The organism is Kitasatospora sp. NPDC089509, assembly GCF_044749365.1.
GTDB lineage: Bacteria > Actinomycetota > Actinomycetes > Streptomycetales > Streptomycetaceae > Kitasatospora.
On sequence record NZ_JBIVHS010000024.1, the window covers coordinates 1 to 55,143 of the forward strand.

The 55,143-nt window shown below is 72.5% G+C and carries 53 protein-coding genes and 2 pseudogenes (1 of these 55 only partly in view); 33 read left to right on the forward strand and 22 right to left on the reverse strand.

Annotation, left to right across the window (positions count from 1 at the left end):
• Nucleotides 1-107 precede the first annotated feature (107 nt).
• The gene (locus tag ACIP4P_RS34940; protein ID WP_400925436.1) at nt 108-584 is read left to right on the forward strand and encodes an NUDIX domain-containing protein; all 477 of its coding nucleotides are present in this window, start codon (nt 108-110) and stop codon (nt 582-584) included.
• Nucleotides 585-665: 81 nt separating this feature from the next.
• Here ACIP4P_RS34940 and ACIP4P_RS34945 read toward each other — a convergent pair whose 3' ends face one another.
• Nucleotides 666-1,103: an Lrp/AsnC family transcriptional regulator gene (locus tag ACIP4P_RS34945; protein ID WP_400925438.1), complete on the reverse strand. Its 438-nt coding sequence runs from the start codon at nt 1,101-1,103 to the stop codon at nt 666-668.
• Nucleotides 1,104-1,262: 159 nt separating this feature from the next.
• Between ACIP4P_RS34945 and ACIP4P_RS34950 the strand changes: the two genes are divergently transcribed.
• Entirely contained in the window at nt 1,263-2,558 is a 1,296-nt protein-coding gene (locus ACIP4P_RS34950; protein WP_400925440.1) for an amidohydrolase family protein, read from the forward strand.
• Nucleotides 2,559-2,663: 105 nt separating this feature from the next.
• Here the strand turns inward: ACIP4P_RS34950 and ACIP4P_RS34955 are convergent, their stop codons facing one another.
• The 4 genes and pseudogenes from ACIP4P_RS34955 to ACIP4P_RS34970 form a co-directional block, all read right to left on the reverse strand.
• Nucleotides 2,664-3,674: a quinone oxidoreductase family protein gene (locus ACIP4P_RS34955; protein ID WP_400925442.1), complete on the reverse strand. Its 1,011-nt coding sequence runs from the start codon at nt 3,672-3,674 to the stop codon at nt 2,664-2,666.
• A 58-nt stretch (nt 3,675-3,732) separates the two neighbouring features.
• Entirely contained in the window at nt 3,733-4,170 is a 438-nt protein-coding gene (locus ACIP4P_RS34960) for a hypothetical protein (RefSeq protein WP_400925444.1), read from the reverse strand.
• A 205-nt stretch (nt 4,171-4,375) separates the two neighbouring features.
• Nucleotides 4,376-4,474 (reverse strand): annotated as a pseudogene (locus tag ACIP4P_RS34965) (alpha/beta fold hydrolase); the annotation flags it as partial.
• Between the two features lie 4 nt (nt 4,475-4,478).
• Nucleotides 4,479-5,468, reverse strand: a complete 990-nt coding sequence (locus ACIP4P_RS34970) for an alpha/beta fold hydrolase (protein WP_400925446.1) — start codon at nt 5,466-5,468, stop codon at nt 4,479-4,481.
• A gap of 203 nt (nt 5,469-5,671) precedes the next feature.
• On the opposite strand from ACIP4P_RS34970, the gene ACIP4P_RS34975 reads away from it, so the two are divergent.
• A complete protein-coding gene (locus ACIP4P_RS34975) occupies nt 5,672-6,289 on the forward strand; it encodes a helix-turn-helix domain-containing protein (RefSeq protein ID WP_400925682.1) in 618 nt (205 codons plus the stop codon).
• Here ACIP4P_RS34975 and ACIP4P_RS34980 read toward each other — a convergent pair.
• Nucleotides 6,286-6,768, reverse strand: a complete 483-nt coding sequence (locus ACIP4P_RS34980; RefSeq protein ID WP_400925448.1) for a hypothetical protein — start codon at nt 6,766-6,768, stop codon at nt 6,286-6,288. The genes ACIP4P_RS34975 and ACIP4P_RS34980 overlap by 4 nt on opposite strands.
• Before the next feature lie 161 nt (nt 6,769-6,929).
• Here ACIP4P_RS34980 and ACIP4P_RS34985 point away from each other — a divergent pair, with 161 nt between their 5' ends.
• On the forward strand, nt 6,930-7,361 hold the full coding sequence (locus ACIP4P_RS34985; RefSeq protein ID WP_400925449.1) for a hypothetical protein: 432 nt from the start codon (nt 6,930-6,932) through the stop codon (nt 7,359-7,361).
• A 42-nt stretch (nt 7,362-7,403) separates the two neighbouring features.
• Nucleotides 7,404-10,310 carry a tetratricopeptide repeat protein gene (locus tag ACIP4P_RS34990; protein WP_400925450.1) on the forward strand — a complete coding sequence of 969 codons (2,907 nt, stop codon included), beginning with the start codon at nt 7,404-7,406 and terminating at the stop codon, nt 10,308-10,310.
• Here the strand turns inward: ACIP4P_RS34990 and ACIP4P_RS34995 are convergent.
• Both ACIP4P_RS34995 and ACIP4P_RS35000 read right to left on the reverse strand, forming a co-directional pair.
• Entirely contained in the window at nt 10,270-10,947 is a 678-nt protein-coding gene (locus ACIP4P_RS34995; protein ID WP_400925452.1) for a hypothetical protein, read from the reverse strand. The two genes, ACIP4P_RS34990 and ACIP4P_RS34995, sit on opposite strands and share 41 nt — an antisense overlap.
• Nucleotides 10,948-11,441: 494 nt before the next feature.
• Nucleotides 11,442-11,759: a hypothetical protein gene (locus ACIP4P_RS35000; RefSeq protein WP_400925454.1), complete on the reverse strand. Its 318-nt coding sequence runs from the start codon at nt 11,757-11,759 to the stop codon at nt 11,442-11,444.
• Between the two features lie 400 nt (nt 11,760-12,159).
• Here ACIP4P_RS35000 and ACIP4P_RS35005 point away from each other — a divergent pair, with 400 nt between their 5' ends.
• Nucleotides 12,160-12,951: a hypothetical protein gene (locus tag ACIP4P_RS35005; protein WP_400925456.1), complete on the forward strand. Its 792-nt coding sequence runs from the start codon at nt 12,160-12,162 to the stop codon at nt 12,949-12,951.
• 247 nt (nt 12,952-13,198) lie between these two features.
• Here ACIP4P_RS35005 and ACIP4P_RS35010 read toward each other — a convergent pair whose 3' ends face one another.
• Nucleotides 13,199-14,587, reverse strand: a complete 1,389-nt coding sequence (locus tag ACIP4P_RS35010; protein WP_400925458.1) for an amino acid permease — start codon at nt 14,585-14,587, stop codon at nt 13,199-13,201.
• 185 nt (nt 14,588-14,772) lie between these two features.
• Here ACIP4P_RS35010 and ACIP4P_RS35015 point away from each other — a divergent pair, with 185 nt between their 5' ends.
• Both ACIP4P_RS35015 and ACIP4P_RS35020 read left to right on the forward strand, forming a co-directional pair.
• Entirely contained in the window at nt 14,773-15,225 is a 453-nt protein-coding gene (locus ACIP4P_RS35015; RefSeq protein ID WP_400925460.1) for an Lrp/AsnC family transcriptional regulator, read from the forward strand.
• Between the two features lie 237 nt (nt 15,226-15,462).
• A complete protein-coding gene (locus ACIP4P_RS35020) occupies nt 15,463-16,137 on the forward strand; it encodes an esterase/lipase family protein (protein ID WP_400925462.1) in 675 nt (224 codons plus the stop codon).
• A gap of 272 nt (nt 16,138-16,409) precedes the next feature.
• Here ACIP4P_RS35020 and ACIP4P_RS35025 read toward each other — a convergent pair whose 3' ends face one another.
• Nucleotides 16,410-17,417: a sigma-70 family RNA polymerase sigma factor gene (locus ACIP4P_RS35025; protein ID WP_400925464.1), complete on the reverse strand. Its 1,008-nt coding sequence runs from the start codon at nt 17,415-17,417 to the stop codon at nt 16,410-16,412.
• Between the two features lie 144 nt (nt 17,418-17,561).
• On the opposite strand from ACIP4P_RS35025, the gene ACIP4P_RS35030 reads away from it, so the two are divergent.
• Nucleotides 17,562-18,287: an SDR family NAD(P)-dependent oxidoreductase gene (locus ACIP4P_RS35030; RefSeq protein ID WP_400925466.1), complete on the forward strand. Its 726-nt coding sequence runs from the start codon at nt 17,562-17,564 to the stop codon at nt 18,285-18,287.
• A 50-nt stretch (nt 18,288-18,337) separates the two neighbouring features.
• Nucleotides 18,338-19,129, forward strand: a complete 792-nt coding sequence (locus ACIP4P_RS35035; RefSeq protein WP_400925468.1) for an SDR family NAD(P)-dependent oxidoreductase — start codon at nt 18,338-18,340, stop codon at nt 19,127-19,129.
• 31 nt (nt 19,130-19,160) lie between these two features.
• Here ACIP4P_RS35035 and ACIP4P_RS35040 read toward each other — a convergent pair whose 3' ends face one another.
• Nucleotides 19,161-20,189: an aldo/keto reductase gene (locus tag ACIP4P_RS35040; protein ID WP_400925470.1), complete on the reverse strand. Its 1,029-nt coding sequence runs from the start codon at nt 20,187-20,189 to the stop codon at nt 19,161-19,163.
• Nucleotides 20,190-20,293: 104 nt separating this feature from the next.
• On the opposite strand from ACIP4P_RS35040, the gene ACIP4P_RS35045 reads away from it, so the two are divergent.
• Nucleotides 20,294-21,235: an AraC family transcriptional regulator gene (locus tag ACIP4P_RS35045; protein WP_400925472.1), complete on the forward strand. Its 942-nt coding sequence runs from the start codon at nt 20,294-20,296 to the stop codon at nt 21,233-21,235.
• A 51-nt stretch (nt 21,236-21,286) separates the two neighbouring features.
• On the opposite strand, the gene ACIP4P_RS35050 is transcribed toward ACIP4P_RS35045, so the two are convergent.
• On the reverse strand, nt 21,287-22,030 hold the full coding sequence (locus ACIP4P_RS35050) for an anti-sigma factor domain-containing protein (RefSeq protein ID WP_400925474.1): 744 nt from the start codon (nt 22,028-22,030) through the stop codon (nt 21,287-21,289).
• On the reverse strand, nt 22,027-22,611 hold the full coding sequence (sigK, locus tag ACIP4P_RS35055; protein ID WP_400925476.1) for an ECF RNA polymerase sigma factor SigK: 585 nt from the start codon (nt 22,609-22,611) through the stop codon (nt 22,027-22,029). The genes ACIP4P_RS35050 and sigK overlap by 4 nt, the downstream gene beginning before the upstream one ends.
• A 449-nt stretch (nt 22,612-23,060) precedes the next feature.
• Between sigK and ACIP4P_RS35060 the strand changes: the two genes are divergently transcribed.
• Both ACIP4P_RS35060 and ACIP4P_RS35065 read left to right on the forward strand, forming a co-directional pair.
• Nucleotides 23,061-24,644 (forward strand): molybdopterin-dependent oxidoreductase, encoded by a 1,584-nt coding sequence (locus ACIP4P_RS35060; protein ID WP_400925478.1) that lies wholly within the window; start codon nt 23,061-23,063, stop codon nt 24,642-24,644.
• A 165-nt stretch (nt 24,645-24,809) separates the two neighbouring features.
• Entirely contained in the window at nt 24,810-25,460 is a 651-nt protein-coding gene (locus ACIP4P_RS35065; protein ID WP_400925480.1) for a fasciclin domain-containing protein, read from the forward strand.
• A gap of 76 nt (nt 25,461-25,536) precedes the next feature.
• On the opposite strand, the gene ACIP4P_RS35070 is transcribed toward ACIP4P_RS35065, so the two are convergent.
• Complete coding sequence (locus tag ACIP4P_RS35070) at nt 25,537-26,988, reverse strand: acyl-CoA dehydrogenase family protein (RefSeq protein WP_400925482.1); 1,452 nt, start codon at nt 26,986-26,988, stop codon at nt 25,537-25,539.
• A gap of 392 nt (nt 26,989-27,380) precedes the next feature.
• On the opposite strand from ACIP4P_RS35070, the gene ACIP4P_RS35075 reads away from it, so the two are divergent.
• The 3 genes from ACIP4P_RS35075 (at nt 27,381) to ACIP4P_RS35085 (ending at nt 30,689) form a co-directional block, all read left to right on the forward strand.
• Nucleotides 27,381-27,584: a cold-shock protein gene (locus ACIP4P_RS35075; protein WP_350516269.1), complete on the forward strand. Its 204-nt coding sequence runs from the start codon at nt 27,381-27,383 to the stop codon at nt 27,582-27,584.
• Nucleotides 27,585-27,819: 235 nt separating this feature from the next.
• Nucleotides 27,820-29,349, forward strand: coding sequence for a flavin monoamine oxidase family protein (locus ACIP4P_RS35080; RefSeq protein ID WP_400925485.1), 1,530 nt, complete (start codon nt 27,820-27,822; stop codon nt 29,347-29,349).
• The gene (locus ACIP4P_RS35085; protein ID WP_400925487.1) at nt 29,346-30,689 is read left to right on the forward strand and encodes a glutamate-cysteine ligase family protein; all 1,344 of its coding nucleotides are present in this window, start codon (nt 29,346-29,348) and stop codon (nt 30,687-30,689) included. The genes ACIP4P_RS35080 and ACIP4P_RS35085 overlap by 4 nt, the downstream gene beginning before the upstream one ends.
• Before the next feature lie 401 nt (nt 30,690-31,090).
• Here ACIP4P_RS35085 and ACIP4P_RS35090 read toward each other — a convergent pair whose 3' ends face one another.
• Nucleotides 31,091-31,294 carry a hypothetical protein gene (locus ACIP4P_RS35090; RefSeq protein WP_400925489.1) on the reverse strand — a complete coding sequence of 68 codons (204 nt, stop codon included), beginning with the start codon at nt 31,292-31,294 and terminating at the stop codon, nt 31,091-31,093.
• A complete protein-coding gene (locus ACIP4P_RS35095; RefSeq protein WP_400925491.1) occupies nt 31,291-31,680 on the reverse strand; it encodes a hypothetical protein in 390 nt (129 codons plus the stop codon). Before ACIP4P_RS35095 ends, ACIP4P_RS35090 begins: the two co-directional genes overlap by 4 nt.
• Before the next feature lie 134 nt (nt 31,681-31,814).
• Here ACIP4P_RS35095 and ACIP4P_RS35100 point away from each other — a divergent pair, with 134 nt between their 5' ends.
• Both ACIP4P_RS35100 and ACIP4P_RS35105 read left to right on the forward strand, forming a co-directional pair.
• Nucleotides 31,815-32,537: a GntR family transcriptional regulator gene (locus tag ACIP4P_RS35100; protein WP_400925492.1), complete on the forward strand. Its 723-nt coding sequence runs from the start codon at nt 31,815-31,817 to the stop codon at nt 32,535-32,537.
• 233 nt (nt 32,538-32,770) lie between these two features.
• Entirely contained in the window at nt 32,771-33,622 is an 852-nt protein-coding gene (locus ACIP4P_RS35105) for an alpha/beta fold hydrolase (RefSeq protein ID WP_400925494.1), read from the forward strand.
• 164 nt (nt 33,623-33,786) lie between these two features.
• On the opposite strand, the gene ACIP4P_RS35110 is transcribed toward ACIP4P_RS35105, so the two are convergent.
• Nucleotides 33,787-35,064, reverse strand: a complete 1,278-nt coding sequence (locus tag ACIP4P_RS35110) for a glycine-rich protein (protein ID WP_400925496.1) — start codon at nt 35,062-35,064, stop codon at nt 33,787-33,789.
• A 211-nt stretch (nt 35,065-35,275) separates the two neighbouring features.
• A complete protein-coding gene (locus ACIP4P_RS35115) occupies nt 35,276-35,821 on the reverse strand; it encodes a hypothetical protein (RefSeq protein WP_400925498.1) in 546 nt (181 codons plus the stop codon).
• Nucleotides 35,822-36,052: 231 nt separating this feature from the next.
• Between ACIP4P_RS35115 and ACIP4P_RS35120 the strand changes: the two genes are divergently transcribed.
• Nucleotides 36,053-36,511, forward strand: a complete 459-nt coding sequence (locus ACIP4P_RS35120; protein WP_400925500.1) for a hypothetical protein — start codon at nt 36,053-36,055, stop codon at nt 36,509-36,511.
• 44 nt (nt 36,512-36,555) lie between these two features.
• Here the strand turns inward: ACIP4P_RS35120 and ACIP4P_RS35125 are convergent, their stop codons facing one another.
• On the reverse strand, nt 36,556-37,173 hold the full coding sequence (locus ACIP4P_RS35125) for a TetR/AcrR family transcriptional regulator (protein ID WP_400925502.1): 618 nt from the start codon (nt 37,171-37,173) through the stop codon (nt 36,556-36,558).
• Nucleotides 37,174-37,297: 124 nt separating this feature from the next.
• Between ACIP4P_RS35125 and ACIP4P_RS35130 the strand changes: the two genes are divergently transcribed.
• A complete protein-coding gene (locus tag ACIP4P_RS35130) occupies nt 37,298-38,749 on the forward strand; it encodes an amidase (RefSeq protein ID WP_400925504.1) in 1,452 nt (483 codons plus the stop codon).
• Nucleotides 38,750-38,843: 94 nt separating this feature from the next.
• Here the strand turns inward: ACIP4P_RS35130 and ACIP4P_RS35135 are convergent, their stop codons facing one another.
• Nucleotides 38,844-39,728: an LLM class flavin-dependent oxidoreductase gene (locus tag ACIP4P_RS35135; RefSeq protein WP_400925506.1), complete on the reverse strand. Its 885-nt coding sequence runs from the start codon at nt 39,726-39,728 to the stop codon at nt 38,844-38,846.
• A gap of 317 nt (nt 39,729-40,045) precedes the next feature.
• Between ACIP4P_RS35135 and ACIP4P_RS35140 the strand changes: the two genes are divergently transcribed.
• From ACIP4P_RS35140 to ACIP4P_RS35190, 11 genes are all read left to right on the forward strand, one after another.
• Nucleotides 40,046-41,155, forward strand: coding sequence for an LLM class flavin-dependent oxidoreductase (locus tag ACIP4P_RS35140; RefSeq protein ID WP_400925508.1), 1,110 nt, complete (start codon nt 40,046-40,048; stop codon nt 41,153-41,155).
• A 309-nt stretch (nt 41,156-41,464) separates the two neighbouring features.
• On the forward strand, nt 41,465-42,073 hold the full coding sequence (locus ACIP4P_RS35145; RefSeq protein ID WP_400925510.1) for a hypothetical protein: 609 nt from the start codon (nt 41,465-41,467) through the stop codon (nt 42,071-42,073).
• A gap of 319 nt (nt 42,074-42,392) precedes the next feature.
• Nucleotides 42,393-43,409, forward strand: coding sequence for a LacI family DNA-binding transcriptional regulator (locus tag ACIP4P_RS35150; protein ID WP_400925512.1), 1,017 nt, complete (start codon nt 42,393-42,395; stop codon nt 43,407-43,409).
• Nucleotides 43,406-44,926, forward strand: coding sequence for a sugar ABC transporter ATP-binding protein (locus ACIP4P_RS35155; RefSeq protein WP_400925514.1), 1,521 nt, complete (start codon nt 43,406-43,408; stop codon nt 44,924-44,926). The genes ACIP4P_RS35150 and ACIP4P_RS35155 overlap by 4 nt, the downstream gene beginning before the upstream one ends.
• Nucleotides 44,916-46,862, forward strand: a complete 1,947-nt coding sequence (locus ACIP4P_RS35160) for a substrate-binding domain-containing protein (protein ID WP_400925516.1) — start codon at nt 44,916-44,918, stop codon at nt 46,860-46,862. Before ACIP4P_RS35155 ends, ACIP4P_RS35160 begins: the two co-directional genes overlap by 11 nt.
• Nucleotides 46,863-46,942: 80 nt before the next feature.
• Nucleotides 46,943-47,845, forward strand: a complete 903-nt coding sequence (locus ACIP4P_RS35165) for a ribokinase (protein WP_400925518.1) — start codon at nt 46,943-46,945, stop codon at nt 47,843-47,845.
• Nucleotides 47,842-48,231: a D-ribose pyranase gene (rbsD, locus tag ACIP4P_RS35170; RefSeq protein WP_400925520.1), complete on the forward strand. Its 390-nt coding sequence runs from the start codon at nt 47,842-47,844 to the stop codon at nt 48,229-48,231. The genes ACIP4P_RS35165 and rbsD overlap by 4 nt, the downstream gene beginning before the upstream one ends.
• A 171-nt stretch (nt 48,232-48,402) precedes the next feature.
• Nucleotides 48,403-49,941, forward strand: coding sequence for a phosphatidylinositol-specific phospholipase C domain-containing protein (locus ACIP4P_RS35175; RefSeq protein WP_400925522.1), 1,539 nt, complete (start codon nt 48,403-48,405; stop codon nt 49,939-49,941).
• A 141-nt stretch (nt 49,942-50,082) separates the two neighbouring features.
• Nucleotides 50,083-50,316, forward strand: coding sequence for a serine protease inhibitor (locus ACIP4P_RS35180; RefSeq protein ID WP_400925524.1), 234 nt, complete (start codon nt 50,083-50,085; stop codon nt 50,314-50,316).
• A 259-nt stretch (nt 50,317-50,575) separates the two neighbouring features.
• Nucleotides 50,576-51,073, forward strand: coding sequence for a hypothetical protein (locus tag ACIP4P_RS35185; RefSeq protein WP_400925526.1), 498 nt, complete (start codon nt 50,576-50,578; stop codon nt 51,071-51,073).
• Nucleotides 51,074-51,608: 535 nt separating this feature from the next.
• Complete coding sequence (locus ACIP4P_RS35190) at nt 51,609-51,776, forward strand: hypothetical protein (RefSeq protein WP_400925528.1); 168 nt, start codon at nt 51,609-51,611, stop codon at nt 51,774-51,776.
• Between the two features lie 11 nt (nt 51,777-51,787).
• Here the strand turns inward: ACIP4P_RS35190 and ACIP4P_RS35195 are convergent, their stop codons facing one another.
• Nucleotides 51,788-52,825, reverse strand: a complete 1,038-nt coding sequence (locus ACIP4P_RS35195) for an Ig-like domain-containing protein (RefSeq protein ID WP_400925530.1) — start codon at nt 52,823-52,825, stop codon at nt 51,788-51,790.
• A 514-nt stretch (nt 52,826-53,339) separates the two neighbouring features.
• On the opposite strand from ACIP4P_RS35195, the pseudogene ACIP4P_RS35200 reads away from it, so the two are divergent.
• Nucleotides 53,340-53,507 (forward strand): annotated as a pseudogene (locus ACIP4P_RS35200) (helix-turn-helix domain-containing protein); the annotation flags it as partial.
• Nucleotides 53,508-53,708: 201 nt separating this feature from the next.
• Here the strand turns inward: ACIP4P_RS35200 and tnpA are convergent.
• On the reverse strand, nt 53,709-54,125 hold the full coding sequence (gene tnpA, locus ACIP4P_RS35205; RefSeq protein ID WP_400925532.1) for an IS200/IS605 family transposase: 417 nt from the start codon (nt 54,123-54,125) through the stop codon (nt 53,709-53,711).
• A gap of 26 nt (nt 54,126-54,151) precedes the next feature.
• Between tnpA and ACIP4P_RS35210 the strand changes: the two genes are divergently transcribed.
• Nucleotides 54,152-55,143: the 5' portion of an RNA-guided endonuclease InsQ/TnpB family protein gene (locus tag ACIP4P_RS35210; RefSeq protein WP_400925684.1), read on the forward strand. Its footprint extends 235 nt past the window's final position; the window shows 992 of its 1,227 coding nt (coding positions 1-992); the start codon lies at nt 54,152-54,154; the stop codon falls past the right edge of the window.

Consider the following 55,143-nt stretch of genomic DNA (forward strand, 5'->3'; position numbering starts at 1 on the left):
GAAGCAGGAAGTAGTCCCAACCGTTGCGTTACGCGCAGCGGCTCAGCCGCGAGGCTGAGGGGAATCACCCGCGTTCACGCGGGTGAGGAAGTCAAGAAGGGACTCCCATGCAACCTGCGCGCGTGAGAACGGCCGCCTATGTGACCCGCGACGTTCCCGGCGGCCGGGAGCTGCTCGTCTTCGATCACCGGGACCACCCCGGGGCCGGCACCCAAGTACCGGCAGGGGGCGTGGATCCCGGGGAACTCCTCGTCGACGCGGTCCTCCGGGAGGTCGCGGAGGAGACCGGTGTCACCGCCGTCGCACTCGGCGCGGCCCTGGCCGTTCAGCAGCGCCCGCATCCCCACACGGGCCGGCCCCGGGTCACCGTGTTCTTCCACGCGCGGACCACCGAGACCCGCGACACCTGGACGCACACCGTGGCAGGCCAGGAGGGCGACCAGGACCACGGCATGGTCTTCCGGTGCTCCTTCGTCCCGCTGCGGGAGGCGGCCGGTCTACTGGCCGACGACCAAGGGGAGTTCCTCCCCCTCGTCGAGAAGTCCGACCTCCGAACGGCCGCTACTGACCACCAGTCGACCTGAGCGTCAATCCCCTTGATCCGCACCGGACTTCGACAAGGCCGGTCGAACCGGCCGACTCCTCGTAGCGCTCCCCGTCGAGGGTCAGGCGTTGTCGAGGGTCTTCATGATGACGAAGCTGTTGACGGTCGCCACGCCGGGCAGGGAGGCCAACTGGTTGGCGTGGAAGGCCTCGTAGGCCTCCAGGTCGGCGACCTCCACGTGCAGCAGGTAGTCGAAGCTGCCGGTGATGTGGTGGCAGGCGCGTACCTCGGCCAGCTCCATCACCGCCTTCTCGAACGCGGCGACGTCCGCGCGCACGTGCCGGATCAGGCGGACCCCGGCGAACACCCGCAGGCCGCGCCCCACCGCCTTCGGGTCCACGACCGCCCGGTAGCCGCGGATCACCCCGGTCTCCTCCAACTGCCGCACCCGGCGCAGACAGGGCGAGGGTGACAGGCCCACCCGTGCGGCGAGTTCGCTGTTGCTGATCCGCCCCTCCCGCTCCAGCACCGCCACGATCGCCCGATCGATCTCGTCCATGGACAGATTATTGCTCCAGAAGGCCGGATCGAGCCACATCACGTCGATGGACTGCGCAATTTACTGTCGAAGTTGCCGGCAGCGGGCGTGGCGCGCGATTCCTCACGAGCATCCTGGACCACGGCCCGTTCGACCGTGCACGTGCAAGGAGCGACACCCGTGAGAACCCTCATCACCGGCGGCACCGTCCTGACCGTGGACCCGGCCCTGGGCGACCTCGCCCGCGGCGACGTCCTCGTCGAGCACGGGAAGATCGTGGCGGTGGCCGAGCGCATCGACGCCACCGGCGCCCAGGTGATCGACGCCACCGACCGGATCGTGATGCCCGGCTTCGTCGACAACCACCGCCACACCTGGCAGACCGCGTTCCGCGGCCTCGGCGCGGACTGGACGTTCGCCCAGTGGGCCCACGCCATGCACGGCACCGTCAAACCCCACTACACGCCCGAGGACGTGCACGCCGCCACCCTGCTGGGACGCCTGGAAGCCCTGCACTCCGGCATCACCACCATGCTCGACTGGTACCACGTCGCCCAGGGCCCCGAGCACGAGGACGCCGCCGTCACCGCCCTGCGGCAGGCCCCCGCCCGGTCGGTGTTCTGCCTCGGCGCCGGCTGGGCCACCCCCGCACCCGTCGAGACCGACATCCGCCGCCTGCGCGCCCAACTCGACGACACCGGACCGGTCACCATGGCCTGGGGCCTGCGCGGCGCCGACGACACCGGCATCGACACCCTCGCCCGCGAACTGCGGACAGCCGACGAACTCGGCCTGCGCACCAGCCTCCACACCGGCGGCGACCACCGCCCCGTCGCCACCCTGCACCACCACGGCCTGCTGCGCGACACCACCACCTTCGTCCACGGCAACGGCATCGGCGACGACGAACTGCGCATGCTCGCCGACGCCGGCAGCTCGCTGTCCGTCAGCCCCGACGTCGAACTGAAGATGGGCTTCGGAGCGCCCCTGACCGGCCGGGCCCTGGCCGCGGGCCTTCGCCCCACCCTGTCCGTCGACGTGGTCCCCTCCGTGGGCGGCGACATGTTCTCCACCATGCGCACCGCGTTCTCCGCCCAACGCGGCCTCGACGGCGGACTACGGGCCCGGGACCTGATCCACTTCGCCACCATCGACGCCGCCCACTCCCTCGGCCTCCAGGCCCGCACCGGCAGCATCACCCCCGGCAAGGACGCCGATCTCATCCTGCTGCGCACCGACGACCTGACCGTCTTCCCCGTCACCGACCCCGTCGGCTCGATCGTCACCGCCGGCCACCCCGGCCTCGTCGACACCGTCCTGGTCGCCGGACGCATCGTCAAGCGCGACGGCACCCTGGTCGACGTCGACCTGGCACCGCTGCGCGAGCGCCTGCTCGAATCCCGCGACCGGATCGCCGCCGCGGCCGGCATCCCCCTCGACGGCACCTGGGACCCGAAGCCCGCAGGCCAGGCCTAGCATCGTGAGAGTGTGACAGGCCTTCAGGTCGGGGACCTCGGCGATGACGGTCGGCCATGCCCTCGACATCTCGGTCTTCGAGATCCCCGACCTCGTCACCCGCGATCAGCTCCGCGTCTCCTCGCGGCGTCCGACAGCGGCCGCGTCGGGTACGAGGAGCAGCTTGCCGGTGGTACGCCGAGCCTCCAGGTCGCTGTGGGCCCGGGCGGCCTCGGACAAGGCGTAGCGGCCCGTCACGGTGACCTCAAGCGCCTTGGAGCGCACCCACTCGAACACGTCGGTGGCCCGTCGGAGCAGTTCGGACCGATCGGCGATGAAGTCCCCGAGGCTGGGCCGGATCAGGGTCAGCGAACCGCCGTGGGCGAGCCGGATCGGATCGAACGGCGGCACGGCGCCACTTGCCGCGCCGAAGAGCACGAGATGGCCGCGGGTTCGCAGGCTGGCGAGGCTCGCATCGAAGGTGTGCGCGCCGACGCCGTCGAAGACGACCGGCAGTCCCTGACCGCCGTTGAGCCGCCGCACCTCGGCCGCGAGATCGTCGACCGCGGAGGAGAGGATCACCGCGGCGGCCCCGGCACGCTTCGCCAGCTCGGCCTTCGCCGTGGTCGACGTCGTGCCGATCACCCTGCCGCCGAGATGGGTGACGAGCTGGGTCAGAAGCAGCCCCATGCCACCGGCAGCCGCATGCACGAGCACCGTGTCGCCCTCCCGAACCGGGTAGGCGTCCTTGACGAGATAGTGCGCGGTCATGCCCTGGAGGAGCACGGCGGCGGCCGTCTCGAAACCGATGTCGTCGGGCAGCGGCACCAGCCGGGAGGAGTCCACGACGGCCCGCTCGGCGTACGTGCCGGGAATCTCCACCCAACCGACCCGGTCCCCGACCGCGACGTCGGCGACGCCGGGTCCGACCTCGACGACCGTGCCGGCGCCCTCGGCGCCCGGGGTGAAGGGCAGCGGGAGGCTGTACCGGCCTTCGCGGTGGTAGACGTCGAGGAAGTTGACCCCGGATGCGGCGACCTCCACGACCGCCTCGCCCGGACCCGGCCGCGGCTGGTCCACCTCGGCCTCCCGCAGCACCTCGGGACCGCCCACCTCGTACACCTGAATCGCTCTCATGGCCTCACCAACCCGCTTGACGGCGATCCGATTCCCGGCAGGCGGAGGCGGACCTCCGTCAGGACTCCTGGAGGAGGGTGAGGAGGGCCTGGGCCTGGGGTCGCAGGGCGTCGACCGGTGCGTCGTCGCAGAACACTTCCAGGCCGAGTGCGGGGCCCAGTGTGGTGGAGTAGTAGGACTGGTAGGCCAGGTACGGGCGGTGGCCGTCGTGGCGGCTCAGGCCGATGTGGAGGGTCGCGCCGGTCGGTTGCCGCTGGCCGGCGGCGTCGACCTCGGGCCCGCTGAGCTCCCACTCGACCTCGTAGGGCTCCGGTTCGGTGGGGAGGGCGAGCAGGGTCCGGGCGAGCCGGCGGACCTCGTCGGGGCCGGCGAACGGGATCGTCTCGCTGCCGTAGGGCGAGCCGGCCTCCAACTCCCATCCGTCGCCGCTGCGTTGGACCTGCAGCCACCACCAGCCGTGATCGTCGCGCCAAACGCATTCGAGGACCGGATCCATGGTGGTCAACCTCCTCATGGGGGCGGCGTGTTCGGCGCCTGCTGCACCCGTGGGCCGGGGCTTTGGGTAGTCTGCTCCGAAGGCGGGGCGAGCGCGCGGGATTTCGGGCGGCCGTCGGATGCCGGGCGCAGCCCGAACCGTACACCTCGTGCTCCTCCGGCTCCCGGTCCGGTCACTTCGGCGGATCGGCCCGGAGGAAGGGGTCACTGGCACCGAGGCCTCGCAGGTCCGGGGCGACGGCGCGGAACTGCGAGGCGAGGCGGCCCATGACGCCGCCCCAGAGCTGCCAGGTGTGCGGGAAGCCGGGTTCAGTGCTGGAGGGCGGCGAGCCAGGAGGTCAGCAGGCGGTTCACCTCCTCGGGGCGTTCCTGCTGGATCCAGTGCCCGCAGCCGTCCAGGAGGTGGCTGGCCGTCAGGCCGGGGAGGGTGGTCGGGTAGGCGGCGATCGCGTCGGCCATCCAGGTGGTGGAGGCGTCCAGGGTGCCGCCGATGAACAGGGACGGCTGGGTGATCGGGGCGCCGCCGTACGGGGCGAGGTCCGCCCAGTCGCGGTCCATGCTGCGGTAGCGGTTGAGGGCCCCGGTCAGGCCGGTGCGCTCGAACTCCCCGGCGTAGACGTCGAGATCGTCCTCGGTCAGCCAGCCGGGCAGCCGGCCGGCGGGGAAGCGGTCGCGCAGCCGGCCGCCGGAACGGGCCACGAAGTGGGGGTCGGGCTCGTCCCGGCCGGGCATGGTGTCGGCGGACAGGGCGGCGTAGAAGCCCGCGAGCCAGCCCCGGACGTCGGGTTCGATCTCCGCTTCGGCCCGGCCGGGCTCCTGGAAGTACGAGACGTAGAACTCCTGGTCGCCGCCCATCTGCGCGAAGACCTCGCTGGGGCGGGGGCCGCCGGGCGGCGCGTAGGGGACGCTCAGCAGGGCGACGGCGCGGAACACCTCGGGGTGGAGCAGGGCGCTGGTGGCCGCGATGTTGGAGCCCCAGTCGTGCCCCACGATCACGGCCCGCTCCTCGCCCAGGGCGCGCACCACGGCGAGGTTGTCCGCCACCAGGTCGAGCATCCGGTAGGCGTCGGTCGCGGCCGGCTTGGAGGAGCGGCCGTAGCCGCGCACGTCGAGCGCCACGGCCCGGTACCCCGCCGCCGCGAGGGCGGGCAGCTGGTGGCGCCAGGAGTACCAGGACTCGGGGAAGCCGTGGACGAGCAGGACCAGCGGCCCGGTGCCCTGCTCCACCAGGTGCAGGCGCCCGGCGGGCCCCTCGACGGTGCGGTGGCGAAGGTCGGCGGACGGGGTGGGTCGGTGCATCGCTACTCCTCGGTTCACGGGCGGCCGTGGTGACCCGTTGATCTTCCGGCGCGGCGGCCGCCCGACGCGAGCACCCTTGCCATCGTGGCAAACTCGCAGGACGGGGCGGTGGAGGCGGCACGTTCGGAGGGAGCGGGGCGATGGTGACGGACGGCGGCACAACGGACGGCGGAATGACGGACGAGGGCATGACGGACGAGGGCATGACGGACGACGGCGTAGCCGACACCCTGGCCGCCATGGCCCCCCGGCTGCGGACCGCGCGCGAGCGGCGCGGCGCCACGCTCACCGCGGTCAGCCGCGCGACCGGCATCTCGCTGAGCACCCTGTCGCGGATCGAGACCGGTCGGCGCCGGCCGACCCTGGAGGTGCTGCTGCAGCTCGCGAAGGCGTACGGCACCTCCCTGGACGAGCTGGCCGGGACCGCACCCGCACCCGCACCCGCCGCGGCCGAACCGCGCGTCCCACCGCCGCCGCGCCCCGGCGACCACAAGGTGGTGCTGCCGTTGACCCGGTACGTGGGCGGCCTGCACGCCCACAAGCACGTCCTGCCCGCCGTCGACGCGCCACCGGCCCGGCCGCGGCAGGTCTCCCACGACGGGTACGAATGGCTGTGCGTCCTCTACGGGCGCCTGTGGCTGGCGCTCGGCGAGCAGGACCTCGTCCTGAGCGCCGGGGAGGTGGTCGAGTTCGACACCCGCACCGTCCACGGAGTCGCGAACGCCGGCCCGGGCGGACCGGTCGAGTACCTGATCATGTTCGGGCCGCAGGGCGAGCGCCTACGACCGCGCACCCCGCCCCCCGGCCGCGGCGCCCGCTAGCGCGGAGCAGGACGGTCGTCCTGATCTGCGACGTGACCCGCCGCCAGGCGGATGACCTTGCCGGCGGCCCGTCGTACGTCGTCGAGTGCACCGCCGGCCCACGGCCCTGTCGAAGGGTCGGTGAGATCGCTGCTCGTCGTGCCGGTGAGCACGGTGGCCGCGCGCGCCATCGTGGCCGCCAGCGTACCGACGGCGTCGGCGACCGGGTCGACCCAGTCGTCACCGTACTCGTCGGACAGGATCGCCACCGGCAGGCGGTCGACGGTGTAGTAGGTCGTGCTGGCCTCGCGCGCCGCGGCCAGGATCGCGAACAACCGGTCGGCGAGCGCGTCCCGCGCCCGCTCCACCGCGTTCCTCGGATAGGTCATCGACTCGTGGCCGAGCACGACCTCGACTTCCCGCGCGATCACCACGGCCTTGTCCACGAACCGACGGTTGGCTTCCGCGCTCTTGCTCGCCCACTCACGCTCGAACGTCATTCGACGATTGTGACTCCCGTCCAGGCTTCTGGCCCCAGTCCGGCAGTTGTGTCCCGACGACCCCTGCCGCCGCCTCGGAGCGGTACCGTGGCAACAGCAACTCGCTTGTGGGAGAGTCGTGTTGCGGTCATACGGCGGACGGCCGAGCGCAGGGGGGAACCGTGCTGGAGGAGATTTCGGAGCTGGCCGCGGCGGGAGCGGCGACCGTGGTGGGCGCGATGTTCACCGACGGCTGGGAGGCGGCCCGGACGGGCTTCGTGCGGCTGTTCCGGCGCGGCGGGCAGGGCCAGGAGACGGCCGTCGAGGCGCAGTTGACCTCCGGCGCGGAGCTGGTGCAGCGGGCCGAGGACATCGACGCGGCGCGCCAGAGCCTGGAGCCGTTGTGGCGGTACCAGCTGGCGGAGCTCCTGCGCCGTCACCCCGAGGCGATGGCGGAGCTGACCACCTGGGTGGAGCAGAGCCGGGCCGCCCGGGCCCAGGCGCTGCCGGCGGTGGTCCAGAACGTGGAGGCCCGGGACAACAGCCGGGTCAACGCCGTCGTCCACGGCAATGTCGTCGTGCACGAGGCCGCGCCCGCCGGCGACGACTCATGACGCCGGCCGGCAACGCCTCGTGATCCCCGGCCACGAAGCCTCATGACCCCCGCCGCCGACCCGGAGCCGTCCGGCGGCGGGAACCCCGGCGAACGGATCCGGAGCGGGCACCACACCGTCGAGCAGAGGATCACGGTCGCCGCCGGCTACGGCTACGGGGTGGTCGGCGCCGACCTCCACGTCTTCGGCGACGGCCTGCCCCTCTACCTGCTGGAGAACTACCGCCCCGCCGGCCGGGAGGACCCCGACCGGCTGGCCGAACTGCCCAGCCGGATGCTCGACGCCCGCTTCGCCGTGGTCGCCTTCACCGGCCGGGCCGGGGAACTGCGGCAGCTGGAGCAGTGGCGCGACGGCCGGCCGCGGCTGGTCCTGCGCTGGCTGCACGCCCCCGGCGGCCAGGGCAAGACCCGCCTCGCCCGCCACTTCGCGCAGGAGTCGCTCGCGGCGGGCTGGAAGGTGCTGACGGCCGTCCACGGGCCGGGCTCGGTGCTGACGCCGGGCCGGAGCGAGGACCTGCGCCCGGACGGCTCCGCCGGGCTGCTCCTGATCGTGGACTACGCCGACCGCTGGCCGCAGTCCCACCTGACCTGGCTCCTGAGCAACGCCCTGCTGCACCGGCCCGAGGTGCCCACCCGGGTGCTCCTGCTGGCCCGTACGCTCGACCCCTGGCCCCCGCTGCGCGCCGCCCTGGCCGAGCGCCGGGCCGAGCTGTCGAGCCAGCGGCTGGAACCGCTCGGGCAGGAGTCCGGGCAGCGCGCCGAGATGTTCGCGGCGGCCCGGACGGCCTTCGCCGCCCGCTACGGGATGGCGGACCCCTCGGCCGTCCTGCCCCCGGGCCCGCTGGAGTCCGCCGAGTACGGTCTGACGCTCGCCGTCCACATGGCCGCTCTCGTCGCCGTCGACGCCCACCGCCGCGGCCGCCGGCCGCCGTCGGACCCGGCAGGGCTGACCGGCTACCTCCTGGACCGGGAACAGCTGCACTGGGCGCGGCTGGCCGGCGACGGCACCCATGAACTCGGTCCCGCCCGCAGGACCCTCCGCACCCGGCCCGCCGTGATGTACCGGGCCGTCTTCACCGCGGCCCTCACCGGGGCGATGGGCCGGTCGGCCGGCGCCGGGGTGCTCGCGGCGCAACGGCTCCCGCCGTCACCGGAACAGGTCCTCGCCGACCACGCCGCCTGCTACCCGCCCGCCGATCCCGCCCGGGACACCGTCCTGGAACCCCTCTACCCCGACCGCCTCGCCGAGGACCTCCTCGCCCTGACCCTCCCGGGGCACCCGGCCGACTACCCGGCCCAGGACTGGGCCCCCGCCACGGCCGCACTCCTGCTGCGCGCCGCCGACGGCGCCCCGCCGCCGTGGACCCCGCGCGCGATCGCCTTCCTGGCCGCCGCCGCGGCCAGATGGCCGCACCTGGGGCCCGGGTACCTGTTCCCGCTGCTCCTGCGCGAGCCGCGGCTCGCGCTCGCGGCGGGCAGCGCCGCCCTGACCGCCCTGGCCGGGATACCGGACGTGGGCATCGACGTCCTGGAAGCCGTCGCCGTCCACTTCCCCGGACGGGACACCGGCGACCTGGCCGTCGGCGTCGCCGCCGTGACCCGAGGCCTCGCCGAACGGCAACTCGCCCGCACCCAGGACCCGGCCCACCGCGCCCAGATCCTGTTCGACCTCGGGGGGAAACTGGCCTCCGCCGGACAGTACGAGGCCTCGGCGGAGGCGAGCGGTGCGGCCGCCGCCCTCTACCGGCAGCTGACGACGGCCCGACCGGTGGCAGGGCCGTCGGCAGCCCCGGGCGGTGCCCTGCGCCGCTCCAGGGGCGAACCGGCCTTCCTGCGGCTGATCATGCGGCGGAAGGCGGCAGCGGCACTCGGGGAACGCCGAGAGCTCCAGGAGGCACAGGGCCTGGCCGTCGGACTGGCCTACTCCCTGGTCAACCTCAGCACCGCCCTCGCCCGGCTGGGCCGGTGGGAGGAGGCCGCGAACGCGTCCCACGAGGCCGTCGCCGCCATCCGGGCGACCTTCCGGCCCGAGGAGGCACTGCGCGCGGACGTCGGGCTGGGCGGCGCACTCGTGAGCCTCGCCGTCGCCCTCGGCGGGCTGGGGCGCTACCCGCAGGAACTGGACGTCCTGCGGGAGGCGGTGGACGTGCTGCGCCACCAGGCCCGCAAGGGCAGCCCTCCGGCCGCCCGCGCCCGGCTGGCCAACGCGCTCAGCAACCACGGTGTCCTCCTGGGGCGTTCGGCCAGGAAGGGCGAGGCGCTCAAGGCCACCGAGGAGGCGGTGCGCATCCAGCGCGCCCTGGCCCGGGACGATCCGTCGGCCCACGCGTCCGACCTGGCCGCCTACCTCAACAACCTCGGCCGCCGCCGGGCGGACGTCGGCGACCGGCCGAACGCGGTGCGGGCCACCGAGGAGGCCGTCGGGCTGCTGCGCCGCCTGGCGGAGGTCAACCCCGCGGTCCACCGGCCGCAGCTCGCCCGGGCCCTCGGCAACCTCGCCCAGCAGCGGGCCGGGGACACCCCGGGCGCCCTGGCGGCGGCGGAGGAGGCCGTCCGGATCCTGCGCGAGCAGGCCGCCGGCGCTCCCGAAGCCCGGCCCGGCCTGGCCACCTCCCTCGCCACGCTCGCCGGCAGGCTGTCCGAGGCGGGCCGGCACCACGAGGCGGTGGCGGCGGCGGAGGAGGCCGTCACCCTGCTGCGGCCCGCCGCCGAGGCCGATCCGGCGGTGCTGAACCTCGAACTCGCCATCGCCCTGGGGGTCCTGGCCCAGGTGAGGGCCAACGCCTGCGCGGACACGGCAGGGATCGGTGCGGCCCGGGAGGCCCTGGTGGAGGCGGAGGCCGTCCTCGCCCGGGCGGCCACCACGACCCCGGCGCCCGCCGCCGAGGTCCGCAGGCAGCTCCAGGCGCTCAAGGAACGGCTGGCGGCCCGTGACGGTCGAGAGCGGTGAGCGGCCCGTGGACCGGACAGGTCGGCGCGGGCAGGACCCTGCGGTACGCCTTCCGGTCCGCCAGCCGTACCCGCCACGGCCCGTCGGACGACTCGCGCTTGAGGATGACGTGCCGGTTGTCGCCCTCGCCCAGGTGGAAGCGGTACTCGGCGACCGCCGGTGCGTCCTCGCCCACGATCCGCCGCACCTGGTCCTCGACGAAGCAGAACAGGCACACCGACCCGCCCAGCGTCGCCGAGAACTGCCGGAACCGCGGCCGGGTGACGACGACGAAGACCGCCCCGGTGTGGCCGACCATCAGGCCGATCGACTGCGGCCCGTCGAACCGGGCCGCCTCCTGCACGAAGTGACTCAGCCGCAACGGCTCCACCACCGGGGCCCGGAGCCTGCCGACCAGCAGCGCGAGGACCGTGTAGACCGCGCTGACCCCCAGATCGACGCAGAACGCCACGACGAACCAGTCCGGCCCCCGGACCAGCGCCTGCCACAGCCACAGACCGGCCACCACCACCAGGACCCCGACCCCGGCCAGGCGCACCGGCGGGGAGAACACCGCCCGGAACGCCCTCGGCAGGACGACCAGAGCCACCACATCAGCGCCCACCAGAACCGCGCCGACCACCGCCCCCACGTTCAACTGGCCTCATCCCCAGCCCACTTGTCGCCCCCGGCAGAACCATGCTCCCACCCCCACCCACCACAGCCCAGCCCTTCGCCCCCGAACTTCGCGGGCCACACGGCTCGGTCAGTACAGAGAGGGGAGCACCCGGGCCACTGCTTCGTGGAACCGGATCTGCAGCAGCTCGAACTGCCTACTGGCCTGCCTGCACTTCTCCACGCCCTTCGCCCACACCGACTCGCCCGCAACGGTTCGCAGTTCCGTGGCGAGCGCTCGAATCTCATCGTCGAGTGAGGGAGCCGAGCGCGACACCGACGAACCCGAACACAGCGTCTGAAGCCACGTCCATGCCCCCTGCCCCGAGTGGCCGAGCCGTTCGTACCACCGTGGTCATGTCTCGACACCCAGCCGGTTCGGCGAGCACGTCAACGTCCGGTTGAGGAACGCCGATCGGTCACCGGCCCCGGCCCGGCGCACGAGTGGCCGGGCCGGGGCCGGGAGCGTCGGGCGGCCTACGGGAGGATCGGGCCGATCGAGACCCAGGTGTTGTAGATGCGGCCGCTGGCGCAGTTGGCGGTGGCCGTGCCGTCGCCGAGCATCAGCTTGCTGTAGACGGTGACGCCGGACTGGCACTGGGCCGCCACGGACCAGGCCCGCCGCGGTTCGAGGCCGGAACAGACGCCGACGCCGAACGGGCCCGAGGCGTAGGCCGTGCACTGGCCCGTGGTCGGAGTGGTGTCGGCGCCCTTGGCCTGGGCGACGGCCGGTGCGGTCAGTGCGGCGGTGGCGGCGAGGAGCGAGGTCAGGAGCAGTGTCGAGGTGCGGCGCATCGAGGGGCCCTTCCGGGGGTGGGTGTGGCACGACAGGCCTGAGGTCCCGGCAGGCGGAGCACTCCCTGCCAGTTGCGCGAAGCGAGGGAATCCTGGGGGGAATGTGTGATGGTCGTCAATGACGAGGGGCCCGGCACAGGCGAGTTTCCGTCACGGAGCCGCACCCGGCCGGGCGCCGGTTCGCGGCACGGGCGATGCGTGAGGAAGCACCCCTCGGCCGCAGCGGTGGAGCCGTGGGTCCGGGCGGAGCGTCCCGCCCTGTACGCATGAGCGCAGCCCCCGGGTTGCGGCGATGGCCTATGACCTGGATCACTTGGGCGGGCTGCGACCTGCCGCGCATCGTCAGGCGTACAGGGGCAGCTGGCATCAACCGGACGCCCGCAGGAAAGGACACGGATTCATGCGCATCCGCCCGATCATGCTCATCGCCGCCACCGCCACCGCCGCAGCCATCGCGACGGCGGGGGGAATGGCCACTGCCGCAACCGGTACCCCGACGGCCGCGCCCACGGCCACCCCCACGGCCCACAGCGGGCCCGCCGACGCGCCCGCCGCCAAGGCTGACGGCTCCGGCGCGGCCGGCGCCGCGGCGGTTTCCGGCAGCCGCCCGTCCGCTGCCCCCGCGCCTGCCGCCCCGTCCGCTTCCACCGTCATCAGCACGGCGACGACCCCGATCGAGGCCGGGGCGGTCGCCAAGATCCTGGCCTCCTGCCTGGGCGCGGAGGCGTCGCAGTTCCACCCGGTGATCGCGGTGCGCACCCCCGTCGCGTCCTCGGACACCGACGGTGTGGTCGTCGCCGTCAACTCGGCCAAGCAGTACGTGCAGTGCGAGTCGAAGGGCGACAAGGGCACCAGCATGTCCTCCCCGGCGACGTTCATCAACGACCGCCTGTGGGGCGTCGGTCACCGGATCTCGTTCTTCGACAGCTTCAGCGCTCCGGCCGGTGCCGGGAAGTCCCTCTCGTTGGGTGCCGGGCACTACACCGCCGAGGTCGCCAAGGTCACCATCAGCTACGGCGACAACCCGACCCAGTACCCGGCCGTCATGGCGGGGGGCGCGTTCGCCTACGCGGCCGCCGTCACGGGCAGCCCCAGCGGCTCCCCGACCCCCTACGTCCACGCCTTCAACGCGGACGGCAAGGAGATCTACAACCAGAAGACCCAGCCCAACGTCAAGGGCGTCGCCAACTAGGCCTCACGCTTAGGCACCGTCTCCAGTCGGAGGCGGCCCCGCCCCGGACCGGGCCACGGCTCGGTCCGGGGCGGGGCCATGAAGGAGGTGCCGCGGTGGGGCGAGGACCGGGTGGGCACCGCGTCGGTGCGGGTGCCGGAGGCGCAGACCGCGGCCCGGTCCCTGAGGGGTAGGCCCGCCCGGGACGAAGAGGGCCGGACCGCGTGGGCGGCCCGGCCTTCCGGGAGCAGGATCGGAAGCCGGGGTGCTACGAGGCTCCCGCGGTCCGCCGCTGGCGCCAGTGGCCGACGGCGCTCAGGGCGGCGACCAGGGCGCCGGCCGCGTAGAGCTGGTCGCGGTTGGCGGGGCTGGTGGTCATCAGGGCCAGGAGGGCGACCACGGCGGCGATGGCGACCCAGGTCAGGTACGGGTAGGCCCACATGCGGACGGTGAGCAGCTCGGGGCTCTCGCGCTCGACGCGGCGGCGCATGCGCAGCTGGGCGATGCCGATGAAGAGCCAGACCACCAGGACGGCCACGCCGGTGGAGTTCAGCAGCCAGAGGAAGACGGTGTCCGGCCAGACGTAGCCGGCCAGTACGGCGGCGAAGCCGAAGCCGCAGGAGGCCAGCACGCTCCGGCGCGGGACGCCGCCGGTGACCTTGGCGAGCGCGCGGGGACCCAGGCCGCGGGCGACCAGCGAGTAGCCCATCCGGGAGGCGCTGTAGATGTTGGCGTTCATCGCGCTCAGCAGGGCGATCAGCACCACGACCTTCATGGCCAGGGCGGCGCCGGGGACGTTGAGCAGCTGCAGCACCGTGACGTAGGGGCCCAGCTCGACCACGTCGGGGTTGTTCCAGGGCACCAGGGTGACCGCCAGGGCCATCGTGCCGATGTAGAAGACGGCGATCCGCCAGACCGCGGTGCGCACGGCGTTGGCGACGTCGCGGCGCGGGTTGTCGGACTCGGCGGCCGCGATGGTGACGGCCTCCAGGCCGCCGTAGGCGAAGACCGCGGGCAGCAGGCCGGTGATCAGTCCGCTGGTGCCGTGCGGCAGGAAGCCGCCGTGGCCGGTCAGGTTGGCGGTGCCGGGGGCGTGGCCGATGACACCGGTGACGCCCAGGACGCCCAGGGCCAGGAAGGCGACGATCGCGGCGATCTTGACGGCGGCGAACCAGAACTCGAACTCGCCGAAGTTCTTCACGGCGGTCAGGTTGCCGGCGCAGAAGAAGGCCATGAAGATGCCGACCCAGACGAAGGCCGGAACCCCGGTGATCCAGGAGTGCATGAGCGCGCCGGCGGCGGTGGCCTCGACGGCGACGGCGACGCCGACCATCACCCAGTACATCCAGCCCGTGGTCAGGCCCGCCCAGAGGCCGATCTCGCGCTCGGCGTGCACCGAGAAGGAACCGGAGGCCGGGTGCACGGCGGACATCTCGCCCAGCATCCGCATGACCAGCATCACCAGCAGACCGGCGGCGACGAACGCCAGGATGATGCCGGGGCCGGCCACCGCGATGCCCGCGCCGGAGCCCACGAAGAGCCCGGCGCCGATGACGCCGCCGAGGGCGATCATCGAGAGGTGGCGCTGCTTGAGGCCGTGGCCCAGTTGTGGGGCGGCCGGGGCCTCGGGGGCTTTCGGTGGCGTGGTGGTGCTCATCGGGGATCCATTCGTACGACGGACGACTCGTGCGGCGGTGCGGGAGGGGCGGGGGCATCGCGACATGCCGGCGGGCGGGGCTGCGGGCTGCGGGTACATGGCCGGGAGGAAGGATAGACGGGTTTGCCCGGAAAGTGCTTCCAAGTCTTTCCCGACGACCGTCACGGAGTGGAAGAATCTTCCCCATGGACGACGTGGACCGGAGAATCCTTGCCGAACTGCAGCGCGACGGGCGGCAGACCCTCACCGAGCTCGCCGAGCGGGTCCGGCTGAGCGTGTCCCCCTGCCACCGCCGGCTCCGGGCCCTGGAGCGTTCGGGTGCGATCGCCGGCTACCACGCCCGGCTCGACGCCGCCGCCCTCGGCCTGACCTTCGAGTCACTGGTCTTCGTCACCATGCGGTACGAGGACCGCGAGACCGTCGCGGCCTTCGAACGGGCCGTGGTCGACATCCCCAACGTCCTCCAGGCCCAGCGGCTGTTCGGCGACCCCGACTACCTCCTGCGCGTCGTCGCCCGCGACCTGCCGGCCTACCGCGAGCTCTACGACGAACGGCTGGCCACCCTGCCCGGCGTCCAGCGCCTGAGTTCCACCATCGTGATGGCGAACGTCGTCGAAGCCCGCTCCCTGCCCCTGTGACGGGCCGAGGCGCCGAGGTCGCCGCGCCGCGACCCGCAGGGACTCCTCAAGCAGGGACCGCGTGGTCTTCCGCTCCGATGGGGGTCTGGCCGACGAGCAATGGCCGAAGGGTCGCTGTCCGTTCGGCCGCCGGTCCCCGATGATGCGTCTGGCGCGACCCGTGGGCATCCGCTCAACCGCGGGCGCCCACGCGCGCCGCGTCGTCGTCCCGTCCTCAGACGAACATCGGAGCCGTCCATGCGCCGTCTCAGCACCGCCGCCGCGACCGCCGCCTTGACCGCGGCTCTCCTCACCGGACCGGGAACGGCCGGACCGGCCCTCGCGGACACCGCGCGCATCCCCGTCATCCTCATCCACGGCCGCAACGCGGACTCCGGCGTCTGGGGCCCCCTCACGGCCTACCTCGTCCAGCAGGGCGTCCCGAAGGAGTCCATCCTCACCTGGGGCTACGACACCTCGCAGTCGACGAACGAGGTCCTGGCCGCCCGGCTGGCCGCGTACGTGGACGCCACCGGCGCCGCCAGGGTGAACATCGTCGCCCACAGCCTGGGCAGCCTGCCGAGCCGCTGGTACGTCAAGTTCGGCGGCGGCAGCCGGAAGGTCGCCAACTGGATCTCCCTCGCCGGGCCCAACCACGGCACCGGCATGGCCTACCTGTGCGCCCTGTGGGACCAGGGTTGCCGGGACATGACGCCCGGTTCGTACGTCGTCAGCCACCTCAACCAGGACACCGAGACCCCGGGCCCCACCCGGTACACGACCATCCGGTCCGGCAGCGACGAGCAGATCACCCCGACCACCAGCACCGCACTGAGCGGCGCCGACAACATCGAGATCGACGGGCTCAGGCACAACGACTTCCTGACCAGCACCGACGTCTTCCGACGGATCGACGACATCCTGGCCCGCTGACGGCGCGCGAACCCGCCGTCGGCACCGCCGGTCCTCCTGGTCGTGCTGCGGGCCCGTTGCCGTCGGTCGGCCCGCCGGCCTCGACGTCCGGCTCGTCCGGCTCGTTCGGCTCGGGGTATGCCGGGCTTGGGTCGCTTGAGTCGCTTGGGTCGCTGCCAGGTGGCCGTCGGGCAACCGCGCTGGGCTGTCGGCGGGTTGACGTTCGGGCCGGCGCCTGGATCACAGCGGTGGTGGGTGGAGTCGGCGGCCGATCGGTTGCCGGTGACGCGGTGTCAGCGCAGTGCGCTCACCGTCCGGGGGAGGCCGAAGTAGGAGGCGAGCGTGCTCTCGAAGTGGGTGAGCGCGCTGACGCCGTCGGGGGAGAACCCGGCCACGAGGATGCCCGCGCCGTGCAGCAGGTCGGACGCCGGGTCGCGGACGTAGAGGCCCCAGGCCGGCTGCCCGTTCGCGTGGGTGGGGAGCATACGGGCGACCGGGCAGGCCGGGTGGGCGTCGGTCGCGTGGAAGAAGCGCGCGATCGCCTCGGTGCCGTGGTACTCGAAGGGCAGCGGCGGCATCCGGACCCAGGCGTCGTCGGTCATCAGCGCGATGAGCTGGTCGACGTCGTCGCCGGTGAAGGCCGCGACGAAGCGGTCGGTCAGCTCCTGCTCCTCCGGGCTGCCCGGGGCGAGTGCGGTCCGGTCGTCGGTGCGGACCGCCTGCATCGTCGCGCGGGCGCGCTTGAGCGCGCTGGTGACGGCGGACTCGGTGAGGTCCAGCAGCTCCGCCGTCTCCGCGGCGCGGTAGCCGAGGACGTCGCGCAGGATGAGTACCGCGCGCTGTGCGGGCGGTAGGACCTGCACGGCGGTGATGAAGGCGAGGGAGACCGCCTCGCGGGACTCGTAGCGGGCCTCGGGGCCGGGGTTCCGGTCGGGCAGGCCGTCGAGGAGGATGTCGGGGTAGGGCTGCAGCCACAGGACCTCGCCCAGACGGGAGGGCTCCGGATGGGTGGCCGCCGCCGGCTGCGCCGGTACGGGACGGCGGCGGGTGGTGCGCAGGGCGTTGAGGCAGCGGTTGGTGGCGATGCGGTGCAGCCACGTCCGGACCGAGGATCGGGCCTCGAAGCCCGCCAGGCCGATCCAGGCCGCCAGCAGGACTTCCTGCAGGGTGTCCTCGGCGTCCTGGAGGGAACCGAGCATGCGGTAGCAGTGCAGCTGCAGTTCGCCGCGGTGCGGTTCGACCAGGGCGGCGAAGGCCTCGCGGTCGCCCGAGCGGGCTCGTTCCAGCAGGTCGTCTGTCATGGTGTGCCTCCTTCACCGCTATCGACACCGGCGAGGCGCGGAACTGGGCGGTCCCACGAGCCCCAGTTTCCGCGCACCGGTGTGTCTGTTCCTGGTGAAAGGCGAATTCCGCCGGACCCGGAACTGATCGGAGCAGTGATCGTGATGCAGGCAGAACCCGTCGCCGAACGGACCGTGCTGGTGACCGGTGCCAACCGCGGCATCGGACGCGCACTGGTCGAGGCGGCCCTGCGGCGGGGCGCGCGACGCGTCTACGCCGCGACGCGGCAGCCCTTCACCCACCCGGACGCGCGCGTCCGGCCGGTGCTCCTGGACGTGACCGACCAGGCGCAGATCGACGCGGTCGCGGAACAGGTCGAGGAGCTGGACCTGCTCGTCAACAACGCGGGACTGGCGATCTTCGACGAGCTGGAGGACCGCGAGGTGCTCGCACGGCACCTCGGCGTCAACTTCTTCGGGACGCACGCCGTCACGCAGGCGTTCACGCCGCACCTGACCCGCTCCCGCGGGGCCCTGGTCAACGTCCTGTCGCTGGCGGCGCTCGCGGCGGTGCCGGGGATGGCGGGCTACTCGGCTTCCAAGGCCGCGGCGTTCGCGCTCACCCAGACCCTGCGTCTGCAGCTCGGCGCCCAGGGGGTGCGCGTCCACGCCGTGCTGGCCGGGCCGGTGGACACCGACATGTCCCGGGACCTCGACATCCCCAAGGCCGCACCGTCCGCCGTCGCGGAGGCGATCCTCGACGGCGTGGCCGCCGGCGACGACGAGATCTTCCCCGACCCGCTGTCGGCGACGCTGTCGCGGGGCTGGCCGACGGGCCCCGTGAAGCTGCTCGAACGCGGGAACGCCGCGTCGGCGGCCGGCCTGCGCTGAGGTCGTCGCTGTCGGTGACCAGAAGCATCCGCAAGTGACCAGGAGTGACGATGCTGCTTGAGAAGAAGAACGCGATCGTCTACGGGGCGGGCGGAGCGGTCGGCAGCGCGGTCGCGCTCGCCTTCGCCCGGGAAGGGGCACAGGTCTTCCTCGCTGGGCGGACGACCGCCACGCTGGAGGGCGTCGCGGGCCGGATCCGCTCGTGCGGCGGCAGGGCCCACCCCGCCGCGGTGGACGTGCTGGACGAGGGCGCCGTCGAAGCCCATGCCGCCACGGTGGTCGAGGTGGCCGGTTCCGTCGACGTGTCGTTCAACGCCGTCAGCCTGCCCCAGACGGGTATTCAGGGCATTCCGCTCGCGGCGTTGTCCGCCGAGGCGTTCGGCCTGCCCGTGGCCACCTACTCGAAGGCCAACTTCCTGACCGCCGGGGCCGCCGCTCGGCGGATGACCGGACAGGGCTCGGGCGTGATCATGATGATCACCGCCAGCCCGTCGCGGACAGCGGTCCCACTGATGGGTGGAATGGCACCGGCGTGGGCGGCGATCGAGGCCCTCTCCCGGGGTCTGGCCGCCGAGCTGGGCCCGTCCGGCGTCCGGGTCGTGTGCCTGAACGCGGCGGGGATGCCGCAGACGCCGCAGATCGCCGAGGTCTACGGCATCCACGCGGAGGCGTACGGCATCAGCCGGGAGGCCTTCGAGGCCCGTGTCGCGGGCCGGACGTTGCGGCAGCGGCTGCCCACGGTCGCGGAGATCGCCGAGGTGGCCGCCTTCGTGGCCTCCGACCGCGCCGGTGCGATGACCGGGGCCATCGCCAACCTCACCGGCGGCCTCGTCGTCGACTGACGGGGAGGCCGTTGACGGGGCGGCCGTCCTGTCACGCCGCTGCGCGTTCGAGCGGCGGCCGACGCCTCAGTTCCGGCCGGCGGACGGCCGGCGGCTGGTAGGCCATGTCGAGCGTGCCCGTGTCCGTGCCCGGCGGCACGATGGCGTCGATCCGGTCCAGGACGTCGTCCGAGAGCGTGACCTCGGCGCCGGCGAGCAGATCGTCCAGGTGCGCCATCGTCCGCGGTCCGAGGAGCGCGGAGGTGACGCCGGGGTGGGCGAGCACGAAGCCCAGCGCCAGATGGGTCAGCGGCAGGCCCGCCTCCTCGGCGAGCGGGATGAGCTGTTCGACGACGTCGAGCCGGCGGTCGTCCTTGAGGTGCTGGAAGCCGTACTGCGAGCGGTGCGTCGCGGCCTCCTGGCCCTTGCGGTAGCGCCCGGTCAGCAGCCCGCCGCCGAGCGGCGACCAGACCAGGGTGCCCATGCCGAACTCCTGCGCCACCGGGAGCACCTCGCGCTCGATGCCCCGGTTGAGGATCGAGTACACCGGCTGCTCGGTACGCGGCCGGGCGAGGCCGCGCCGCTCGGCGACCCAGTGGGCGCGGACGAGCTCGGAGGCCGGCATGGCCGAGGTGCCGAAGGCGCGGATCTTGCCGGATCGCTGCAGGTCGGTGAGAGCCCCTAGCGTCTCCTCGATGTCGGTGTCGGGGTCCGGGCGGTGCACCTGGTAGACGTCGACGTAGTCGGTGTCGAGGCGGCGCAGTGAGTCCTCCAGCGCACGCACCAGCCAGCGCCGGGACGCGCCCCGGTGGTTCGGCTCGTCGCCCATCGGGTTCCCGGCCTTCGTGGCGAGCACGACGTCGGCCCGACGGCCCTTCAGCGCACGGCCGACGATCTCCTCCGACTCGCCCTGCGCGTAGATGTCGGCTGTGTCGATGAGGTTGATGCCGGCGTCCAGGGCCCGGTGGATGATGCGGAGGCAGTCGTCGTGGTCGGGGTTGCCGAGGGCGCCGAACATCATGGCGCCGAGAGCGTAGGGGCTCACCTTGATCCCGGTCTTGCCGAGGCCGCGGTAACGCATGGTTCCTCCTGAGGTCCGTCTGCGGGGTGCTGCTACCAGCCTGCCGGGGAAGGGGCGGACGATGAATAGTTGTGAGTCCCGATTTTTTGAGCGAGAGTACGGGCATGACCCCTGACCGGTTCTCCGAAGCACTCGATCTGGTCGAGGTCCGCGGTGTCCTCACCGGTGGCATCGCGGCCCGCGGCGGATGGCGGGGCCGCGGACCGCTCTCCGAGCCGGTCAAGTTCTTCGCGCTCGTCAGCGGTCGGGCCCGCCTGAGCACCGACGGGATCGACGAACCGGTCGACCTCGCGGCGGGAGACGTGGCGATCCTCACCGGCCGCTCGTGGGTCGCGCTGGAGGCCGGCCCGGAACCCCGCCGGGAGGTGCAGCCGGAGTCCGACTTCTCCACCGACCGCTTCGCGCGCTCCGACCGCGACGCCGACGACATCGTGATCGGCGGCTGCGTCAGTCTGAACGAGGCCGGAAGAACGCTCCTCCTCGAATCACTGCCGCCGCTGGCCCACATCAGGTCATCGGGCCACGACGACCGGCTCCTCGCGGCCCTGCTGCGTCTCTTCGACGAGGCGACCGCGCAGCGGCTCGGCTCGGCCTTCGCGATCCGGCAGCACGGCCAGCTCTTCCTGCTGGAGCTGCTGCGGTCCTACGTCGACCAGTGCCCGCTGCCGTCCGGCTGGCTGCGGCTGCTCGTCGACGAGCGCCTCCGTCCCGCCCTCGACCTGCTGCACGGCCACCCCGGGCGGGCCTGGGGACTCCCGGAGTTGGCGCGGGCCGCCGCGATGTCCCGGACGACCTTCGCCGAGCGGTTCCGGGAGACGGCCGGTGTGCCACCGCTGACCTACCTGGGACGGTGGCGCATGCTGCTCGCCCAGCGTGCGCTGCGGGACGGCGACACCCGGGTCGCGGCGCTCGCCGAGGAGTTGGGCTACGGCTCGGAGAGCGCCTTCAGCACGGCTTTCAAACGGGTCGTCGGCGAGTCGCCGCTGCGCTACCGGGCCCGCGTGCGACAGGACGTCACCGGCCGCGTCCGGATCGGGACGCCGTGACGAGCCGGTCGTGCAGGGTCGGGTCGGGTCGGCCGGGTCGGGTCGGCCGGGTCAGGTGAACGGCAGGAGCATGAGCGGCGCCGTGGTGGGGTGCGCGGAGCCGCCCGCGGGTTCGACGGTCACGCCGACACCGCCCGCCCCGTCCGGCGTCCCGGTCAGCAGCAGGACGCCGTCGCCGGTGGGCAGCAGACCGGCCGGGCGCATCGTCCCCGCGTCGTCGAACCACAGCTCGTAGGTGGTGCCGGCGGCAGGCGTGGGCAGGCCGGCGGCCAGGAAGCCGGCCTGACCGCGGCTGCTCGACCACACGACCGTGCCCGCACCGACCCCGCCGGCGCCGGTGCCGGTGGCGGTACGGGCGTCGGGCGCGGTGAGCAGGCCGACGAAGCGGTCCTGCTGCTGCTGGAGCGCCGCGGCGCGGGCCCGGGCCCGCTCGGCCTGCTGGTGCTGCTGCACGGCCACGCCGCCCGCGCCGACGGCCGACGCCAGGCAGGCGGCGAGGGCGAGCTTCGCCCAGCCCCTGGCGAGCCGGTCGCGCGGGCGCCCCGGGGCGGGAGCGGTGCGCGGGGCCTCCTGACGCAGCGTCGGCAGCGCGGCCATCACCTGGGCCTTCAGGGCCGGCGGCGGGAGCACGGCTTGGGCGGCGCCCAGCCGGGCGAGGGTGGCGGCGAACTCGGCGACCTCCTGGACGCAGGCCGGGCAGCCGGCCAGGTGGCGTTCGAACTCGGCGCTCTCGGCCGGGTCGAGGGCGTGGGCGGCGTAGGCGCCGGTCAGGGTGTGCAGGTCGGCGGCGCTCATGCTCCTACCCCCAGGCAGTCGCGCAGGCGGATCAGTCCGTCGCGCATGCGGGTCTTGACGGTGCCCAGCGGGGCGCCGAGGACCTCGGCGACCTGGGGGTAGGTGTAGCCGCGGTAGTACGCCAGCGTCAACGCCTCGCGCTGGAGCTCCGTCAGCGTCCTCATGCACCGCCGCACCTGCTCACGCTCCAGCCGGCCCTCGACCTGCTCGGCGACGTCGTCGAACGCCGGGGCGTGCGAGGCGGCCGCCGCGCGCTGATCACGGTCGGCAGCGGCCTGCACGGACCGGACCCGGTCCACCGCGCGGCGGTGCGCGATGGTCAGGACCCATGCCATGACCTCCCCGCGCTCGGCCTGGTAGCGGGCGGCGGTGCGCCACACCTCCAGCAGCACCTCCTGGGCGACCTCCTCGGACTGCGCGGGGTCCCGCAGCACCCGGCGCACCAGGCCCAGCACCGGACCGGCCACCGTGTCGTACAGGCGGGAGAACGCGTCCTGGTCACCGCGGGCGACCCCAGCCAGGAGGTCCTTGAGCTCCGGGCCCGGCCGTCCGGGGCCGGACAGGTGGACGACGGTGCTCATCCGGCCGCCCCCCGGGGGCAGTGGCTGGGCAGCGGGCCCCACCGACGGACGACGGGCATCACGGGCCTCCCCACGACCCGGCCGGGACGCGGGAGCACCGGCCGGGTGAACAGAACTACTGACACATGGTCTTCGGGCCCACGGGGCTTCCGGATTGGCGGTGCCGTCGCCGGTTCACCGCCGCGGGGACGACCACGGGGACAATGGGTACCGCCGAACGCGCCGCGGCACCGTGCGGACGCCCCTCCTCGGTGCCCCCACCCCCGCCCGGGCCCCCACCCGGGCCCCGGAAAAGTCGCACCCATCCGGCTCACCACGTGCGCCGAATCGGGGGTGTGAGCAACGACGCATCCCCGCCACCGCCGCCGCCCGGGCCTCCGCGGGCCCGGAGCCCATGGGCCCGGATCCGCCGGGTCGGCGCGGGGGTTGTCACCGGGTGGGCCGCCGCGGTGGCCGCGCTCGGCGCCGGTGAACTGGCCGCCGCCTTCGCCGGGCCCGACGCCGCGCCGGTCATCGCGGTCGGCTCCACGGCCATCGACCTGACGCCCACTCCGCTGAAGGAGTACGCGATCCGCACGTTCGGCACCGACGACAAGCCGGTGCTGCTCGGCGGGATCTACCTGACGACGGCCCTGCTCGCCGCGCTCACCGGCGTGCTCGCCGCCCGCCGCCCCGCGCTCGGGGCGGGCATCTTCGCGGCCTTCGGGCTGCTCGGCTCCTGGGCCGCCCTCTCCCGGCCCGCAGCCGGCGCCGCCGATGCCGCTCCCGCCCTCGCCGCAGGCCTGACCGGTGCGGCAACCCTCCTCCTCCTGGCCCGCACGCTCCGCGCGGCCACGACCGTGGCCCCGGCCACGCTCCCGGCCACTGTCCCGGCCACGACCCCAACGGCCTCCGGCGGCTCGCCGTCCGACAGCCTGGCGACCGAGAACGGGCCCGCCGAGCCCGGCAGCGGGTCCACGCACACCTCCCGCCGGACCGTGCTCGCCGCCACCGGCGGGACGATCGCCCTCGGCGCGCTCGCCGGCATCGGCGGCCGCGTCCTGTCCGACCGCCGCTATGACAGCGGCGCGGCCCGCGACGCGGTGCGCATCCCCCCGGCCGCCCGGCCGCTGCCACCGCCGCCCGCCGCGGCACACCCGAAGATCCCGGGCCTGTCCCCGTTCGTCACCCCCAACGCCGACTTCTACCGGGTCGACACCGCACTCACCCTGCCCCGCATCGATCCCCGGCGCTGGACCCTGCGTATCCACGGCCTGGTCGACCGCCCCCTCCTCCTCACCTTCGACGACCTCCTGCGCGAACCGCTGGAGGAGCTCGACCACACCTTGTCCTGCGTGTCGAACGAGGTCGGCGGCCCCTACGTCGGAACCACCCGCTGGCTCGGCGCAGCCCTGCCCGACCTGCTGCGCCGGGCGGGCGTGCGACCCGGCGCCGACCAGCTCGTCGGCCGCTCCCAGGACGGCATGACCATCGGCACCCCGCTCGCATCGGTCCTGGACGGGCGCCGCGCGCTGCTGGCCGTCGCGATGAACGGCGAAGCCCTGCCCGTCGCGCACGGCTTCCCGTGCCGCAGTGTCGTCCCCGGCTTCTACGGCTACGCCTCCGCCACCAAGTGGCTCGTCGACCTGGACGTCACCACCTTCGCCGCCTACGACCCCTACTGGGTGCAGCGGGGCTGGGACCGCACCGGCACGGTGCGCACCGCCTCGCGCATCGAGGTCCCGGCCCCGTTCGCCCGGGTGCCCGCCGGAGACATCACCGTCGCCGGCACCGCCTGGGCGACCCACCGCGGCATCGCCGCCGTCGAGGTGCGTTTCGACGGCGGGCCCTGGCAGGAGGCCCTGCTCGCCCCCGACACCGGGCCCGATCTGTGGCGGCAGTGGTTCCACCCCTGGACCGGGGCCGCCCCCGGCACCCACCGGATCGAGGTCCGTGCCACCGACACCACCGGAGCCGTCCAGACCCAGAACCGCGCAGCCCCCTACCCGGCCGGCGCCACCGGCTGGCACAGCACCGTCGTCACCGTCACCTGAGCCGTCCAGGCCACCCGAGCCACCTGAACCACCCGAACCACCCGAACCACCTGAACCACCCGGACCACCTGAACCACCACCCCGACTGGCCCGCGCATCCGCGCCGACCCGTGCGGCCCGCCCGACGGGCCGGACCGTCACCACCGCACCGAGGAGATCACCGTCATGACCGTCACCACCCGCCGCCGCACCCCCGCCGTCGCCCTCGCCGCAGCCGCGGCCCTCGCCCTCACCCTGGGAGCGTGCAGCAGCAACTCCGGATCCTCGACCGCCTCCAGGACCGCCGCCGCGGCGCCGTCCGAGGCCGCCGCGCCCGTCACGGCGTCCGACGCGCCGATGAGCGACCAGCCCTTCGGGACCGCCTGCGCGGCCGTGCCCAAGGACGGCGCCGGTTCCTTCACCGGTATGGCCAAGGACCCGGTAGCCACCGCCGCCTCCAACAACCCGCTGCTGTCCACCCTGGTCACCGCCGTCAAGCAGGCCGGCCTCGTCGACACCCTCAACTCGGCGCAGAACATCACCGTCTTCGCCCCGACCAACGACGCCTTCGACAAGATCCCCAAGGCCACCCTCGACGCCGTCCTCGCCGACAAGGACAAGCTCGCCAAGCTCCTCACCTACCACGTCGTCCCCCAGCGCCTGGCCCCCACCGACCTCACCGGCGCCCACAAGACCCTGGAGACCGGCAACCTCACCGTCACCGGCGCCACCCCCGACTTCACCGTCAACAACAGCGCCCAGGTCCTGTGCGGCAACGTCCGGACGGCCAACGCCACCGTCTACATCGTCGACACCGTCCTGATGCCCGCCGCCTGACCGGCACCGGCCCACTGACCGCGGTCCCCGGCCCCACCCCCCCGGGCCGGGGACCGCACCCGGACGGGCCCACGGTTCAGACGTCGGCGCCGAGGAGCTCCAGGAGGTCGAACTCCCCGCGGACGCGGTCGATGTCGGCTCTGAGGAACGCTCCCGCCCGGCGGGCCCGCTCGACATCGGCACCGGTCTCGGAGACCCACTGCAGGACGCGCGCGGCGGCGAAGACGTAGGAGATCACCCGGCCGGCCAGGACCAGGTGCTCCTGGGCGAGTTCACGGTCGAGGAACCGCAGGTCGAGGTCGTGCGCCGAGACGGCCGGCGCGGTCGGCGCCCAGGTGGCCAGGAAGGCGCTGAGGGAGCGGCCGTCCGAACCGGCGAGGCAGTGCTGGGCGAGCTGCTGGCCGAGGAGGTCGTTGGTGCCGTCGAATATGGTGAAGACCCGGGAGTCCAGGAACGCCTGGGCGGCGATGTTGGTCGGCGAGCCGCAGCGGTAGCCCTCACCGCCCGCGAGTTGCTGGTAGTGGTTGGCGGAGCTGACCATCAGCTCGGTGGCCACGATCTTGACGGCCTGGACGGCGGGGAACGCGGGGGTGAGGTCGGACGTGAGGTCCAGCCGGGTCCGGACGTAGTGGTCGAGCGCCGCGCAGACCGTGTGGGCGCTGTCGATGGCCGCGAGCCGGTGGCGGACGAACCCGATCGCCGACAGCGGCGATCTCCCGACGCGACGAGCGTCGGCGTACGCGCGCGCCTCACGGGCGACGCGGCGCAGGAAGCCGCACGCCAGCGCGCCGATCAGGGCCCGCCCCGACAGGTAGACGTCCACCATGGAGCGCAGGTCTCCCGCCCCGACGTCGATGCGCCGGTGTGCGGGGACGAGCGCGTCGATGTCGTTGACCCCGTAGTCGATCACCTTCAGGCCCAGCGCCTCGTACCGCTGCGACGTGTGGAACCCTTCGCCGCGCTCGACGACGAACCACCCGTACTCGCGGTTGCCGTTGCCCTCCCGCTTGGCGACGGCCAGCCACCAGGACGCGGTGGCGCTCAGCGCCTGCCAGTGTTTCCGGCCACGGATGCGGTAGCCGCCCTCGACCTCCTCGAAGGTGGTGGCCAGGCCCGACATGGCCGAGCCGCAGCCGGGCTCGGTGGAGGCGAAACCCGCCGTCGGTGCCGACGGGCCGGCGAACCGGGGCAGCACCTCGCGCTTGGCCTCCTCCCCGGCCCACAGCACGACGGGCCGCAGGGCCAGCCCGGTGACGATCGCCGTGTAGACGGCGACAGCCAGGTTCCGCTCGGCCAGCACCTCGACGACCCGGCACAACTCGACGTGGCTGTCCCGGCCCCCGTACTCGGCCGGCAGCACCGGCAGCAGCACACCCGCCTCCGTCAGCACGGCCCAGTCCTCGGCGGGCAACTCCCGCTGCGGGTAGGTCGCCGCGTCGAACCGCGCGGCGGCCGCCTCGACGCCCGCGATGAACTCCTCCGTCGACAGGGCCACGAGGGACGCGACGGCGTCCGCAGATCCAGTCATGCTCTCCACCCGTTCCAGGACGTCCGACCCGCTGGCCCGGAACCGTTCCTGACGGTCCGCGGCAGCCGCCGGGCGAGCGGCTCGGATGTCGGTCCGGTGATCCTACTGACGGGCGATGGCGCAGTCCCACCTCCTGCTGTGCGCCGAAGGCCTCGGCCCGGCCCGGCCCCGGGGCGTGGCGACGGTTCCAAGCCCCTGCGTGTCCGGCTCGTTTCGCTGGCTGCCCGAGCCCCCGCGATGTAACGTTTCGATCAAGCAGTCGTGGTTCCGAAGTCCTCGCCCGCGGTGACATGCCGTGGGCGTTCTTGCTGTTCGACGCATCTCCGAACCAGGGCGATCACCTCCGGGCCCACACCAGTGGAGCCCGACCGTTTCCCACGAAGGAGAAGCGCATGGCTACCGGCACCGTGAAGTGGTTCAACGCCGAAAAGGGCTTCGGATTCATCGAGCAGGACGGCGGCGGCCCCGACGTCTTCGCCCACTACTCGAACATCGACTCCCAGGGCTTCCGTGAGCTCCAGGAGGGCCAGAAGGTGTCCTTCGACATCGTGCAGGGCCAGAAGGGCCCGCAGGCGGAGCACATCCGCCCCGCCTGACCTCCGGCTCACGCTCGGGCGCCCCGCACGGATCCGCGTGCGGGGCGCCCTTGACGGTGCCGGCCGTGCGCGGCCGGCACCTGCTTGAGGTGCGCGGCCGCACTTCGGCCCTCGTCGCCCGCGCGTTCCGCGCGTCGCCGCGGCCCCTCACTCGGATCGCCCGACAGAGTGGCACGCGAACGAGGCCTGACCCAGGCTGGCCGGAGGTCCCGGCTGCCAGAGGGGTGCGGTGTCGATGTTCGATACGAGCTTTGCGTTCCCGCGCTCCCTGCTGGACCCGGTGACCGGTGCCCGTGGGCGGGTCGCCGTCATCGGGGCCGGCGTGGCAGGCCTGGTGTGCGCGTACGAGCTGCAGCGCCGGGGCTTCGACGTGGTGGTCTACGAGCAGGCGAGCCGGCCCGGCGGACGGGTGCGCACCCACCGCTTCTGGGACGGCACCCACGTCGACCTGGGCGCCATGCGCATCCCCGGCAACCACCACTGCGTGCTGCACTACGTCTCCCGGTTCCGCCTGGAGACCCGCCCTTTCGTCAACGCGAACCCGCGTGCCTACTACCATCTGCGCGGCCGGCGGGTGCGGGTCCAGGCCGTGGCCGGACTGTACCCGGCGTACGCGCTGCGCCCCGGGGAGCGGCAGGCCCCCGCGCCGCTGCTGGACCGTCTGCTCGGCTCGGTGTGGAGCACCCTCAGCCCCGAACAGCAGCACCGCACGCTGGCCGGGTACTGGGACGACCCGGTACTGGAGCGGGCCGCTTCGGTCTCGCTGTGGCAGTTCGTCCACGAGCACCTCTCGCAGGACGCCTGGGACCTGGTCGGACAGGCCAGCGGGCTCGCGCACTACGAGCAGTCCTCGCTGCTGGAGGTGCTGGTCGACTACTTCGGCCTGTTCCACGAGGGGCAGGTCGAGCTGGTGGAGGGATTGGACGCGCTGATCCACGCCTTCGTCCGGGCGCTGGCTCCCGGCACCGTGCGGCTGTCCACCCGGATCGACGAACTGGCGCTGACCGAGGACGGTGTCGAGGTCCGGGGCAGGCGCTTCGGCGCCCGGCTGCGCGAGCACACCGACTACGTGGTGTGCTGCGTCCCGGCCCCCGCACTGGACCGGATCACCGTCACCCCCGGCCTGCCCCACGCGCAACGGCACGCCGTGCGCGGAATCAGCTACGCCAGCAGTACCAAGACCGTGCTGCACCTGACCCGCCGCCGGTGGGAGCTCCAGGACGGCATCCACGGCGGCGGGAGCTTCACCGACCTGCCGATCCAGCAGTGCTGGTACCCCTCGGACAACGCCGTCCAGGTCGAGGACGGCGTCAACGGCGGCACCAGGCGGCACTGGGCCGCCCGCGACCCGCTGCGCTCGGCGGAGCCGACCGCCCTGCTCGGCGCCTACCTGTGGGGGCCGAACGCCCGGCGCCTCACCGCACTGCCGGCCGCGGACCGCGACACCCTGGTGCTGGACTGCCTGGAGAAGCTCCACCCGGGCATCACCATGGACGTGGACGACATCGTGCACTGCGACTGGGACGTCCGGACCGGCACGGGCGGCGGCGCCTTCGCCCACCTGACACCCGGCGAGCACACCCGCTACCTGACCGTCCTCGGCTCCCCGCACCCGGCCCGCGACCCGCGGATCTTCTTCGCCGGAGAGCACCTCTCCGGCGCCCACGCCTGGTGCCAGGGAGCCGCCCGTTCCGCGCTCGACGCCGTCGGCGCCCTGCTCGACCGCGCCGGCCTCCCGACCACCACCCGGGTGGGCCCCGGGTGAGCGAGCGGGAACTCACCCGCGCCGATCTGCGCGCCCCGTTCCGCCCCGCCCGGAGCGAGCAGGTCGGCATCGAGGTCGAATGCGGCCTGCTCCACCCCACCACCGGAGTGGCCGCCCGCTACTACGGGAACGGCGGCGTCCTGGCCGTCCTGGAGGCGGTACTGGCCCGGTGGGGTGGCGAACGGCAGGAAGACGCCGGCCGGCTGACCGGGGTGCTGCGCCCGGACGGCAGCAAGGTCACCCTGGAACACGGCGGACAGATCGAGTACTCCTCCGCGCCCGCCCCCGGCATCGGCCGGGCGGTCGACGACATGCGCGCCGCGCTCGACCAACTCGCCGACGTGGCCGGCCGGTTCGGCCTGGCCCTGCTGCCCGGCGCCAACCTCCCCTTCGACCGCCTGGCCGACGTGCAGTGGGTGCCCATGACCAGGGGCGTCATCATGCGGGAGTACTTCGCCCGGCTCGGTGAGGCGGGCAGCCGAGCCCCGTACGTCATGGCCCAGTCGCTGTCCACCCAGGTCACCCTGGACTACCTCTCGCCCGAGGACTTCACCGAGAAGGTGCGGATGCAGATCGCCGCCGCGCCGGTGGTCTCCGCCCTGCTGGTCAACTCGCCCATCCAGCAAGGGCGTTCGAGCGGCCTGTGGTCCCACCGGTGCTGGTCCTGGCTGCGGATGGACCCGCGCCGCACCGGCGTCCTGCCGCCCGCGGTGCGGCCCGACGTGACCGTGGACGACGTGATCGACTGGGCCCTCGACATCCCCCTCATGCACTACCGCACCCCGGACGGCAGTCACCACCCCGCGCCCGGCCGCACCTTCGGCCAACTCCTGCGGCACGGCTACGACGACGGCTCCAGGCCCACCCCGGCGCACTGGTCCTCCCACCTGGACCAGCTCTGGACCGACACCCGGGTCCGCAACACCCTGGAACTGCGCGCCGCCGACGGTCCGCCGCACCTGCACATCGCCGCCGTCCCGGCCCTGTGGGCGGGGCTCACCTACCACCCCGCAGCCCGCGACGGCGCCTGGGACCTGCTCGGCCACTACACCCTCGCGCAGCGCCGTGCCGCACTCGCCGAACTGCCTGCCCGCGGCCTGGCCACCCGCCTGGGCGGCGATCCCGTCCGCCCGCTGGCCGCCGAACTGCTCCGCCTCGCCCGGGCCGGCCTGTCCGCCCGGGTGGCGGCCGGACTCGAACCGCCGCACGTCCCCGGCTACCTGGACCCGCTGGACGAGATCGTCGCCACCGGCCGCACCTTCGCCGAGCAGTGCCTGCGGCGCTGGGACGGCGAGTTCAACCACGACCCGGCCCGCTACGTCGCCGCCCACCGGGTCTGACGGCGCCCGTGGAGCTGCTGATCGTGGACCTCTCCTGCTCACGCTCTGCGATTCGGCGCGCCTGAACGCCTCTCTCCAGGGCCCCTTGCAGGCCCAGGCGGCCGGAGTGTGGCGCATCCTGGTCGGACCAGGACCACAACTGCGCCGACCGCTGGAGAGCGCCGGCGCCGATGAGGTGTTCGCCGTCCGTCCACCGGCTGCTCCTCGAACCCGTGCATGGTCGGCCTCCGGACCAACTCCCGCTCCATCAAGACGAACTGGGCCACCGACAGGCTCGGAACCCTCGCCGGTCCCGTCGGGCGCAGCGTCTCCGCCCCGCCCTCACGCCAGGACCGCCGCCAACGCTCCACCGGCTGCCACTACCCGACAACCGAACGAGAACCTCAGCAGTTCGGCGGTCATCAGGCAGCCCCGGAGTCCGGTGAAGAGCAGCTGTTGGCGCTCACCCACCGCTCGGCCTGGTGATAGGAGTAGAACCGCAGCGGTTCGGGGCGGGGCGGCAGCGCCTTCACCAACCCGCCGGTCCTGTGGTCCTGGACGACCCAGACCGGGTACGAGGCGCCGTCGCAGGCGTCGGCGGGAACGATCCCGTACCGGTCACTCATCTGCGGGTCACCTGGATGAACCCGCCGGCCTTCTCGATCTCCCCGGCGAACTCGTCGAACTCGCCGTCGATCGGCGAGATCGTGGCCCTGGAGGGAACCAGCACCGCCTCGGCGCCCCGGCCCCTGACCGCCTGCAGCACGGCGAGGAGCAGGTGGCGCTCCTGCGGCGGCTTCCCCGTCTCGTCGTCCACCACGGTCAGGGTCACGTTCCAGCCGAAGGCCAACGCGTACTGCTCACAGCTGCGCATCTCCAACTCGGGGAAGGCGGCACCGGTCCTGGCCAGGTAGATCACCACCTGAAGCCCGTTGATGTCCTGGTGCGCGCGTTCCTGACCGACCTCACCGACCTTCGACTGACAGATCTCCGGGTGTGACCTGTTGTGCATCACCACTTCAGCTCCCTAGAGCACTCAATCAGTGTCCTAGGGCAGAAGGTAGAACATGGAGAAGCACATACAGCGCCAATGTCGGTGCACTAGTGTGCTTCTGAGTGTCCATCACTTCGGCTGAGGAGTCGTGCATGGCCAGCCCCAAGACCTTCACCGCGATCGCCGATCACTACCGGCAGGCGATACTCACCGGCGAACTCTCCTCCGGCGAGAAGCTCCCGACCAACAGGGAGATGTGCCAGCGCTGGAGCGTGGCCGCGGCAACCGTGAGCAGGGCCCTGAACCAGCTGCTGGTGGAAGGGCTCATCAGGACGAGCCCGCGCGGCACCTTCGTGGCGGACGAGGAGACGGCCACCGCGACGGGACGGGACCGCCTGACCATGGTGCAGCGGCTCAGGTCGAGCCTGATGGAGGGCGAGACCAGCCGGGTCACGGCGGCCGAACTGGTGGTTCCCCCGCTGTACGTCCAGGACATCTTCAGCCTGGACCCCGGCGACCAACTCGTCCGGCGCGAGTACGTCGCCGGCCGGGGAAAGACCCGGACCATGCTGGCCGTCGCCTGGTACCCGGCGCACTTCGCCGCCCTGGTGCCCGACCTGCTCTCCACCGCGCCGAGCAAGAACGCTGGGCTCACCGCAAAGGTCCTTGAGGCGTCCGGCCGGACGATCACCCATGCCCGCGACGACCTGCACGCCCGGGAGTGCGACGCCCGCGAGGCATCCGCACTGGGACTTCGCGTGGGTTCCCCGGTACTCGGAGGAGTGCACCGCTGGTCGGACGACGAGGGCGTGATCGAGTTCGGCCTCTGGGTGATCCCGACCCGCGTCACCATCGGCTACGAGTACGGCGCCTGATTCCCTGGCAATCGCAGGAACCGCCCCGGCCTCAGCGGCCGGGCGTTCGTCGCACTGGGCATCCGGCCGAGTGAGCGGAAAGTGGAGGCACTCCTCTGCTCTCCCGATGCGAAACACGCGGCCCCCACGATGACTCATGGCAGAGTTCCGGCTTTCCCCCCGTGGCACCTCCTGTGATCAGCATGGACAGGAGGACCTTGCGAAGATCGACAACCGGGTGGAAAGCTCGGAGCATGCCAACTTTCTCCTCCTACGACGGCACCGAACTGGCCTACCACCTCATCGGTGAGGGCGAGCCGCTGATCTGCCTGCCCGGCGGCGCGATGCGCGCCTCGGAGTACCTCGGCGACTTCGGCGGGCTGTCCGCCCACCGGCAGCTGGTCCTGCTCGACCACCGTGGCACCGGCGATTCGCCCGAGCCCGCCGAGGTCGGGAGCTACCGCTGCGACCGTGTCGTCGAGGACGTCGAGGCCCTGCGCGTGCACCTCGGGCTGGAGAAGGTCGACCTGTTCACCCACTCGGCCGGGGCGAATCTCGGCGTCCTCTACCTGCAGCGCCACCCCGAGCGCGTCGCGAGCCTCGCGCTGATCACGCCGGGGATGCGGGCCGTCGGGATCAAGGTCGACGAGGGCAGCCGCGAGGCCGCGACCTCGCTGCGCAAGGACGAGCCCTGGTACGACGAGGCGATCGGCCCGTTCCGCAGGGACTGGACGGATGTGGGGTCCGACGAGGACGCCGTGCTGGCGGGCCCGTTCTGGTACGGCCGGTGGGGCCAGGCCGAGCAGGAGCACCACGCCGGGCACGCCAGGCAGCTCAACCGCGCCGCCCGCGCGGCGCACTACGCCGAGGGCGCGTTCGACCCCGACGCGACGAGGGCCGCGATCGCGGGCCTTGAGATCCCCGTCCTGATCCTGGTCGGGGAGCTCGACTTCAGCCCCAGTCCGGTGCTCGCGACGCAGCTGGGCGAGCTGTTCGCGGACGGCTGGGTGCAGCTCGTCGTGCAGCCCGGGGCCGGGCACCACCCCTGGCTGGACGACCCGGCCCGGTTCGGTGACGTCGTCACGCGCTGGCTCGCCGGGAGCTGACCGACCCTCCGGTGGATCCCGGCCCGCCGCCGGCCCGGGCCCTCTCGACGCGTGAACGGATACCGGACCCGACGACTTGCACGGAACTCCGGGCGGAGCCGGTTTCTCAGGTCCGGTGTGCCACGCCTGCACACCGGGGTGGTCGTGGTGCTTCGGCCGCCCGGTCAGGAGGTGACGGTCACGGTGGTGGTTTCGGGGTTGCCGCCGTTGCCCTGGTAGACGGTGTCGCCGCTGTAGACGGCGGTGATGGTGTGGGTGCCGGTGGTGTGGAAGGCGGTGACCAGCCCTGCGGCGGCGCAGTTGCCGAGGCCCAGGAACAGCTGTCCGGTGCCGAGGGTCGTGCCGGTGGTGGTGTCGGTGAAGGTGACGGTGCCGGTGGGCCTGGTCGTGGAGCCCGCAGCGGGGCAGACCAGGTCGCTGAGGACGACCGGGGCGGCGACCCGGGTTCGGGAGGGCATCGCGCTCAGACGGGTCGTCACCGGCTTGCCGGGGGTCGTGTAGCTGATGGTGATGCCGGGCGCGGCGCTCGTGAGGGTGGGGCCGGTGCCGCCCGCGGGGACGAGGGATGATCCGCCGCCGCCTCCACCCGCGCTGCCGAACGGAGTTTCCAGGTCGTTGAGGCTGCCACCGCCACCACCGCCGTAGAGGCCGCCACCGCCCGCGCCGCCCGTCCCGGCACCGCCGTTGCCACCGCTGCCGAGCACACCGGGAGCGCCGGCGGTGCCGCCGGTGGCGGTGCCACCCGCGCCCGGCTGGGTGGCGGTGGCTCCGCCGCCCCCCATTCCTCCGTTGCACGCCCCGTTCTGGCCGGCCTGTCCGGCGTCACCGCCCTGGCTCCCCGGGCGGCACGACGAGCTGTAGACCTCGCCCGCTCCGCCGCCGCCCGCGGCCACGATGAGCCGGGAGTCGGTGGTGGTCAGCGCGGTGGTGGCGGGCTGCGTGCGGACGTCGGAGGCTCCGCCTCCTCCTCCGCCGAAGTGGGTGGTGCCGCCGCCGTTGAAGCCGCCGATGCACGGCGAGAACACATAGCAGGCCGACGTGTTGAGCGTCGGTGCGCCACCGACCTCGACGTACAGCGTCTGCCCGGCGCTCAGCCCGCCGAGGGTGCCCGAAACCTGGGCGCCACGGCCCCCGGGCGTGTTGTTGACGCCTTCGAGACCGCCGGATGCGCCGATCGCCGTGACGTCGACCTGGGAGACACCGCTGGGCACGGTGAACGTCTGCTCCGCACCGGTCGAGGCGAACGTACAGGTGGTGGTCGGGCCGGACACCGTGCAGGTGCCCTGCGCATGGGCGCTCCCCGACAAGGCCACCGGTGCCGCGGCGACACAGAACACCCCGGCGGCCAGGGTCAACGCGCGGCCCCGCGAGCTGGTCGAACCGGCACGGCGCGGGGTGCCGGGCGGTCGACGGTCGGCTGCGGACGACAGTGAGGACGTCACGATCCACTCCATGAGGGGGAAGAGGGCCGGTCGGCCCGAGGTCTTCCTGTCACTGTCGATCACATATCCGGGCCCGTGCCCTCGCAGCGGCCTGACACACCGAGGTTTCACACCTGCGGGGCGACGCCGGTGCCCGGTGCCCGTGGTGCCGGCCGGTGCCGGGGGAGGGCGGGGGAGGCGTCCGCGCCGGTGGGTCTCGGAAAGCTGCGGATCAGCAGCAGCGGCTCTGCTGTGGTTCGACGGAACCGACCTGTTCCATGCGCCGGACCTCTTGCTCTGCTACTTCCCAGTAGCCGAGATCGAGGGCCATCGCGGCACGCCCGGCGACGTAGTAGACGTCCTGGCGAATCCGGCAGTCCAGCCCTGGTCGGCGGCACAGGGCCAGGAACCTCACCTCAAGGCTGAGTTCGATGCGTCCCATCTCGTCCCGGACGTGGGTGGGGAGTGCGGCGTGCCGGAGGTCCTTGGCATAGTCACGCGTCTGCCGGTCGGCCTCGTCGGGGCGGGCTTCCGCGGGGCGATACGGGTGATCGGCCCACTCCGTGTCGGCCCACCGGACGAGTTCGTCCAGTCGGTCTGCGGCGGCCGTCAGATCCGGGGGCGAGGCGGAGAGGGCCGCGCCCGCGTCGGCGACCAGTCGGGCGAGACGGTCTCGCGCGCTGTCGTCCCCTGCCACGCACATCGCGATGAAGCCCGACAGCACATCGAGCCTGCGCGACACCTCCGCCCGCTGCCAGACCTCGTACAGTCCCGCCATCCACCGTCCCCCTCTGCTGACCGCGTCTTCGCGCCTTGCACCCTACGACGCGCCCCCATCAGCGGGTCCAACGGTTTTCCCGGGCCTACGATGGGCACTTCGACCAGGGAGCACAGTGGATCTCAGAATGTCAGGGCCGTCTCGGAGGCTCGGAGCGGAAGGCCCGTACGCGGGCATCGGCCTTACGGCCGTGGTTCCCGGTGCCAGCCGAACCGCCACCGGGCGGCGCTCGTGAGCCGTCTCCTCAAGGCCCTGCGGTGGGATGACGACGAGGTTGTCATCAGCCTCTTCGCCGCGGCGCCGTCCGCCGAGCCCGTCGATCTCACCTTCGACATCGACGGGTGTTCACCGGATCGAATCGCCAGGTATCACCTCGAAGGCGACGAGGGCGTCCTGAGCGGCCTTCAGGTGGTCGAGTACGACCTTTCCTTCGGTACGCTGCCGACCCGGCTCGGGCCGTACCTCGAAGCGTGCCTTGGGCAGGTCTGTGAGCGGGGGGCCCGGGTCGCCTGGCTGGGACTCGAAGGCTCGTTCCACTACGACCATCTGCTGACGGGTTCCGTCGCGCGGATGCTCTACGGCGTCGCGGCGCAGGGGCGGCCCACGGTGGTCGTGCTGGACGACGACGAGCGTACCGGCTCTGCCTGGCCGAAGACCCTCGACTCCTACAGGTCCGAGCTGAAGGGCTGACGTCCCGGCTCGACCACGCCGGGCGCCGGACGCTGGGCGTCGGTTCAGTGTCCGCCGGCCCGCCCGCCCCGGTCCAGGACGGCCTCGACCGCGGTGAGGAGTCGTTCGCCCACCCGGTCCACGCTGCCGTTCTGGGCACTGACCTGGGCGCCCTCCAGGAGGAAGGTGATCTCCGCGGCGGCCTCGTCGGGGTCCCGTGCGCCGGCCTTCTCGCACATGCCCGTCAGCCGGCGCAGCTGGGTGGCCTTGTGGTCCTCGATCAGCCGGCGGGCCGGGTGGTCCCGACCGGGCAGGCCGACGGTGGAATTGACGAAGGGGCAGCCCCGCTGCGCGATGTCCGGCAGTCCGTCGGCGACGAATCGCGTCACGGCGAGGACCTGGGCCCGGCCGTCACCGGGGTGCTCGGCCTCCGTGCGGTCGAAGGCGGCCGAGTAGCCCGCCGCGACGATCCTCAGCCACTCCTCGATCAGGGCGTCCTTGGTGGCGAAGTGCCGATACAGGGCCATCTTCGTGGTCTTCGCCCGCTCGGCGATGGCCTGGACCCCGACGGCCCTGATGCCCTCGCGCAGGAAGAGCTCCTCGGCGGCGTCGAGGATGCGCTCACGCGGGGGCAGGCTGGCCACTCTGGTGTCCCGGCCGGGCCTCGGGGGGATGCTCGCCATCTTCGCCTCGCTTCGCTCGCCGTCGTCGGCCTCTTTCCGCCCATGCTACGTTACCGATCAACCCCGAACGATACCGATCGGTATCACGCAGGACCGATCGGACGTCCAAGTGAGGCTGAACATCGTGAAGCTGCACGAATACACCCGGTACGACGCCGTGGGACTGGCCGGACTCGTCGCACGAGGAGAGGTCACCACCGCGGAACTCACCGCCGCGGCCCAGGACGCGATGGCGGCCGTCAATCCCCGCATCAATGCCGTCGTGGAGAACTGGCCGGCCGAGGACGCCCCGAGCCCGGGCAGCACACCGCTCGCCGGTGTCCCGTTCCTCATCAAGGACCTGGCCGTGGCCATGAAGGGCAAGCGTGTCGAACTGGGCAGCCGCCTGGCCGCAGGCAACACGGCAGCGGCGGACTCCTTCCTGATGCGACGGTTCCGGCAGGCCGGCCTGGTGACGCTGGGCCGCACCGCGACCCCCGAGTTCGCCTACAGCACCACCACGGAACCGGTCCGCCACGGAGCGACCCGCAACCCCTGGGACCTCACCAGGACGCCGGGTGGGTCCAGCGGCGGGTCGGCCGCGGCCGTCGCCGCCGGCATCACGCCCCTCGCGCACGCCACCGACGCGGCCGGCTCGATCCGCGTCCCCGCCGCCGGCACGGGGCTGTTCGGCCTCAAGCCCACCCGCGGCCGCGTCTCCATGGGCCCGGACGCCGACGAGGTCTTCAACGGCCTGGCCGTGCACGGCGCCCTCAGCCGGACCGTACGCGACAGCGCGACGCTCCTCGACCTGATCCAGGGCCCCGAAAGCGGCGACCCCTACTGGGCGGCACCTCCCCGACGCCCGTACGCCGAGGAGAGCACCCGCGACCCCGGGCGACTGCGCGTCGGGCTGCTCACCACCCCGTGGAACGGACGCGCCGTGGAGCCGGCCGTGCACGAAGCCACCCTGGCCGCCGCCCGTCTGATGGAGTCGCTCGGCCACCGGGTCGAACCCACCGGCGTGGACCTCGGGGTGAGTTGGGAGGAGTTCGTCCTGGCCAACGCCCGCCTGTGGACGGCGAACCTGGTGACCTGGATCGACGGCTTCGCCGAGCGGTTCGGGCGTCCCGTGGACGGGACGACCGTCGAGCCGGAGATGCTGGCGAGCTACGCCTGGGGACGCCGGGTGAGCGGCGCGGAGTTCGTGCGGGCCCTCGACGTGCGCAACCGGGTCGCCCGGTCGATCGGCGCGCACTTCGACCGGCACGACGTCCTGCTGACGCCCACCCTCCCCGAACTCCCCGTGGTCATAGGCACCTACCACCACGGCGCGGAGGGCGCGGACGGCCGGGGCTGGCTGGAGCACCTGTTCCACCGGTCGCCGTTCACCGCACCCTTCAACGTCGCCGGCACCCCCGCCATGTCGGTGCCGCTCGCGGCCGATCCGGCCACCGGCCTGCCCATCGGCATCCAGTTCGCCGCCGGGTACGGCCGCGAGGACGTCCTGTTCCGCCTCGCCGGGCAACTGGAGAACGCCGCTCCCTGGGCGCAGCGCACGCCCCCGGTCTGGGCGGGCGCCCTCCCGGCCGCCTGAACTCCCGTCCGGTTATGGAGTGTTCGGCCCAGTGAGGTCGCGCTACGGCCGCGCCGGACGGCACCCCCCGATCGAGGGGGGTTCCGCGACGCCCTCAAACCAACTGCGCCAGGCCCTCGGTGGCGATCCGCTCGAACACGGTGGGGTCGGTCGCGAACTGCGAGTCCGGGACGGGCCAGTGCACGACCAGTTCGGTGATCCCCAACTCCCGGTACGTACCCGCCCATTGGACGAAGGCGTCGAGTGACGCGAGCGGGCGTTCGCCGGTGAAGCCCTGGAGGAGCAGCCTGTCGAGCGAGCCCGGGTCGCGACCCTCGGCCTCGCAGGCGGCGGTCAGCGCCGCCGACTGCGCTGCCACCACGCCCGGGGCCCGCTGCGCCGGAACGTCCGGGTCGTACGGGTCCCCGCACGTGACCCACCCCTGGCCGTACCGTGCCGTGGTCCTCAGTCCGCGCGGGCCGGTCGCGGCCACGCAGAACGGTACGCGCGGACGCTGGACGCAGCCGGGGATGTTGCGGGCCTCGACGGCCGTGTAGTGGCGGCCGGCCCGCGTCGTCGCGTCCTGGCGCAGCAGCTCGTCCAGCAGGGGTACGAACTCGGCGAAGCGGTCGGCCCGTTGCCTCGGCGTCCAGTCCCCGCCACCGAGGACCTGGGCGTCGAAGCCCGTGCCCCCGGCGCCGACGCCGACCGTCAGCCGTCCGCCCGAGATGTCGTCGAGGGTCATCAACTCCTTGGCGAGGGTGACGGGATGGCGGAAGTTGGGGCTGGTGACGAGGGTCCCGAGGCGGATGCGTTCGGTGGCGGTGGCGGCGGCCGTGAGTGTCGGGACGGCACCGAACCAGGTCTCGTCGCGGAACGACTGCCAGGACAGGTGGTCGTAGGTGTAGGCGGCGTGGAAGCCGAGCTCCTCGGCCTGCCGCCAGAGCTTCTGTCCCTCGCTCCACCGGTGGAGGGGGAGGATCACGGTGCTGAGACGCATGCGCCGACTGTAGCGAGGCGCGGCCCGGGCCCGTGTCTCGTCGACCGGGCCGACCCCGTCCCGGCGCTCGCCGTCCGTGCCCGGACCGTAGTAGGCGATCTCACGTTCGCGCAGGTCACAGCCGCGTGGGTCACTGATGCGGCGCAGAGCGGGCTGTGTCCGACCGGGCCTGGGCGCCGCCCAGCGGGGTGGTGGACGTTCATCCAGTACAGGGGCCGATCGGCTGACCCACGCGGCACGGTGTCACGGGCAGGCTACGAGGAGGGCCCGGCGAGTGGGGGAGAGCCCGTTCCGTTCGTCCGTTGTGGGAGGTTGTCATGTCCGACCGTCGAATCGGCAGCGCGCAGGGTGCTGGGCGGAAGCCCGTGGCGCAGGAGCCACGGCCGGTGGCGATGCCGGCCTTCGGGCTGAACCGCTTCGACTTCACCTCACCGTCCGCTTTCGCCGCCGACATCGGGCGCGCCGAACGGTTCGGCTGGGACCACGCGTTCATCCCCTCGACCCCGCTGCTGCTGCGCGACCCGTACGTCAACCTGGCTCTCGCGGCCGAGCGCACCGAGCGCATCGGACTGGGGCCGCTGATCGAGAATCCGGTGATGCGGCACCCCGCGGTGATCGCCTCCTCGATCGCCACGGTCGCCGCACTGGCCCCCGGGCGCACCATGCTGACCTATGGCGCCGGAGACACGGCGGTGCGCCTGATGGGCCGGCGCCCCGCCACCGTGGCCGGCCTCGCCGAAGCGGTCACCCTGACCCGGGAGCTGCTGTCCGGCGACGCGGTGGAGGTGCCGGGGGCCGCGCGCAGGGCCCGCCTGGCCCACGCCCTGCCGGTTCCGGTCTGGGTCGCGGCCGGCGGGCCGCGCACGCTGCGAATGGCCGGCCGGGTCGCGGACGGCGTGTTCATCCGGGTGGGCCGCCACCCGGCGAACCTGCGGGCCGCCGTCGACGCGGTACGGGCGGGCGCGGTCGAGGCGGGCCGGGACCCGGAGGGGGTCCGAATCGGGGCGGTCTTCCACACGGTGCTGGACGATGACCTCGAACGCGCCGCCCTGATCAGCCGCTCCGTGGCGGCCGGCTACTACGAGTACTCGCCCCGGCTGTTCGGCCCGCCCGGGTTCGAGTGGAACGGACCGCCCGTGGAGGAACTCAAGGCGAAGGTGTGGCCGGACTTCCACCACGCGGCGGACCTGCGGGAATCCGGCCGGGTGGTCTCCTTCCTGCCGGACGAGGTCGCCGACGCCTTCGCCCTGCACGGGACGCCCGCGATGATCGCCGGGCAGCTCCTCCAGGCCCTCCGCATCGACCTGCCGATCTCCCTGGTCGTCACCCACCCGATGCCCGCACCGCTCTCGGGCGGGCGGTCACCGTACCTCGAATGCTTCGCCACCGAGGTCATTCCCCTGGTCCGCGCCGGATCCGGTGGCTGAGGGCGGCTTCGGTCGCCCCGGAAGGCCGAACAGCGCCGGCGAAGGATCGGCCCGCGCTCGGGTCACCGCGCCGGTCCCGCCCGCCGCCCACGGTTGCGTCCACCTGCACGGCCGCCCGCTTCCAGCGCCTTCCCCGGCGCGTCGGGAGTTTGCAGGCCGTGCCCGGCTGTCACGCGGATCGCAAGGGGATGTGGCAGTCAAATGACTGATGCGTGCCGGTTGACGGGTCGGCGACAGTGGTGCGCGCCGGGTTGACCGGCGGCGGGTGCGTCGGGCACTCGTCGATGGACGCGAACGAGGAGTAACAGGATGGCCATCAGTCAGCGGCCCGGCGGGAAGTGGAAGTCGGCCGCGGTCGTCGCGCTCGCGGCCTTCGCGGTCACCAGTGGCATCGCCGCGCCCGCCAGTGCTGCACCTCGGGTGGTCTCGGCGCCGGGCCGCTCGAACACGGAAACCCAGGACCTGTACGAGGCGGTGCAGTCAGGAGAGCCCGCGAAGCCCCGCGACCACCCGGCCGGGCGCCCGCTGCTTCCGCACCGCTGGGTCGCCGTGGTCGGGTACGGAGCCGTGCAGGCCCTGAACCAGAAGACCCGCTATGCCTGGCAGCGCAACTACAAGGACTGGTCGGTCGCCATCGTCGGCAACACCATCCAGGGCAGGGAGGTCACCATCTACACCAAGATCACCAACCTGATCTACGGTGAGGGCGGCGTCATCGGCGCCCAGACGGCTCCGACGGGACAGGTGGCGGTGGCACACAACACCATCGTGGCCCAGGGGAACGTCAACATCGTGACCGAGATCGTGAACGTCCACCTCATCAGCCCCCAGTTCCAGGACGTCTACAGCGGCCAGTGCCGTGCCCAGGAAGACCTCCGGAACGCGGTCAAGGCACAGCTCGCCTGCACACTGGGCTGAGTGGTGAAACACGGTGGCGGGTCCCGGCCGTAGTCGGGCCCCGCCACCGTGCGTGCGTCCCGCGCTGCTGCAGCAGGAGTTCTCCTGGGCGAGACCCTGAACGCCGTCGGCATCGTCCACGAGCGCGCCCGCCCGTACCGCCCCGCCGGACCGCCCCACCGCACCGGCCGTCCCGCGCGCCGCCGGCGAGGGCACCGGCACGGCGTTCATCACGATCAGGTTTCAGCCACCCGCTCACGTCTTGCCCTGAGGCCGTGTAATCGATTCCAATCGTCGCAACGCGTCGATGTAATCGATTCCACAAGGAGGTGGGGCGGCTGTGGCGAGCATCAAGGACGTTGCCGCCGAGGCAGGCGTGTCCGTCGCGACGGTCTCGCGTGTCCTGAACGAGCACCCTTCGGTGAGCGAGGACGCCCGGGCGCGGGTGCTGGCCGCCGTCGCGTCGCTCGGGTACCGGCCCAACGCCGTGGCGCGGTCGCTGCGCACCGATCAGACCCGCACCCTGGGGCTGGTGATCAGCGACGTGCTGAATCCGTACTTCACCGAGCTCGCGCGCTCCGTCGAGGAGGAGGCGCGGGCGCTGGGGTACAGCGTGATCATCGGGAACGCCGACGAGCGGCCGGACCTGCAGGACCACCACGTACGGACGCTGCTGGACCGCCGGATCGACGGACTGCTGGTCTCGCCCACCGACGGCGGCTCGCCGCTGATGCTGGACGCCGCCCGCTCCGGGACGCCGATGGTGTTCGTGGACCGGTGGATCCCCGGCGTCGACGTGCCGGTGGTCCGCGCGGACGGGCGGGGCGCCGTACGGGACCTCGTCGCGCACCTGCACCGGCTGGGGCACCGGCGGCTGGCGATCATCGCCGGGCCGGCGGCCACCACGACCGGGCAGGAGCGGGTGGCGGCGTTCCGCGAGGCGCTGGAGGAGTACGGCCTCGACCTGCCCGACCGGTACATCGGCCAGGGCGACTTCCAGGCCGACAGCGGCCGGCGGGTGACCGAGCGGTTCCTGGACCTCGCCGAGCCCCCGCAGGTCGTGTTCGCGGCGGACAACCTGATGGCGCTCGGCGCCCTGGACGCCGTGCGCGCCCGGGGCCTGCGGGTGCCGGACGACATCGCGCTCGCCGCGTTCGACGACATCCGCTGGTTCGTGCACACGGACCCGCCGATCACCGCGATCGCCCAGCCCACGGGTGAGCTGGGCCGGGCCGCCGTGCGCGCCCTGGTGGACCGCATCGAGGGGCGGGCACCGCGGTCGGTGACGCTGCCCGCCCGTCTCGTCGTTCGCCGCTCGTGCGGCGAGGACCCCGCCACGAACAGGAGCCGGTCGTGAGCGACACGGACGAGTTGCTGCGCATCGAGGGCATCCGCAAGTCCTTCCCCGGGGTGGTCGCGCTGGACGGCGTCGACTTCGACCTGCGGCGGGGCGAGGTCCATGTGCTGCTCGGAGAGAACGGCGCGGGAAAGAGCACCCTGATCAAGACGCTCTCCGGCGCCCACACACCCGACGAGGGCCGCATCCTGGTCGGCGGTGAGGAGGTCCGCATCCAGGGTGCGCAGGACTCCGAGCGGCTCGGGATCGCCACCATCTACCAGGAGTTCAACCTCGTCCCCGATCTGACGGTCGCCGAGAACATCTTCCTGGGGCGCCAGCCGCGCCGGTTCGGGATGATCGACCGGAAGAGCATGGAGGCGGCCGCCGCGGAGCTGCTGGAGCGGGTCGGGGTCGACGTCGCGCCCCGCGCGCCGGTGCGTGAACTCGGCATCGCGCGCCTGCAGATGGTCGAGATCGCGAAGGCGCTGAGCCTGGACGCGCGGGTTCTGATCATGGACGAGCCGACGGCCGTGCTGACCTCCGACGAGGTCGAGAAGCTGTTCGTGATCGTGCGCAGGCTGCGCGAGGACGGCGTCGGGATCGTCTTCATCACGCACCACCTGGAGGAGATCGCCGCCCTCGGGGACCGGGTCACGGTCATCCGGGACGGCAGGTCGGTCGGCCGGGTGCCCGCCTCCACGCCGGAGGAGGAACTCGTCCGGCTGATGGTGGGCCGGTCCATCGAGCAGCAGTACCCGCGCGAGCGGGCCGTCCCGGGCGCCGCGTTGCTGTCCGTGGAGGGGCTGTCCCGGGACGGCGTCTTCCACGACGTCAGCTTCGAGGTGCGGGCCGGCGAGGTCGTCGGCCTCGCGGGGCTGGTCGGGGCGGGCCGGACCGAGGTGGTCCGGGCCGTCTTCGGGGCCGACCCGTACGACCGCGGCACGGTCCGCGTCAGCGGGGCTCCCCTCAGGCGGCACGACATCGGCGCCGCCATGACCGCGGGGATCGGGCTGGTGCCCGAGGACCGCAAGGGGCAGGGGCTCGTGCTCGACCAGTCGGTCGGGGAGAACCTCGGACTCGTCACCCTCAAGTCCGCCACCAGGGCCGGGGTCGTCGACCTCAAGGGCCAGCACGACGCGGCCGCGCGGATCGCCGGGCAGCTCGGTGTGCGGATGGCCGGGCTCGACCAGCCGGTCCGCACGCTGTCCGGCGGCAACCAGCAGAAGGTCGTCATCGGCAAGTGGCTGCTGGCCGACACCAGGGTGCTGATCCTCGACGAGCCCACCCGCGGCGTCGACGTCGGCGCCAAGGTCGAGATCTACCAGCTCGTCAACGAGCTGACGGCGGCCGGGGCCGCCGTCCTCATGGTCTCCAGCGACCTGCCCGAGGTGCTCGGGATGAGCGACCGGGTGCTGGTGATGGCCCAGGGCCGGATCGCGGGCGAGCTGTCCGCCGCCGAGGCCACGCAGGACGCGGTCATGTCGCTGGCCGTGAGCAACCCCACTACCGAACGGGAGGCCCCCCGTGGCCGCTGAAACGCTCAAGGGCGGTACGGGCGCCGGTGGCGCCGCGGCCCTGCGCCGTCTGCTGCTCGACAACGGCGCGCTGACCGCGCTGATCGCCCTCGTCATCGCCATGTCGGCGCTGTCGGGCGACTTCCTCACCACCGACAACCTGCTCAACGTCGGCGTCCAGGCGGCGGTGACCGCCGTCCTCGCCTTCGGCGTCACCTTCGTGATCGTCTCGGCGGGCATCGACCTGTCGGTCGGTTCGGTGGCCGCGCTGTCGGCGACCGTGCTGGCCTGGAGCGCCACCTCGCACGGCGTGCCGGTGGCCGTCGCGGTGCTGCTGGCGCTGGCGACGGGGGTGGCCGCCGGCCTGGTGAACGGCTTCCTGATCTCCTACGGCAAGCTGCCGCCGTTCATCGCGACGCTCGCCATGCTGTCGGTGGGGCGCGGTCTCGCCCTGGTGATCTCGGACGGGTCGCCGATCGCGTTTCCGGCCTCGGTCTCCCACCTGGGTGACACGCTCGGCGGATGGCTGCCGGTGCCGGTGCTCGTGATGGTGGCCATGGGGCTCGTCACCGCGTTCGTCCTCGGCCGCACGTACCTCGGCCGCTCGATGTACGCCATCGGCGGCAACGAGGAGGCGGCCCGGCTCTCGGGCCTGCGGGTGCCGCGGCAGAAGCTCGCGATCTACGCGCTGTCCGGCGTGTTCGCCGCGGTCGCCGGCGTCGTCCTGGCCTCCCGGCTCTCCTCCGCCCAGCCGCAGGCCGCCACCGGGTACGAGCTGGACGCCATCGCCTCCGTCGTCATCGGCGGCGCCTCCCTCGCCGGGGGTACGGGCAAGGCGTCGGGGACGCTGATCGGCGCGCTCATCCTCGCGGTGCTGCGCAACGGGCTGAACCTGCTGAACGTCTCCGCGTTCTGGCAGCAGGTCGTCATCGGCGTGGTCATCGCCCTGGCGGTGCTGCTCGACACGGTGCGGCGCAAGGCCGGGGCCGCTCCCACCGGGACCGGGGCGCCCGGCGGCGGCAGGGGCAGGCAGTTCGCCACGTACGGGCTCGCGGCCGTCGTGGCGGTGGCGATCGTGGGGGCGACCTCGTTCCTGCACGGCGATCCGAAGTCCGCCACCCGGAAGATCGGCCTCTCGCTCTCCACGCTCAACAACCCGTTCTTCGTGCAGATCCGCTCCGGTGCACAGGACGAGGCGAAGAAGCTGGGGGTGGACCTGACGGTCACCGACGCGCAGAACGACGCCTCGCAGCAGGCTAACCAGCTGCAGAACTTCACCAGTTCGAAGCTCGGCGCGATCGTCGTCAATCCGGTGGACTCCGACGCGGCGGGCAACTCCGTGGCGGCCGCGAACAAGGCGAAGATCCCGGTCATCGCCGTCGACCGCGGCGTCAACAAGGCCGATGTGGCCGCACTGATCGCCTCCGACAACGTCGCCGGCGGCGAGCAGGCGGCGAAGGCCCTCGCCGAGAAGCTCGGCGGCAGCGGGAAGATCGCGATCCTCCAGGGCCTGGCCGGCACCTCCGCCGCGCGCGAGCGGGCCGAGGGCTTCGCCAAGGGGCTCCAGGCGTACCCGGGGATCGAGGTCGTCGCACAGCAGCCGGCCGACTTCGACCGGACCAAGGGCCTCGACGTCATGTCGAACCTGCTCCAGGCGCACCCGGACGTCCAGGGCGTCATCGCCGCCAACGACGAGATGGCGCTCGGCGCGGTGAAGGCGCTCGGATCCAAGGCCGGGGCATCCGTGCAGGTCATCGGCTTCGACGGGACTCCCGACGGGCTGAAGGCGGTCGAGCAGGGGACGCTGTACGCGTCCGTGGCCCAGCAGCCGTCGCAGCTGGGGAGGATCGCCGTGGACAACGCGGTCAAGGCGATCAAGGGGGAGACGGTCGAGGAGACCGTCAAGGTGCCGGTGAAGGTGGTCACGCAGGAGAACGTGGCCGGGTTCAGCGGCTGAGACAGGGAAAGGGGTGGCCGGGGTGCCCGCGGAAGCGGGGCTCCGGCCGCCTTGTTCGGATCGCCTGATTGGGGAGTTTCATGTACGACTACGACGTGCTGGTCGTCGGGTCGGCCAACGTCGATCTCGTGATCGGCGTCGAGCGCAGGCCCGGAGCCGGAGAGACGGTGCTCGGGTCGGACCTCGCCGTCCATCCCGGCGGCAAGGGGGCCAACCAGGCCGTCGCCGCAGCGCGCCTCGGGGCGCGCACCGCGCTGCTCGCCCGGGTCGGGGACGACGCGAACGGGCGGCTGCTGCTGGAGTCGCAGCGCGGCGCGGGGGTCGACACGGAGGGCGTCCTGGTGGGCGGGGCCCCGACCGGCGTCGCGCTGATCACCGTCGACCCGTCCGGGGACAACAGCATCGTGGTGTCACCCGGCGCGAACGGGCGGCTCACGCCGGAGGACGTCCGGGCCGCCGGGCCCCTGCTGCGCGCCTCCCGGGTGGTCTCCGCGCAGTTGGAGATCCCGTTGGAGTCGGTCGTCGAGGTCGTGCGGCAACTGCCGTCCGGCACGAGGTTCGTGTTGAACCCCTCTCCGCCGCAGCCGCTGCCGGCCGAGGTGCTGGCGGCCTGCGACCCGCTGATCGTCAACGAGCACGAGGCCCGGGTGATCCTGGGCGGCGGGGCGGTCGGCGACGATCCCGCCGGATGGGCGCGGGAGTTGCTCGCGAGCGGGCCCAAGTCGGTCGTGGTGACGCTCGGTCCGGAGGGTGCGCTGGTCGCGACCGCCGAGGAGGTCGTGCGGGTCGCGTCGGTGCAGGTCGACGCCGTCGACACGACCGGCGCCGGTGACTCCTTCACCGCCGCACTGGCCTGGCGGCTGGGTGCGGGCGCCGCCCCGGCGGAGGCCGCCGCGTACGCCGCCCGGGTGGGCGCCCTCGCCGTGACGCGGCGGGGGGCCCAGGAGTCGTTCCCCACCGCCGAGGAGGTCGCGGCGCTGTGAAGAAGGGCGGGATTCTGAATCGCCATCTCGCCGCAGCCATCGCCGAGTTGGGGCACGGCGACCGGGTGCTCGTGTGCGACGCGGGGATGCCGATCCCGGACGGGCCCCGGGTGGTCGACCTCGCCTTCCGGGCGGGGATCCCGTCGTTCGAGGACGTCCTGGCCGGGCTCCTCGACGAGTTGGTGATCGAGGCGGCGATCGCGGCGCAGGAGGTGCGGGCGGCGAACCCCGCCGCGGACGCGTTGCTGAACGGCTCCTTCACCGAGCTGTCGTACGTGCCGCACGAATCGCTGAAGGGGCTGAGCGCGGGGGCGCGCCTGGTGGTGCGGACCGGGGAGGCCCGGCCGTACGCGAACGTGCTGCTGCGGTGCGGGGTGTTCTTCTAGAGCCGCCCGGGCGCCACCGCTGGACGTGATCGGACGGTTTGTCGAGGTCAGCGGTCCGGCCGTCGGACCACCGGGTCGAACCCACGACCGCGCCGCGCCCGTTCCAGCATCGGGGGCTCACAACACCGAGCCCGGCCGCGCCCGCGGCCTTCCCCTCCCCGAAAGGTGGCCATGCCCCACACCTCAGCCATGCTCGCCCGCCCGGCCGGTGCCGCCCTGCGGCGTCTGCGGCGCCTGACCCGGAGGGCGACGGTGACCACCGTCGCCCTCCTCGCCCTGGCCGTCGCCCCGCTGGCCGTACCGCACGCCGCCCTGGCCGAGGGGACGGACAACCGCGACGCCTTCCAGAACCTCGGTTCGGCCGACCAGCAGGACTGGATGGGCAAGCTGGGAGCGACCACGCCGCTGACGGCGATGTCCATCCCCGGCACCCACGAGACGCTGGCCGTGCACGGGGGATCCAGCGTCGAGACCCAGCAGGACTTCGGCGACAGCGCGGCGACCCTGAGCGCGCAGCTGGACCGCGGGATCCGCGCGGTCGACATCCGGGTGCGCATCATCAACGACAAGTTCGTGATCCACCACGGCGCCTTCTACCAGAACGCCAACTTCGACGACGTCCTGACCAAGGCGAAGGCCTTCCTCTCGGCCCACCGGGGCGAGACCCTCCTGATGCGGCTGCGGGCCGAGTGCGACGGCTCCACCTTCGGCTGCACGGACGACCACCCGACGGCGAGCCACACGGCCCTCTTCGACGCCTACGCGAAGCAGTACGCGGGCCTGTTCTACAACAACGGCAAGCGCAGCGACCCGCCGACGCTGGGCCAGGCCCGCGGCAAGATCGTGCTGTCCGTCTTCAACGCCGACAACGGCGACTCCTACGGCCTCAACGGCTTCGAGGACCACACCGAGGACACCTGGGCGGCCACCGACGCCCCGGCCAAGTGGAGCCTGGTCAACAAGAACATCGCCGCGGCCGGCACGGCCCCCGCCGACCAGACCTTCGTGACCTACACCTCCGCGTCCCGGGCGCCGCTCAACCTCGTCCCCTCCGAGTACGCGGGCGGCTACGGCGTCCTGCGGGGCAAGGACCTGGTCTGGGTCGACGGCGTCAACGTGCGGCTGATGAACTACCTCAACAACGACACCGCCAACCGCCGGCTGGGCATCGTCATGATGGACTACCCCGGCTGGGCGCTGGTGCACGACATCATCGCCCGCAACGGCTACTACGCGGGCAGGAACACCAGCCCGGCGATCTGGTTGGTCAAGGCCGACAAGACGTACGTGGACAGCAAGTACGGCCGGTGCATGACCCGCGGGCCCGAGTTCGACGACTCCGGGCAGGGCGGCCTGGTCCAGCAGCGGGCCTGCCAGAGCAACCCGCCCAGCAGCCACCAGTGGCAGGCCGCCAAGCCGTCCACCTTCGACAGCAAGGGCTACTTCTACATCAAGGCCGCCAACGGCCAGTGCCTGACCGCCCCGTACAACAACGGGACGCCCCCGTCGGCCGGGACCCAGCTGTTCTGGTGGCCGTGCGAGACCCGCTGGATCTCCGACAACCAGATGTGGAACATCATGCCCACCAACCTCGCCGACCAGGCGGCCTACAAGTTCATCAACAAGTGGACGAACCTGTGCCTGATGGTGGACCCGGCGACCGCCTCGCAGTCGGGCGGCAAGGTCGTCCTGGGCAACTGCCCGGCCTGACCCGACCATCCCGCCACCCGGCCCGACGCCACACCGCGTCGGGCCGGGCCCAACCCTCCTGTCACGTCCCGCCGTTGCCATGACCGAGCCGGCGGGCGCCGTCGGCGGGCGGGCAGTGTCAGCCGGCCGGGAACGGGGGAGATGACGGTCATGACGGACGATGAGTTCGAACTCGCTCTTCAGCGCTCTTGGCCCCACCTCGTGGGCATCGACGTCGACGAGGCGAAGGCCGTGATCGAGGCCGAGGCTCCGGACCTGCATGTGGGCCCCGTGCCACTGGGTCACGACGTCACCTGCGACGTCCGCGTGGACCGGGTGTGGCTGTGGCACGACCCGGACACGCGGCTGGTCATCCGGATCCCCCGGGTCGGCTGACCGAGGAAGCAGCGCGCCACCGCGGGACCGCCCGCCGAGCCGGCCGGCCGCCCTACCGGCGGGCCGTGTGACGTCATGTCGCTCCGAGGAGACGACTTCCGGTCGGCCTTCACCTTCGTCTACACCGACTGCTACACCGACTGCACGGCTTGGCACTACGCTTCCGGGTGGCCTGCACCTGACATCAGTGGCGGGTCCATCTCCTCGCGCCGAGCACTGCCCGAACGTCGACCCGTCCCACCGACAGGAAAGGCACACGATGCGTCTCCGCAAGGCCCTCACCACAACGCTCGCGACGGTTGCCGCCGTCGCCGGCCTCCTCGCCCCGACCGCGGCCAGCGCCGCCCCGGCCTCCGCCACACGCCCGGCCGACGCCTGGAGGCCGTGCGCCGCCGGCTCGCCGACCAACCAGATCTTCCGGGGCGGCACGAAGATCCCGTCCGGCGAGCGGGTCTGCGTCGCCGCGTACCAACTGGTCATGCAGTACGACGGCAACCTCGTCATCTACAACAACACCGGTCAGGCACTGTGGGACAGTCAGACCGAGGGCTTCCCGGGCGCCTACGCCATCATGCAGGACGACGGCAACTTCGTCGTCTACCAGGGTAGTCAGTGGCTCTGGAACTCGCGGACCGGCGGCAACACGGGGCACTACCTCTACCTGTGCTTCCAGACCGACGGCAACCTCGTGGTCTACGCGCCGCTGCCCGGCATGATCAACTGCAACTCCGACAGGCTGTGGTGGAGCGGCACCTGATCCACCGGCCCGTCATCCCCAGGCGCCCCTCCCCGGTACGGGGAGAGGCGCCGCCGGCCGTTCGCCTCGCCTCGCCTCGACGGCGACCCGACGGCGACACGTCGCGGCCGGCGGCCGAGCCCGCCCGCTCCGCTCCGGCAGACCTGTCCTCCCCGGGAGGACGGAGGGCCCGTCACCACGCTCGACGGACTCGCCCAGGCGCCCTCGCCCCCAGGCAGGAGGCCCGCCCGGCGCGTCCTCACCCAGCCGCCCCGCAGCGCCTGCGAGACGAAGCCGCCTCCCAGCACGGCGACGCGGACCCCACCTGATCCACCGGCCCCGGCGGAAGTCTCACGAGACTCCCGGAACTCGGTCGCTTGGGTCGCTGCGACCGCCGGAGGGAGGGACATCGGAACGCTTGCGGGGCCGAGGTGCGGCAGGTTCAGGGGAGGAACGACGATGCAGGCCGTGGTCAACGGAAGCACGATGCCGGTGCTGGAGATCCGGCTCGACCAGGGGGAAGCGGTCATCACCCCCCCATGGAGAGCTGTCCTGGATGTCTCCGACCATCCAGATGTCGCAGAGCACCAACGCCGGCGGCGGCCGGGGCGGTCTGATGAACACGCTGAAGCGGGCCGTCGGCGGCGGCGGGCTCTTCCTCACCCGCCCGCCGACCGCTGCCGTTGATCCTGCGGCCCGTTGCCTCGGCGGCCGCCACCATTGAGGAGGCCCGGGTTACCACTTGGCCCAGGGAAGGTTCCAGCCGCCGAGGCCGTTGTCGGGGGCGACGGTCCTCTCCTTGGTGTTCACGATCGTGACGACGTCGCCGATCAGCGAGCTGTTGAAGAACGACCCTGCGGGGGAGGTGTCGCGCCCGCCCTCCACGTCCTTGAGCGCGACGCAGCCGTGGCTGGTGTTGGCCTTGCCGAACGGGTCTCCCTTGTACCAGTAGTTGCCGTGGAGGTAGGTGCCGCTCCTCGTCAGCCGCATCGCGTGGGGGACGTCGGGGATGTTGTACTCGTTGCCCAGGCCGACGGTCTGGGAGTTCATGTGGGTGACGTTCTCCTTGGACATGATGACCATGGTTCCGCCCCAGGAGGGGTGTTGGTCGTCGCCCAGGGTGGCCGGCACGGTGGTGGACCTGCCGTCCCGCACGATCGTGATCTGGTGCGTGGCGGCGTCCGCGGTGGTGACCTGGGAGCGGCCGATGGTGAACGGTTCGTCCTTGTCGACGTCGCCCCAGACGCCGGGGGCGACTTCGACGTTCTTCAGCCGGTAGTGGATGGTGACCTTGGTGTCCGGCTTCCAGTACTCCGACGGGCGGAAGTCGATCCGGTCGTCGCCGAACCAGTGGCCCTTGACCTCGGTGCCGTTGTCCGTCTCGAAGGTGATGGCCCTGGCGACGGCGTCCTTGTTCACGATCTTGCTGCTGAAGTCCACCTTGACGATCATGCCCACGCCGTAGGTCTGGCCGTCGGCGATGTTGTCGTTGGTGGACACCCGCTTGCCGGGCGCGGCGGTGGTGAAGGCGCTGGTGACCGCGGAGACCAGACCGTCGGCGTCCTTCGCCCGGGCGTTCACCGTGTACGCCGTGCCGGGGGCGAGCGCGGCGGCGGGCTTCCAGCCGGTGCCGTCCGGGGTGATCGAGCCCTGGACGGGCTTGCCGTCCTTGTCGGTCACGTCGACGGCGGTGAGCTTGCCGTGGGAGACGGACACCTGGAGCGCGGTCGGTGCGACTGCCTGGGCCCCGTCCTTCGGCTGCACGTCCAGCACGCGGCCGACGTCCCCGGCGTCGCTGCGGCGGCCGCCCCGCCGGGCGCACCGGGCGCACCGGGTGCGCCGGTGGCGGAGGTGGTGGCGGTGCCGGCATCAGCGGCCTTGTCCTGGCCGTCGCCGCAAGCCGCGGACATCAGCAGGACCCCGCCCATCGCCAGTGCCACCGCACCGCGGTGGAAACGGTCGTTGGTGCGTATCGCGGCCGGGGCCGTCCGAACAGTGCTCACAGTTGCTCCCTCTCGGTTTTCGCCGTCAGCTTGTGCGCCGGTTCGTCCCGGCCGCAACGGTGGGCCGGCGATCAGGGATGCTGGGACACCTCTACCCTGTTTGAGCTGGGAAGACGTAACCTTCCTGGGACGCGCCAACAGAGCGCTGGGAGGGCGCGGCCGGTCCAGCCGGTCCCCTTGAGGGGAACCGTGGGACGGCCTGCCGCGTGCTTGTCTGCCGGAGGTCACGTCGGCCCGCGTCCCGGTGACCCGGCTGCCGGTGACGGCCGGAGCCCGGGGGTGCGATGACGGGGGTACGAGCGGGGGGAGGATCAGTGTCAGAGGTGATCGGGGAGTCGAGGGGGGCGGACGAGGTCGCGCGGCTGCTCCAGGAGCTGAAGACCCGGTCGGGGCTCACCTACGGTGCGCTGGCGAAGCGGCTGCACGTGAGCACGTCGGCCCTGCACCGCTACCGGGACTAATCGCAGTGCACCGGGCTTCAGCCCGGTGGTGAAGCGATTCTGAGCCCTGACGCACAATTAGATCGGTTCCAAGGTCATCAGGGCCCTGACGCCTTCGATTGCCGTCCCACGGCGGGCGGCGAAGCCGCCCTGGGTCGCTGGCCTGTGCAGTGGGCACCCTCCCGCGCTGTTGACGGTGCTCACCGCCGGCGGTTATGCCGGGCGGTTCTGCTGCTCGATGTACTGCCGGACTATCGACAGCGGCGCGCCGCCGACTGATCCGGCGAAGTACGAACCGGACCACAGGCGCTGTGCCCGCCAGTAGTGCTTGACCAGCTCGGGGTACTCCTGGCGCATCCGACGGGAGCTGACGCCCTTGAGGCTGTTGACCAGCTTGGACAGGGCGACCTTCGGCGGGAAGTCCACCAGCAGGTGGACGTGGTTGTTCTCGCCGTTGAACTCGACCAGCTCCACTTCGAAGTCCTGGCAGATGCTCCGCATGATCTCTTCCAGCCTGGTCAGGTGCCGGTCGGCGAACACTGTGTGACGGTACTTCGTCACGAAAACCAAGTGCGCATGCAAGACGAAAGCGCAGTACCGACCAGTGCGAATGTTCTGATACTCAGCCATAAACCAATATTGTTACGGTGATCACCATGCAGCTCAGGTACAGCTTCCGCGTGTACCCGAACCGCCCTCAGCGTTCTGCGCTGGCAAGGGCGTTCGGGTGTGCTCGGGTGGTATACAACGACGCGCTTCGCGTCCGTGAGACCGCCCGCGCCACTGGGCTGCCGTTCATCACCTCCGCCGAGCTGGGCAGGCAGCTCACCGCCTCCAAGGCCACTCCCGAGCGCACGTGGCTCGGGGAAGTCTCGGCCGTGGTGCTGCAACAGTCCCTGCGGGACCTGGACACCGCGTACCGGAACTTCTTCGACGGCCTCAAGGGCAAGCGCCCGAAGACGGGAGCACCCCGGTTCAAGTCCCGCCGCGACACCCGACAGGCGATCCGGTTCACCGCCAACGCCCGATGGAAGATCACGCCGGGCGGTGACCTGTCGTTGCCGAAGATCGGCGACGTGCGGGTGAAGTGGTCCCGAGCCCTGCCGTCCGTGCCGTCCACCGTGACCGTGGTCAAGGACAGCGCGGGCCGGTACTTCGCCAGCTTCGTCATAGACACCGACCCCGCCGACGACCTCGGGCGCATGCCCGAAACGGACTCCCAGGTGGGGATCGACCTCGGGCTGACGCACTTCGCGATCCTGTCCGACGGCCGGAAGATCGACAGTCCGCGCTTCCTGCGCCGGGCCGAGAAGCGTCTCAAGAAGGCACAGCAAGCCCTCTCCCGCAAGGACAAGGGCAGCAGCAACCGCGACAAGGCCCGTATCAAAGTCGCCCGCGCTCATGCGCGGGTGACCGATGCGCGGCGCGAGTTCCACCACCGGCTCTCAACCGAGATCATCCGCGAGAACCAAGCGGTTGCCGTTGAGGACCTGGCGGTCAAGGGACTCGCCCGCACACGCATGGCCAAGTCCGTGCACGACGCCGGATGGTCGGCGTTCGTCACGATGCTGGAGTACAAGGCCGCCCGGTACGGGCGCATCCTGGTCAAGATCGGCCGTTTCGAGCCGACGTCTCAGGTGTGCTCGGC

Coding starts and splice junctions, on each gene's coding strand:
- ACIP4P_RS34940 (WP_400925436.1), top strand. CDS start 108: ATGCAACCTGCGCGCGTGAGAACGGCCGCCTATGTGACCCGCGACGTT.
- ACIP4P_RS34945 (WP_400925438.1), bottom strand. CDS start 1,103: ATGGACGAGATCGATCGGGCGATCGTGGCGGTGCTGGAGCGGGAGGGG.
- ACIP4P_RS34955 (WP_400925442.1), bottom strand. CDS start 3,674: ATGAGAGCGATTCAGGTGTACGAGGTGGGCGGTCCCGAGGTGCTGCGG.
- ACIP4P_RS34960 (WP_400925444.1), bottom strand. CDS start 4,170: ATGGATCCGGTCCTCGAATGCGTTTGGCGCGACGATCACGGCTGGTGG.
- ACIP4P_RS34970 (WP_400925446.1), bottom strand. CDS start 5,468: ATGCACCGACCCACCCCGTCCGCCGACCTTCGCCACCGCACCGTCGAG.
- ACIP4P_RS34975 (WP_400925682.1), top strand. CDS start 5,672: ATGACGGACGACGGCGTAGCCGACACCCTGGCCGCCATGGCCCCCCGG.
- ACIP4P_RS34980 (WP_400925448.1), bottom strand. CDS start 6,768: ATGACGTTCGAGCGTGAGTGGGCGAGCAAGAGCGCGGAAGCCAACCGT.
- ACIP4P_RS34990 (WP_400925450.1), top strand. CDS start 7,404: ATGACCCCCGCCGCCGACCCGGAGCCGTCCGGCGGCGGGAACCCCGGC.
- ACIP4P_RS35000 (WP_400925454.1), bottom strand. CDS start 11,759: ATGCGCCGCACCTCGACACTGCTCCTGACCTCGCTCCTCGCCGCCACC.
- ACIP4P_RS35005 (WP_400925456.1), top strand. CDS start 12,160: ATGCGCATCCGCCCGATCATGCTCATCGCCGCCACCGCCACCGCCGCA.
- ACIP4P_RS35010 (WP_400925458.1), bottom strand. CDS start 14,587: ATGAGCACCACCACGCCACCGAAAGCCCCCGAGGCCCCGGCCGCCCCA.
- ACIP4P_RS35015 (WP_400925460.1), top strand. CDS start 14,773: ATGGACGACGTGGACCGGAGAATCCTTGCCGAACTGCAGCGCGACGGG.
- ACIP4P_RS35020 (WP_400925462.1), top strand. CDS start 15,463: ATGCGCCGTCTCAGCACCGCCGCCGCGACCGCCGCCTTGACCGCGGCT.
- ACIP4P_RS35025 (WP_400925464.1), bottom strand. CDS start 17,417: ATGACAGACGACCTGCTGGAACGAGCCCGCTCGGGCGACCGCGAGGCC.
- ACIP4P_RS35030 (WP_400925466.1), top strand. CDS start 17,562: ATGCAGGCAGAACCCGTCGCCGAACGGACCGTGCTGGTGACCGGTGCC.
- ACIP4P_RS35035 (WP_400925468.1), top strand. CDS start 18,338: ATGCTGCTTGAGAAGAAGAACGCGATCGTCTACGGGGCGGGCGGAGCG.
- ACIP4P_RS35040 (WP_400925470.1), bottom strand. CDS start 20,189: ATGCGTTACCGCGGCCTCGGCAAGACCGGGATCAAGGTGAGCCCCTAC.
- ACIP4P_RS35045 (WP_400925472.1), top strand. CDS start 20,294: ATGACCCCTGACCGGTTCTCCGAAGCACTCGATCTGGTCGAGGTCCGC.
- ACIP4P_RS35050 (WP_400925474.1), bottom strand. CDS start 22,030: ATGAGCGCCGCCGACCTGCACACCCTGACCGGCGCCTACGCCGCCCAC.
- sigK (WP_400925476.1), bottom strand. CDS start 22,611: ATGAGCACCGTCGTCCACCTGTCCGGCCCCGGACGGCCGGGCCCGGAG.
- ACIP4P_RS35065 (WP_400925480.1), top strand. CDS start 24,810: ATGACCGTCACCACCCGCCGCCGCACCCCCGCCGTCGCCCTCGCCGCA.
- ACIP4P_RS35070 (WP_400925482.1), bottom strand. CDS start 26,988: ATGACTGGATCTGCGGACGCCGTCGCGTCCCTCGTGGCCCTGTCGACG.
- ACIP4P_RS35075 (WP_350516269.1), top strand. CDS start 27,381: ATGGCTACCGGCACCGTGAAGTGGTTCAACGCCGAAAAGGGCTTCGGA.
- ACIP4P_RS35080 (WP_400925485.1), top strand. CDS start 27,820: ATGTTCGATACGAGCTTTGCGTTCCCGCGCTCCCTGCTGGACCCGGTG.
- ACIP4P_RS35090 (WP_400925489.1), bottom strand. CDS start 31,294: ATGAGTGACCGGTACGGGATCGTTCCCGCCGACGCCTGCGACGGCGCC.
- ACIP4P_RS35095 (WP_400925491.1), bottom strand. CDS start 31,680: ATGCACAACAGGTCACACCCGGAGATCTGTCAGTCGAAGGTCGGTGAG.
- ACIP4P_RS35100 (WP_400925492.1), top strand. CDS start 31,815: ATGGCCAGCCCCAAGACCTTCACCGCGATCGCCGATCACTACCGGCAG.
- ACIP4P_RS35105 (WP_400925494.1), top strand. CDS start 32,771: ATGCCAACTTTCTCCTCCTACGACGGCACCGAACTGGCCTACCACCTC.
- ACIP4P_RS35115 (WP_400925498.1), bottom strand. CDS start 35,821: ATGGCGGGACTGTACGAGGTCTGGCAGCGGGCGGAGGTGTCGCGCAGG.
- ACIP4P_RS35125 (WP_400925502.1), bottom strand. CDS start 37,173: ATGGCGAGCATCCCCCCGAGGCCCGGCCGGGACACCAGAGTGGCCAGC.
- ACIP4P_RS35135 (WP_400925506.1), bottom strand. CDS start 39,728: ATGCGTCTCAGCACCGTGATCCTCCCCCTCCACCGGTGGAGCGAGGGA.
- ACIP4P_RS35140 (WP_400925508.1), top strand. CDS start 40,046: ATGTCCGACCGTCGAATCGGCAGCGCGCAGGGTGCTGGGCGGAAGCCC.
- ACIP4P_RS35145 (WP_400925510.1), top strand. CDS start 41,465: ATGGCCATCAGTCAGCGGCCCGGCGGGAAGTGGAAGTCGGCCGCGGTC.
- ACIP4P_RS35165 (WP_400925518.1), top strand. CDS start 46,943: ATGTACGACTACGACGTGCTGGTCGTCGGGTCGGCCAACGTCGATCTC.
- ACIP4P_RS35175 (WP_400925522.1), top strand. CDS start 48,403: ATGCCCCACACCTCAGCCATGCTCGCCCGCCCGGCCGGTGCCGCCCTG.
- ACIP4P_RS35180 (WP_400925524.1), top strand. CDS start 50,083: ATGACGGTCATGACGGACGATGAGTTCGAACTCGCTCTTCAGCGCTCT.
- ACIP4P_RS35185 (WP_400925526.1), top strand. CDS start 50,576: ATGCGTCTCCGCAAGGCCCTCACCACAACGCTCGCGACGGTTGCCGCC.
- ACIP4P_RS35190 (WP_400925528.1), top strand. CDS start 51,609: ATGTCTCCGACCATCCAGATGTCGCAGAGCACCAACGCCGGCGGCGGC.
- tnpA (WP_400925532.1), bottom strand. CDS start 54,125: ATGGCTGAGTATCAGAACATTCGCACTGGTCGGTACTGCGCTTTCGTC.